Genomic DNA, 57671 nt, shown 5'->3' with positions numbered 1-57671 from the left:
GGTTCTTAAATCCCCAGGATTACATGCCAAAGCTCGAACCCATCCTGCGCGCAGCCGGCGGCCGGCCGCACTGGGGCAAGATGAACACGCTCGGCCGCGAAGACTTTGCTCAACTTTATGCAAGATTTAACGAGTTCTGCGAGTTGCGCGAAAAGATGGACCCACAGTGGCGGTTCGGCTCTCCGTACCTGCGGAAACTGTTCGGATAGGGGCGTCGTCAAGCATGGTGCAGGCATAATCCAGAATTCGAAAGTATCTCTGATCTTTGGTAGCGTTTGGGAGTCTTAACTCCATAACGCTATCGAAGAAGGTGTCTCAAACGTCTGCTAAATCCACCCCCCTCATCACTCCAACCTTCGTTTTCGCGTGGTTGGTGAACTTTGCACAATTTACGGTCTTCTACCTGCTTGTCACCATTATGGCGATGTACGCCATCGAGCAGTTCCAGGCGTCCGATACAGCGGGCGGATTTGCATCGAGCGCCTTTGTGGTGGGTGCGACAATCGCGCGACTTTTCTCCGGTTATATCGTCGATGCAATGGGGCGAAAGCGCACGCTCGTGGTCTCGCTCATTGCTGTGGCCATTGCAATGGCACTGTACTTCCCGGCACAATCGTTGCCGCTGCTCTTTGTGGTGCGAATCTTGCACGGTTTGGGCTACGCGATCGCCTCGACTGCAGTGATGGCCGTGGCGCAGTCTGTGATCCCTGATCACCGCCGTGCTGAGGGCACTGGTTACTTCGCGCTGGGAACCACGCTGGCGACGGCTTTCGGCCCCGCCGCAGGCTTGGCCATTGTGCATAATGCCGGCTACAACGCCGTCTTTGTTGTGGCGCTGACGCTGACCGTCGTTGCTTTGGCGCTGGGACTGGTGGTGAAGGCTCCGGCACAAGAGCAGCGCAGCGTGACCTTCTCCTTGGGCAACATCGTCCACCCAGCAGTGGCACCCTTCGGTGTCTTCATTCTGTTCGTGGGTGTTGCCTACACCGGAATCATCACTTTCTTGAACGGTTACTCTTCCGATGCGGGCCTCGAACAAGGCGCAAGCTACTTCTTCCTCGCCTATGCCGTGGTGAGCCTCATTCTGCGCTTTATTCTGGGTAAGTTGCAGGATCGCCGTGGCGATAACATCATTATCTACACGTCGCTGGTTTTCTTTATCGCGGGTCTTGCCGTGTTAGCTTCGGCCTCGTCCGACTGGCAGGTCATTCTGGCCGGTGCGCTCGTTGGCCTAGGCTATGGCTCTATTCTTCCGGCTGGCCAGGCAATTGCTGTGCGTTTAGTTCCGCTGCACGAGATGGGTGCCGGCATTTCCACCTTCTTCCTGCTCCTTGATATCGGAATCGGCTTCGGTCCAATCCTGCTGGGGCAAGTTATCTCCGCCACGGGATATACCACCATGTACTGGATTTTGGCGGCGCTCATGCTCGTGGCTTCGGTTGTGTACTTCTTTGTGCATGGCCGCAAGGACGTCGCGCGTGGTGACGTGCGGTACGAGTAAAAGCTTCCTTTTTAGAAGGGCGGTCGGCTGGAATGCCGGCCGCCCTGTGTGCGTTGTACCCCCGTGGTTGTAGATAGGTCCCGGTTATACGCCCTGTTCGACAAGAGTCAAACACACAGTCTAAAGATGGGCTTGACACCCCCGATCATCCTTCCGTATCAGCTTTGTTTGCGCAGGCCATAGACCTAAAGGTGGGCTTCCGGTAGAATCATAATTAGAACACTTCTTCTAATTGCTATTTTTCTCGGGGACGATCATGACCACCACACCACCGCCACCATCATCACCATCTCCGGCTGCCTTCTTTGCTACCACCAACCCCAATAATCCCCATGCTGTAGCCCGCAGCATTGCCCGGAAAGCAACCTATAGCGCTTGGGTAGCGGCAACACCTGATCTTGAAGCCGATATTGACACCACCGCACTATCCCTCGTTAACGCCTGGGCGTTAACTGAAGGCCACATCAAAGCAGGCCTGCGCGCCATCCACCGCCTGAATGAACTACCCGCCGTCAAATTCCTCCAAGATACCCACTGCCTGCTGGATATTGAATCTCTCATTGCTATTGACCAACCCATGGCCGCCCTCACAACCCACAACCCCGCCACACTCGCAGTAATCGATTGCCTTTTGGCAGAGTATTTCACCCCCACCACACCCAACCAGGTCTTTCCCACCCGTAGCCAAATCAGACGCAAAGTCCGCGACCTCTGTAAATCCCTCGATGACACTATTGCCTACCGAGACACCCGCCCCCACGACTCCTATACCTTCTCTAGCAACGGAACTAAAGCCTGGCTAGAACTCGGAGTTGATGAAGACACCGGCATCAAACTCGATGCGTTCATCCGCCAAACCGCTAACAGTCACGGCATCAGCATCACCGATGCAATCAAACAACTACTAAGCGGTGAAATCACCCCACCGGCAACCGTCATCCTGCACACCTACAAAGCCTGCGACGTCGACAACGCTCCGACCTACATCGAAGGCTTTGGCTGGCGGCTGGCAGATATGCCTTACGACCACCACCGCGACTTGACCACCCCCGTCAAAGAAACCGACGGCTACCGGCCAGGCACCATCATGCGTAAACACGTCGAAGGACGCGACGGCACCTGCCGCATGAGCGGATGTGATGAGCCGGCCTACTACACCCAACTCGACCACCGCCACAACTACGCCGACGGTGGGGCAACCCACCCAGACAACCTGGCCTGCCTATGCCAAAAACATCACAACCTCAAAACCGATGGCAGCGCCTACTACTTGCTCGACCCCGCCACCGGCGACATCATCTGGCTCTACGATAACGGCACCTGGGCCATAACAGAAGCCCAAGGCCCCCTCGCACCCCGCGAAAAACGCTGGGCACAAACCATCGGCCAACACATCACCACCACCCGCCAGCGCACCCGCGAACAAGCCCAACAACTCAAACAAGAACTCGATGACTATCACGCCGAACAACAAACCACAGCTCAAGCTGAAACAGAATCACACGCCAACACCACAGAAGATATTCCCTTCTAACCACACCCCCAACCACCAACCCCCGTCGACCCACACGACGAAACGTAAGAACCAGGACTCCGTCGTTTAAAACGACGAAGTAGAGGTAGCGACCACGGATTATGAAGGCATCGTCGTTTGAGACGACGGCGGTCAGGTACGTGGGGACTCGAGACAGAGAAGAGCCTCCCTAGTGGGAGCTGCAGGGGTAAGACTTCGGCGATGGCTCCTGGGCTGGGGAGGCTGGTTAGTGGAGGGGGAGGAAGCTAGGCAGAGATGCCTACATGCTTCTTTTCGTCATCGTTCATGATGTGGGTGACACCGTCCTCGGCGGCGTCCCAGACCTCCTGGTCTTGGATACCCGCGCGCTTCGCCACAATAGTGGCGCAGACGGACTGGCCGGTGACGTTGACCGCGGTGCGGCCCATGTCGATGATGGGCTCGATGGCTAGGAGGAGGCCTACGCCAGCGAGGGGCAGGCCCAGGGTGGACAGGGTCAGTGTCAGCATGACGGTAGCGCCCGTCGTGCCTGCTGTGGCTGCGGAGCCGATCACGGAAACGAAGATGATGAGCAGGTACTGGGTGAAGGATAGGTCAATGCCGTAGAACTGAGCGATGAAGATAGCGGCGATTGCGGGGTACACGGAAGCGCAGCCGTCCATCTTGGTGGTGGCGCCCAGCGGGATGGCAAAGGAAGAGTATTCGCGCGGAACACCCATGGCCTTTTCAGTGAATCGCTCGGTGACGGGCATCACGCCCATCGAGGAGCGGGTAACGAAGCCGAGAGAGAATACTGGCCATACGCGCTTGTAGAAGCCCATGACAGGAATGCGGTTGAATACGAGGGCGGCGGGGTAGACCACGAGGATAACGAGGGCGAGGCCAACGTACATGGCAAGGACGAACTTGCCCAGAGAGCTCATGGCATCCCAGCCGTAGGTGGCTACGGCCTTACCGATGAGGGCTGCGGTGCCGATGGGGGCGAGACGGATGATCCACCACAAGACAACCTGAATAACCTTCAAGAAGGATTCGGTAAAGCGCAGGAACGGATCGGCAGCCTTGCCAGCCTTGACCGCGGCGATGCCCAAGGCCAGGGAAATAACAAGCAGCTGAAGGGCGCCGAAGCTGAGGGAGACAGTGTCGTCGCTGAAGGAAGCATTGAGGCCAAAGAAATTTGAGGGGACGAGCTGCTGGAGGAAGGCGGTCCACGAACCGACGTGGGAGGGATCGGCGGCGGTGGAGGCGTCGACAGTCGTGCCGACTCCTGGCTTCATGACGAGTGCAACGAGGATGCCTGCGAGAACCGAGAAGAAAGCGGTGATGGCGAACCACACGAGAGTCGAAATCGCGAGAGAAGCAGCGTTTGCCACTTTGCGCAGGTTAGCCACCGAAGTGACGACCGCGGCAAAGATGAGCGGCGGCACCATAATCTTGAGTAGCTGAACGTAGGCGCCGCCGATGCCGGTGAGGGTATCGGCGAGCCACGTGGATTCCATGCCGGATGCAATGAATCCGAGGATGAGGCCAATGATGAGGCCGGCGATGACTTGGGCGCCAAAGCCGGTGGCCCATGAGGGCAGCGTGCGGGAGGAGGTGTCAGACACGAGTAATTCCTTCTAGACAGTGTTGTATAGAAAAAGACCAGCCAGTTCGCTAGGGGCGAACCGATCGGTTCACTAAAGACCACAACACAGTACGCTGCCTTTAAATTCCCGTGCAAGTTTAGGGAATGCGTTTCGTCCAATCGTCGGTGAGGAACTTGGTGTCGACGAGGTGGCGGGCGCGGCTAAGCGTGGCGTCGGAAAGCTCGGCCTCCACGGCCCCGTAGCGAGTAGCGAACTCACGCGCCATCGTGTCGATGATCTCCTCGCGGGGTACACCAGTCTGGCGGCGCAGCGGATCGACGCGCTTCTTCGCGCTGGCCAGACCCTTGGACGAGACCTTAACCTTGCCGATGCGCAGAACTTCCATCATCTTGTCGGCGTCGATGTCATAGCTCATTGTCGTGTGGTGCAAGACCGCGCCTTTACGGCGCTTCTGTGCAGCGCCGCCGATCTTGCCGCCGTCGGAAGTAATGTCATTAATAGGGACATACCAGGCGTTAACACCGAGTTTGCCCAGTGCTGCGAGAACCCACTGGTCGAGGTATTCGTAGCTGGCCTCATAGGAATAGCCGGCGACGAGGGACTCGGGGGCATAGAGGGAGTAGGTGACGCAGTTGCCGCCCTCCATGAACATGGCGCCGCCGCCCGAGATGCGGCGTACGGGAACGATGCCGTGCTTGTCGACGCCCTCCTGATCCAACTCATTGGCATAGGACTGGTAGGAGCCGAAGACCACGGCCTTGTCCTCCCACTCCCAGAAGCGCAGGGTGGGGCCGCGCTGTCCTTCCGCGACTTCGTTGAGGAGGACCTCGTCAAGTGCGACGTTGACCGGGGTGGGGAGGATACCTGGGCGCAGGATCTCCCAGCTGTGATCAGTGAAATCGGTGCCGTCGGACAGTGCGCGCTTGACCGTAACGGCGAGGTGATGGGTGTCGAAGCCATGGAGGGCGACGGGTTCTTCCTCCTCGATTCGGGCGAGCGCGGCATCGAGGCGGGACTGGATATCGGAGGTGCTGGTGGCCGTGGTGACGCCGGTCAAAGCAGGGCCGAGTGCGTCGTAGGCTTCCTCGGGCTCTAGGAAAAAATCACCGGAGATCTTGGCGGTGGTGATGGCGTTGTTGGCGTCCAGGGCGATGTCGACGACGAGAAGCTTGCCGCCCGGGACCTTGAGTTCGAAGTGTTTATGAGTACTCATGATGTTGAGGGTACCGATGGTGTGGCTTGGACATACTCTGTGCACTAGACCAATTCAGATTTGATCTGATGTGTGGGGGGTAGCGGGGCATGATTGGAATTTCCTGTGGAGGGTGTAGGGGTTTGCGTGGAAAGTGGCGCTGTGGGGTGATGTGGCGTGGTTGCCGGTGGGGGAAGGGTTTTCTCCTGTGATGACCTCTGTGCGACCTCGGTGAGGTCTAGTTGGAATCCGAGAGGTAAGAAACTGGCCAGTGTGGTGCAATGACAGCTCCGTTACCTAATCGTTATAGGCTGTGTGACCTGCGGCAAAGGCATCAAAAGTTGAAAAATGGGGTCACAGTGGTGGCGAGATGTTGATTTGTCCGTATCGTGGATGGCAGAGCAAACGAAATAGCAAATCGCGCTCTCCTGAACGTTGGATTCGGGGGTAGCGACTGAGTTTCACTGTTTGCCGCCGATAAATAGACCAATTATAGGAAGGTTCAGAGAAACAATGGGCAAGAACATCAAGGATCTTTTCGACGCAACCGCTTACGACAACGCTGGCGAGAAGCTCGGCTCTGTCAAGGAGGTCTTCGTTGATGAGCAGACCGGTCAGCCGACCTTCGTTGAGGTCAACCACGGCCTGTTCGGCATGAACTCCAGCCTGGTCCCGCTCCGCGGCCACGACTTCAATGGTGATGACCTCAAGCTGGCTTTCTCCAAGGATCGTATTGAGGGCGCCCCGGACTTCGACTCCGACAAGCCGCTGACCCCGGAGGCACAGTCTGACATCTTCAAGCACTACAACCTGGAGAACGCCCAGGACGTCACCACCTACCGTGACGAGCGCACTGACACCACCACCGGTGCTGGCGTTGCTGGCGCAGGTGCTGCAGGCGCTGGCGTTGCCGGTGCAGGCGCAGGCGCTCACGCAAACGATGAGACCGTGACCACCGAGCGCACCGAAACCACCGACCGTGCTGCTGCCACCGACACCGCCGCTGGTCACAACCTGACCGACAACGACAACGAGCTCATCCGTTCCGAGGAGCGTCTGGACGTCAACAAGGAGCGCGTTGCTACCGGCGAGGCACGTCTGCGCAAGTACGTCGTGACCGACACCGAGACCGTTGAGGTCCCGGTCGAGCGCGAAGAGGTTCGCGTCGAGCGCACCCCGATCTCCGAGGCAGACGCTGCCAACTTCAACGGCACCATCGGTGACAACGACACTGCAGAAGCTTCCGTCACCCTGCACGAGGAGCGCGTGAACGTTGACAAGAAGACCGTCCCGGTTGAGAAGGTCAACCTGTCCAAGGAGACCATCCAGGACACCGAGACCCACACCGAGGAGCTGCGCAAGGAGCAGATCGATACCGACGGTATCACTGAGACCCGCAAGTAATTCGGGCTAAACGCAAGGGCTTGGAGCTTTAAGGCTCCAAGCCCTTGATGCTGTTTTCTACCCCTTTTAGGCCCCTGTGCGGTCGGTCTAGAAAATATGAACTCCAGGCAGTAGATTTGAGGCATGTCTCGTTTTAGTCCGCTGAACTGGCCGGTCGTCCGCCAGATCCGCAACAAGGATGCCTTCGGCCGTGACCTGTCTACGCAGTCGGCCAAGAGCGAGGAGCTGCGCGGCCGCACCGTGGACGCGGACCGCGTGGTCCAATCCGTGTGTCCCTATTGCGCGGTGGGCTGCTCCCAACGCGTATACGTCAAGGATGACCGCGTCATCCAGATCGAAGGTGACCCGGATTCCCCGATTTCGCGCGGCCGCCTGTGCCCCAAGGGCTCGGCCTCTGAGCAACTCATTAACTCCTCGTCGCGCGTCACCACAATTAAGTACCGTGCACCTTATGCCACCGAGTGGCAGGACTTGGATGAAGAAACCGCGATGAACATGATCGCGGATCGCTTTGTGGAGTCGCGTAAGAAGCATTGGGAGGACGTCGATAAGCAGGGGCGTCCCCTCAACCGCACTATGGGCATCGCCGGACTGGGTGGTGCAACACTGGACAATGAGGAGAACTACCTCATTAAGAAGCTCTTTACGGCAACCGGTGCGATTCAGGTTGAGAACCAGGCGCGCATATGACACTCCGCCACTGTTCCTAGTCTAGGAACGTCGTTTGGCCGCGGCGGCGCAACCCAACCGCTGCAGGATATGGCGAATGCAGACTGCATCGTCATTGAGGGTTCCAACATGGCCGAGTGCCACCCAGTGGGATTCCAATGGGTAGTTGAGGCTAAGAAGCGTGGTGCACGCATCATCCACGTTGATCCGCGCTACACGCGCACGTCTGCGTTTGCGAACCGCCACATTGGCATTCGCGGTGGTACGGATGTGGTGCTGTTGGGCGCCATCATTAAGTACGTGCTGGACAATGACCTGTATTTCCACGATTACGTGGTGAATTACACGAACGCTGCGTCCATCATTTCGTCCGACTTCAAGGACACCGAGGACCTTGAAGGTTTGTTCTCCGGCTATGATGCGGAAACGGGCAAGTACGTCACGGATTCGTGGCAGTACGTGCGCAAGCCTGAGGGCTCGTCGTGGAACGTGGAGAAGGATCCGACCCTAGAGAACCCGAACACGGTGTTCCAGATTCTCAAGCGCCACTACTCGCGCTATACGCCTGAGATGGTGGAGGAGACCTGCGGTATTTCACAGGAGGACTTCTACTACCTGGCGGATTCCATCGCGGATAATTCCAAGCCGGACCGCACTACCTGCTTCGCCTACGCACTGGGCTTTACCCAGCACACTCTAGGAGCACAGTTCATCCGTACGGCGGCGATCTTGCAGCTGCTCATGGGCAATGTGGGCCGCCCTGGCTCCGGCATCATGGCCCTGCGCGGCCATGCCTCGATTCAGGGGTCGACGGATATCCCGACGCTGTTCAACTCCCTGCCGGGGTACCTGCCCATGCCGCACGTGGAGCAGGCGAACTGGAGTGACTATCTCGACTCCTTCCGCAAGGAAGACCAGAAGGGCTTCTGGCAGTTGGGTGAGAACTATGCGGTCTCACTGATGAAGTCTTACTGGGGTGACGCGGCCACCGAAGAGAATGAGTGGGGATTCAACCTCATGCCGCGCCTGTCCGGCGCGCATTCAACGTATGAAACCCTGTTGGCAATGCTCCGCCACGAGGTTGAAGGCTACTTCGTCTTTGGCCAGAACCCGGCAGTAGCGCAGTCCAACGGCGGCATGCAACGCCGTGGACTGGCGGCACTGAAGTGGCTGGTTGTGCGCGATTTCCAGGAGATTGAAACCGCCAGCTTCTGGAAGGACTCTCCGGAAATCAAGAACGGTGAGCTCAAGACCGAAGAGATTGGCACCGAAGTCTTCCTTATGCCGGCAGCTACCCACGTGGAGAAATCCGGCACGTTTACTCAGACTCAGCGCATGGTGCAGTGGCGCTTCCAGGCGGTTCCGCCGCCGGGCCAAGCCCGCAGTGAGGCGTGGTTCTTCTACCAGCTGGGAAAGAAGATCCGTGAGCGTCTTGCTGATTCAACTGACCCGCGTGACCTCCCCATCAAGTCCATAACATGGGATTACACCGAGGACGAGCACGGCGATCCGAGCTCGGATGAGATCTTGCGTGAAATCAACGGCTACTACCTTGATGGGCCCAAGAAGGGCCAGCTCTTGCCTAGCTTTGGTGAGATGCGTGCGGATGGCACAACGTCTGGCGGCTGCTGGATTTACACCGGTATCTACAAGGACGGCATCAACCATGCGGCAAAGAAGGTGCCGGATTCGGAACAGAACGAGGTTGCCTTGGACTGGGGCTGGGTATGGCCAGCTAACCGCCGCATTCTCTACAACCGAGCCTCGGCAAAGCCCGATGGAACTCCATGGTCGGAGCGCAAGAAGTACGTGTGGTGGGATGAATCCAAGGGCATGTGGGTTGGTGACGACGTGCCTGACTTCCCAGCAACGAAGCGTCCGGATTACGTGGCGCCCGTCGATGCCGTGGGACCAGACGCCCTCGATGGTGATGATCCCTTCATCATGCAGGCAGACGGCTTGGGCTGGCTATTTGCACCGCAGGGGTTGTCCGACGGGCCCCTGCCAACCCACTACGAGCCACAGGAGTCCCCGGTCACGAATGCGCTGTACAAGCAGCAGCAGTCGCCAACGCGCTTGACCATTAAGCGTGAGGACAACCTTTCCCGCCCCGAGCCAGGGGAGGTCGGCGCGGACGTTTTCCCGTTTGTCTTCTCCACCTATCGCCTGACGGAGATGTATACCTCAGGTGCTATGTCACGCCGCCTGCCGTTCCTGGCGGAGTTGCAGCCAGGCTTGTTCTGTGAGGTGGATAAGGACTTGGCGGAAAAGCGTGGACTCGTTAATGGCGAGTGGGCCACCATTGTCTCGCCGCGCGGCGTTATCGAGGCCCAGGTTTTGGTGACCGACCGCATGGAGATGCTCACCATCAACGGCGAGGAGTTCCACCAGATCGGTCTGCCGTATCACTACGGCGAGTCTGAAACCACCGATGTGGCCGGCGATGGAGCGAACGACCTGCTGGGTCTGACGCTGGAGCCGAACGTGTTCATCCAGAACTCTAAGGTGGGCGCGTGTGATATTCAGCCGGGACGCCGCCCACGCGGTGAGGCTCGACTGGATTTGCTGCGTGAATACCAGGAGCGCGCGAAGCTGACGGTGGAGTCAGGAAACCAAGTTCTTGATGTGAGCGACGCGTTCACCACGGAGGCACGGGCCACCGACGAGAACACTGGTAATGACTCCACAGCGGGCAACGTGGCTGATTATGAAAGCAAGGAGGGCTAATAACCGTGGCGAATGCATTGACGGAGAAAGCCGACAAGCACGGCTACGAGTCCTACCAGCGCATGGCGTTCTTCACCGATACCTCCATTTGTATCGGTTGTAAGGCCTGCGAGGTGGCGTGTAAGGAGTGGAACCGCAACCCGGTTGAAGGCTATGCGGTGACTGGAAACTCCTATGACAACACCGGCTCGCTTGGCGCCAACACGTGGCGCCATGTGGCCTTCATTGAACAAAACAACGAGCGCATTGAACGCGCTCGTGAAGAGGGGCGACAGCTCATTTCGCTGGGTATGCCTACTGTTCAGCCGTCCACGACGCCGCCCGACACCGATGACTTCCGCTGGCTCATTTCCTCCGATGTGTGCAAACACTGCACCAATGCCGGCTGCCTCGATGTGTGCCCGACGGGCGCGTTGTTCCGCTCGGAGTACGGCACCGTGGTGGTGCAAGACGATGTATGCAATGGCTGTGGTACCTGTGTGGCGGGCTGTCCCTTTGGCGTCATTGAGCGCCGCGACGATGGCGGTGTGACGCTCAAAGCCGATAAGACCGCGACCGTGGATTATGAAGTCCCAGACCACGCGGGCATCAACGTGCTTGCCAAGCTTAAGCAGCTCAAGCCGCAAGGCCAAGATCATGTGCCGGGACAGTCCATGCCCATCAAGAACTTGGGCGTGGCTCAGAAGTGCACCATGTGCTACGACCGCCTCAAGATTGGTGAGCAGCCGGCCTGTGCCAAGACCTGCCCCACGGACTCCATCCAGTTCGGCCCGTACGAAGAGATGCTGGCCGCAGCTCAGGAACGTGTACGTGTTTTGCACGAGCAGGGCCTGACTGAGGCTCGCCTGTATGGTGCGAACCGTGAGGATGGTGTGGGTGGCACTGGCTCCATCTTCTTGCTTCTGGACTCTCCTGAGGTCTACGGCTTGCCGCCGGATCCGCGCGTGCCCACGGCGGATTTGCCGCAGATGTACAAGACCGCGGCGAAGGCTATTGGAGGTATGGCGCTGGCGGTTGCCGGAGCATTCGTGATGGGAGGCCGCAAGTGAGCGAATTTGATGAGTACCGTCCACCGCAGGAGCCTAGGCGCTTCGGAGACAAGAACGGTGGCACTAAGGGCAGAAGGAAGCGCAAGCGTCTAGGCGCGGGTGCCCAAGACGGCTCCAAAGAGCAGCGCATGGCAGAGGACTTCGAGTTCTCCTCCTACTATGGCAAGCCCGTGGTCAAAGCCCCGCCGTGGGAGTGGCCCATTGGTGGTTACCTGTTCCTCGGTGGTCTGGCTGGTGGCTCGGCGCTGCTCGGCGCAGGTGCGCAGGCGACCGGCAACAGGGAGCTGAAGCGGTCGACGCGCTTGACCGCCTTCTCGGCGGCCTCGGTAGGATCAGTTTTTCTCGTGCTGGACTTGGGCCGCCCGGAACGCCTGCTCAACATGTTCCGAGTGTTCAAGGTGACCTCGCCGATGTCCGTTGGTTCGTGGATCTTGGGTAGCTTCGCTGGCGCAGCAGCTCTGCCAGCTCTTGTGGAAGCCGATGAGCTGGTTGGCGGGGTAGTGCCTGCGCCCGTTCGGGCTCTTCTTGACCAGGCCGCTGGCCCAGCGGGAGTTGTGGCCGGCGTGTTGGGCGGTCCGCTGGCCGGATACACAGCCGTCTTGCTGGCGAATACCTCGAACCCGACATGGAATGACGCAAAGAAGCACTTGCCGTATGTCTTCGTATCGTCGGCGTCGGCAGCCGCATCAGGTGCCGCGATGGTGTTCACTCCCGTGGAAAGCGCAGGTCCTGCACGCGCCTTGGGCATGGCGGCCGCAGCGAGCGACCTCGCCGCGACCCGCACCATGGAAGAAAACATGGAGCCGGAGCCCAAGCGCCCGCTGCATGAGGGCGTGCCCGGAAAGCTCATGAAGGCCTCCGAAGCACTTATCGCCACAGGTGGCGTGGGTACCGTCGTGGCAGCGCTGACGAAGTCACGGGCGGTGTCGGTGGTCTCGGGGCTAGCACTGATGGCGGGCTCAGCCTGCACACGTTTCGGAGTTCTCAACGCCGGGCGCGAGGCCGTCAAGGATCCCTCAACCACCATCGGACCGCAAAAGCGCCGCGCGGAGGCCCGCCGCCGTGCGGAAGGCCTCGGAACCTCGACGGTTACGAGCGGATAGTAATCCGCGCCTCACCTGGGACGGTTCGGCCAATGACCGGATAGCCGGGAACCTCACCGATGACGAGGAGGCCGCCGGAGGTCTGGGCATCAGCAAGGAAGACGAGGTCTTCTTCACTCAGGTCGGCGTTCAGGTGGGGGTGTACCCAGTCGAGGTTGCGGCGCGAGCCGCCCGGGATGAACCCTTCTGCCAGGGCTTCCTTCGCGCCCTCAATGGCAGGAACAGCGGAGAAGTCTAGCTCCGCACCGATTCCTGAGGCGCGGCACATCTTATAGAGGTGGCCCAACAGTCCGAAGCCGGTGACGTCGGTGGCGGCACGTACCCCGGCTGCTACCGCGGCAGCGGCCGCATCGCGGTTAAGCGTGGTCATAGAGTCCACCGCGGCCTGGGAGACCTCGCCGGTGGCCTTGTGTTTATTGTTGAGGATGCCCACGCCAATCGGCTTGGTCAGCGTGATGGGAAGCACGGCCTCGGCGGCGTCGTTGCGCAAGATTTTGTCCGGGTGGACGATGCCCGTGGCCGCCAAACCATAGGTGGGTTCCGGAGCAGTGATGGAGTGACCGCCAGTAATGGAAATGCCGGCCTCACTGGCGATATCCATGCCGCCGCGCAGAACCTCGCGCAAAATGTCGAGGCCAAGCACTTCGCGCGGCCAGCCCACGAGGTTGATGGCGGTGATGGGGGTGCCGCCCATGGCGTAGACGTCGGAAAGCGCATTGGCAGCGGCGACGCGGCCCCAGTCATACGGATCGTTGAGCATCGGCGTGAAGAAGTCCGCGGTAGAGATGACCGCGAGACCATCTGGGATGCGCACGGCGGAGGCATCGTCGCCGTCGTCAAGCCCCACGAGCACGTTGGGATCAGCGGTTCCCACGAGGCCTTCAACAGCGGACTCGAGTTCCCCCGGGGGAATCTTGCAGGCGCAGCCGCCACCGGCGGCATAGGACGTTAACTTGATGTCAGACATAGGTACTATTTTAGCCGCGTGTAAGGTGTGCAGGCGGAGGCGTACGTGTCCTGGTGGGCGCCCCGGTCTTCAAAACCGGTGAGGCCGAGTATCTCGGTCTGGCAGGTTCGATTCCTGTCCGTCTCCGCCATCCGTGCTGCTAGGAGGACCCATGACGACAGACCCCCGCCGCTTCATCCCCAAGATGGATGTGATCCTCCAGTATCCGGCGGTGCGCTATGCGCAGGAGCGCGTCGCACCCCATAAAGTGCGGGCGATCATCGACGCCGTGCTTGACGACGTCCGCTCCGGCACCCTCCCACCCTCCCTCATTGAAGAGAAGCTAGAAGAGCGTTTGAACAGCTCACAGCCGTATTCTTTGCGCCCGGTCATCAACGCCACCGGCGTTATCATTCACACGAACTTGGGCCGTGCACCGTTGCCGCCAGCGGCGGTGGACGCACTGGTAGCCGCGGCATCCTACACCGACGTGGAGATGGATCTGGAAAGCGGTCTGCGCTCACGCAATAGGGGGCGCGCGGCACGTGATGCCGTGCTGGCGGCTTGCCCCGGCGCGGAGGATGCGCTCGTGGTGAACAATGGTGCCTCCGCGCTGCTGCTAGCTACTGCGGCCCTAGCACCCGGCAAAGAGGTCATTATCTCCCGCGGGGAACTCATTGAAATTGGTGCGGGCTTCCGCCTGCCCGAACTTATTGAGTCCACAGCGACGCGTTTGCATGAAGTCGGCGCGACCAACCGCACGCATGTAGCGGACTATGAGCGTGCGCTGGGTGAGGGCACTGGAGCCATCCTTAAGGTGCACCCCTCTAACTTTCGCATTAGTGGTTTTACGTCGTCGGTATCGGTGGCACAGCTGCGTGCGCTCACAGACTTGCCGCTCATCGTGGACATCGGTTCAGGCTTACTCACACCGGATGCGGTGTTGCCGGAGGAACCGTCCGCCAGCGAAGCCTTGCGGGACGGCGCCGATATCGTGTTGTTCTCCGGGGACAAACTGCTGGGCGGACCCCAAGCGGGCGTGCTCGTGGGAACGAAGGACGCCATTGCTGCATGCACGAAGCACCCGCTGGCGCGGGCCGTGCGTATTGACAAGCTGCGGCTCAACGCGTTGGAGGCGGCGCTGTCAACGTCCGCACATGCGGTGCACGAGGCTCTGCACATCTCACCTGATCGCCACAGGGAGCGCACGGAAAAAATTGCTGCTGCGCTGGGTGCCGAGGTTGTGGACCATGATGGTCGCGTAGGTGGTGGCGGTGCTCCGGAGGTACCGTTGCCCGGCTGGGCAGTGGCGTTGCCGGAGGAGCTGGCGCGCCCGTTGCGCCTTGGGGCGACACCGGTCGTGACGCGCGTGAGCCACGGACGCTGCCTGGTCGATGTGCGCTGCGTGCCGGAGAGCCAGGACGCGGAACTTATTGCGGCACTACAGGCGGTGATGTAGATGTACGTCGTTGCCACCGCAGGCCACGTGGACCACGGCAAGTCCAGCTTGGTCAAGGCGCTCACCGGAATGGAGCCGGACCGCTGGGAGGAAGAACAGCGGCGTGGACTGACCATTGATTTGGGCTTCGTGTGGACAAAGCTGGACTCCGGCGCGGATGTGGCCTTTGTCGATGTACCGGGACATGAGAAATTCCTGGGCAACATGCTGGCCGGGGTGGGCCCCGCGCCGGTTGTGCTCTTTGTCGTGGCGGCCGATGAAGGCTGGCAGGCACAGTCCACAGACCACCGTGACGCGGTGCGTGCTCTGGGCGTGCAGCACGGCGTGGTGGCGCTCACGCGCGCAGATCGTGCAGATGATGCTCGCCGCGCAGAAGTCATCGCACAGGTCAGAGCGGAACTGGCGGGAACAGCGCTTGTCGACGCCCCCCTCGTCACCGTCTCCGCCACAACCGGGGAGGGCGTGGACACACTGCGCAGGGAGCTCGACGCCGTACTCGCTGAGATGCCCGCTCCCGATGCGACAGCACGTGTGCGGCTATGGGTTGACCGCGCCTTCAGCGTGAAAGGTGCTGGAACCGTCGTGACGGGAACGTTGGCGGCCGGAACCATTGCCGTGGGCGATGAACTCGTGCTGGGGGAGAAGAAGGTGACGGTCCGCGGACTGCAGAGTGAGAACGCCAGTGTGTCTTCGGTAGGGCCGGTCTCCCGCGTGGCGGTGAACCTGCGCGGAGTGGACGCGGATGAGGTACATCGGGGCGATGCGCTGCTGAGCCCTCAAGCGTGGCGCGTGCTCGACACCGTGGACGTGCGGCGCACCTTTGGCTCGGAATTATCTCAGCTCCCGCAGAACATCGTGGTGCACAGTGGTACCGCCGGTGTGGGCGCACGGCTGCGTCCCCTTGGAGGCGACTTTGCACGCTTGACCCTGGACCAGCCTCTGCCGCTCACGCTTCTCGATAGGTTCGTCGTGCGCAGCCCCGGCGGACGTCACGTTGTCGCGGGCGTCGAAGTCGTGGACGTGAACCCGGCGGAACTGAGTCGGCGCGGCGACGCGAAGAAGCGGGCGGTGCAGCTGGCACAGACGTCCCCGCGGGATCCCGCAGCGTGGCTGAAGCGCTGCGGCTATGAGCGCGTAGAGAACCTTGTGCGCGATGGCTTCGTTGTGGAGGGCAAACCAGCCGGGATCATCGAATTCCGTGAGTGGTGGATTGCCGCCAGCCAAGTGACCACCTGGAAGGAGGCGCTGCTGGGCGCGGTGAAGAACCACGCTGAATCCAATCCACTCGCGCCAGGCCTGCCGCACGCAGCAGCCATGGATGCGCTGGGCCTGAGCGAACCAGCATTACTGGGACTGGCAGTAGCCGCGGCCCACGTGGAATCGTCCGAGGGTGTCCTGCGCCTGCCTGGACAGACCGTGGACCTCGGCCCCGCCGAGAAAGGCGTGGCCGAGCTTGAACGGCGCCTCCGCGACGAACCATTCGCTGCCCCGGAAGCGGAGGACCTCACAAGACTAGGACTTGGCCCCAAAGAGCTTGCTGCAGCCGAGCGCGCCGGGCGCGTGCTCCGCCTGCAATCAGGTGTGGTGCTCTTGCCCACGGCACCGCGTCGGGCGCAGGACATCGTCGCAGGGCTGGAGCAGCCATTTACTCTCTCGGCCGCGCGCAAGGCCCTGGGCACGACCCGCCGAGTGGCCATTCCGTTGCTGGAGCACCTCGACTCGATCGGAGTGACTCGCCTAGTGGATGGGCAGCGAACGGTGCGCTAAGTCCTAGTGGGCGGCTGCCGAAATGAACGAGCGCGGTGCTAGGAGCAAAGGGACCAAAGTAAGGGAACCATCTGTGGGGCGGTGTCGGAGAAAGTCCAGGTCAGCGTATGAGGATAAGCGCATAAGGTACTAATTAAAAGGTGCCTTCTAGAATGTCATTGTCATGGGGGAATCAAGGCAGTCTTAAGCTCCGGAAAATTCTCCAGGATTCAGTGTCAGAAACTTAACGGAGATCGTTATTGACGGATTCCGTTATGGTTTGTAGATTGAGGTCATGATCCAGTCCTTTGCTAACCGAGACACCGAGCTTGTCTGGTTGCGCCGAGCGTCACCGCGGATCGATTCGAGAATCCACAAGACCGCAAATAGAAAACTTCATCAGCTTGATGCGGCGGTTTCCCTGCAATCGCTGCGAATACCGCCGGGCAACCGGTTGGAAGCTTTGAAAGGCGACCGACGGGGAACATACAGCATTCGTGTCAATCAGCAATGGAGGATTACTTTTCGCTGGACTGAAGCAGGTCCGGCGGACGTGGCGATAGAGGATTATCACTAAGGAGCGATATGAGTACCAAACTGTATCCGCCAATTCATCCCGGAGAAGTACTCAATGAGGATTTCATTAAGGCATTCGGGATCACACAACATAAGCTGGCCATGGCCATTGGGGTCCCGCCACGCAGGATTAATGAGATTGTCCACGGCAAGCGCGGAATCACCGCAGATACTGCGTTGAGGCTAGGAAAGTATTTCGGGATAGAACCGCAGTTCTGGCTGAACTTGCAAGGAAGATACGAACTCGAGGTAGCTGAGGATTCTATCGCCGAAGAAGTCAACAGTATTGAGCCGCTCGAAGTGGCCTGAGTGCAAGATTCAGTAACGCGAACGGTTCGACTGCACGCGGCCGCCGGAGTGTGAGTGAACGGAACGTCGGCCGCCGACATCGGGGTCGTCGCTTCCCCATGAATCTTCAGCCCATAGTGCAAAATCACGATCGGCGTATCGCTTCTGGCGAGTGGCTATATGTTTCATCCGACGATTGTATCGACGCTTTGAGGCTTCAATGCGCTCGGATTCGGTTTGTGTTGAAGACTGACTGTTACGGTTGTTGCGCTTTTTGCCGGACATTGTGTGATTCCTGAACGCTAGAGTGGCTGCATGTATGTGATGGGTAACTCTACATTAGCCAGCGAGATATTGCCTTGAACTCGAGAGGGACAGCAAAGGGACCAGAGTAGGGGAAGACGTGGCAGAAAAGTGCTGAGGCTACGAACTAGGGGAGGTGAAGGTACGTGAGCCGGTGGGCAGTGGGGAGGCAAGCGGAGCGGCCGGGGCGGTGACCTCCCAATCCGCCGTGAGGTCAAGCGCCGGCGGAATGGCGGGGTGCTCGGACGAGAGCGGAAGCGGCGGGATGGCTGGCGAAAAGAGAGCGTCGGCCGAGTCTGGGAGGTCCACGGCGAGACGGCCGGCAGCAGCATAGGCGCGGGCGGCGAGGGAAGCACCCGAGGGAGCAGCGGCCTCGACAGCAGCAGCGAGGACAGGGGAGTCGGCGAGGGAAGTGCAGGGCCCAAGGACGAGGTCGCCGTGGGTAGCGAGGACGGTGTCGTCGATAAGGGTTAGGGAAACAATGAGCTGTTGGGTGCCCATCCCGCGGAGTTGGTAGGTGGTGAGCTGGCCTGCGGAGACGTCGACAAGCGCGCCGTGTCCACCGGCCAGAAGGACAGAACCTACCGGCTGATTCGTGGTGGGAATCATCCACGGATCGAGGCCCAGGGCAACGGCAACGTCAACGTCACCTTCGACAATCTCGACCGTGGCGTGCGTCGAGGGGCTAAGACCCGCTGTGCGAAGGCGGGCGAGCGAGGGATACTCCGCGGACTCCTCCGCGTCGAGTGCGCCCAAGAAACCGAAGGGCGAGCGAATGCGCCAACCGCGGGTGGTGGGGTCGGGGATAAGGGAGACATCGACAAGCGCAGGCGCCGTGGCCAACCCGGGGAAGCTCAACGCAGTGCCGAGGTTGACGTGGTCGAGGACGGCCACGTGCTCAACCCCGAAGTAAGAGGGGGCCAGCGGGTAGAGCGCCATAGTTGTGTCAGTCACCTCATGCGTCTGGTGGGAGTAGATGGACTTCCTCCAATCCTACGCAGAGACGTCAACTGGGTTACGGTCGATTGAGGAACAAAAAGTTAAATATGGCGTGGAGATCGTGAGCGGCTGGTGCTGGTCATGCTCATTGTCTTCTTTATCACGACGGCTGATTCCGCTTCCGTGGTCAACTCCCAGCTCACGCAGCGCGGCAACCCGGCGGTGACTAATTTCTGGGTCATCTGCATGGCCGGTATCGCCCTGACCACGAAACCGGTGAGTACATCGACGATGACCCCACGGTGAAAGATGGCGAGTCACTGGTGATATCCACGGAGCAGGACCCTGACGCGCTATAGTTTCCCACTATGGATTTAGCCACCGTCGCGTTCGCATTCAGTCTCGTGCTCTTCTCCGGCTTATCGACGTCCATCGGAGGCGCCCTCGCCGTAAGCAAGAAAGAGCCGGGGCCGGGATTCATGGCCACCGCCTTGGGGCTTTCTGCGGGCGTGATGCTCTATGTCTCCTTCATGGAGATCCTTCCGGAGGGAATCAGCAAGCTAGGAGAAGCCTTCGGAACCGAAAAGTCCGCCACGTGGGCAGGCATTATCGCTTTCTTTGCGGGGATTGCCCTCATCGCCATTATTGACCGCGCCGTGCCGGCGGAGATTAACCCGCACGAGCCGGCAACCACGGAGGAGGAGGCGCGCCGCAAAAGGCTCATGAAGACCGGCGTATTTACCGCCTTCGCCCTGGCGCTCCACAACTTCCCGGAGGGTTTCGCCACGTTCTTGTCGGGGCTCGAAGCTCCAGAAATCGCCATTCCCATTGCAGTGGCGATTGCCATTCACAACATTCCGGAGGGCATCGCGGTGGCGGTGCCCTTACGGGCGGCGACAGGCTCCCGCACGAAAGCCTTCTGGTGGGCCACGGTGTCGGGCCTTGCGGAGCCGGTGGGCGCGCTCATCGGCTTTGCCATCCTTATGCCTTTTATTGGGCCGGTGACGATGGGCATTAGCTTCGCCGCCATTGCTGGCATTATGGTCTTCATCTCCCTCGATGAGCTTTTGCCCACCGCGGAGGAGACCGGAAAGCACCATTACGCTATCTACGGCCTCATCGCAGGTATGGCGATTATGGCGGTATCGTTGATGCTCTTTATGTAAGAGGATTTGTGTAAGAGGCTTACTTCACGCGCTCTGCGGTTGCCTTGACCGCCATGATGACGGTGGCCACGACGGTGCCCAGAATCAGGCCGAAGACCATGGAGATGCCGGTCTCTGCGAGCCACGAGAGCGCGCCGTTGTTGATGTTCTCGGTGACATCATGAATGAGGCCATGGGGCTGTTCTGCTCCGAACTCGTGGAGGCCATTAATCACGATGTGGCCGCCGACCCACAACATCGCTGCGGTACCGATGATGCCGATGATATCGAGAACCACGGGCATGCCCTTGACCAAGGCGGTGCCGAGGGCAGAGTCGCCATCATTGCGCTCGAGCAGCCCCATGCCGATGTCATCCATCTTCACCAGCACGGCAACCGCGCCGTAAACGCCGAGGGTGAGGATAATGCCAACGATGATGAGGCTGGCCAGGCGCATCCAGAAGGGTTGGTCGATGACCTCGTTGAGGGAGATGACCATGATTTCCGCGGACAAAATGAGGTCCGTGGTGATGGCGGAACGCACCAGCGAGTCCTCGGCATCCCCGCCCTTGTCGCGGACGGGCTTCTTTTCCTCTTCGCCGCGGTGGAAAAGGAAGTGGATAATTTTTTCCGCACCCTCGAAGCAGAGGTAGGTACCGCCGCACATGAGGATCGGGGTCAGCGCCCACGGTGCGATCCACGACAGGATAAGCGCGATGGGCAGAATGATGATGAGTTTGTTGATGAGCGAGCCCTTGGTGATGCGCCAGATCATGGGCAGCTCACGCTGTGGCTTCACGCCATCAACAAATTGTGGGGTGACGGCGGCGTCATCGACGACGACACCGACGGATTTCATAGAGGTCTTACCTGCTAATGCGGCCACGTCATCGACGCTGGAGGCGGCGGAGCGGGCGATGAGGGCTACGTCGTCAAGCAGGGCGAACAGGCCACCGGCCATGGCTCACATCCTTTAAGGTAGGGGAGAATTGCTCACCCAAGGTTACTCGGCTGGGACGAGTTCCACAGTGTCAGCCCACGTAAGTTCCATCCCAAGAGTGTGCAGCCAGGTCATTGCGTCATCGCCGTAGCGCGTGATGCCCTCGACGGCGGTGAGGGTGCGCTCCATAGCGCGCTCGGCTTCCTCGGCGCTGATGAGTCCGGTGGAGGTGGCGGCGGCGAGCTCATCAATGTCGAGCACGTCAACTGGCTCCCCTGAGGTAGAGACGAGATCGACATACAGGTCGCGGGTGGTCCACACGTCACCGTTAACGTCGATATCAGCGACATCGAAGTAGAAATCCTGCTCCACGTCCACGCCCTCGCGGAAGTGGAAGATGTTAGCGCGCAGGCCCAAGTCTGGGAGCAGCCACGACTCGAGGTAGCCAAAGCGTGGGTGGTTGGCACCGCGGGCCATGTAGAGACCAAAATCGGTGACGTGGTAGGTGTCTACCTCACGCAGGAAACCTTTGGGATCAACATTCGTGTTGTCCGCCGTATTAAAGGTCTCTTGTTTGACCGGGTGCAGTTCAGTACTCATTAGTTCACCTCGAGAAAGGCCGCGGTGGGTGGGAATGAACACGAGGACTCAGCAGTGTTGACCGCGCCAGACAGAACCGCCACGACCGTGCCCTTGCCGGTAGCGGCGCGGCCGGAGACCGTGGTGGGGCCATCGGAGTTGATGCCGTTGTTGAACAGCGGGGTGGTCCCAAACTGGAAGGTGTCCAGGTTGAACCATTGAACGCGCATGGCGCCTTGCTGCTCGGCGGCAGTTGGCGTGCCTAGGGCGGTGAAGAGGAAGACGGCTTCTCCTTCACCTGCGCCTGGGGCGGGGATTTCGGTGGGGCCGGGGACGGCGATGGCCGAACCGACCGAGTCGCCCTGACCGCCAATGCACTGTGCGGAGACCGTAGGCCAGTAAAACTGGCGGAAGGAAGGATTATGTCCCTCCGGCATGGCCACGCCGCCATCGCCGTCCTCACCGCTGGTGAAGTTGAGGGCAGTGAGGATAGCGTTTCGGGCTTCCTGCGGGATCCATGGCTGTGCCGCGAAAGCGCGAACGCGTTCCTGAGTCTCCGGGGTGGGACGGCCGAGGTTGTCGAGCGGGTTGCTGCTCTGTTGAGCAGTGACCAAAGAGGAGAGATCGGGGGCGTCGGCATGTGCGGGGGTGACGCTGAGCAGGCCCAGCATCACAGCAGCAGTGATACCGGCGAGGCCGCGGTGTGCGGCGCTGCCGGTGGAGTGCTGTTCATCGAGAGCCATGGACATCCTTGTGTGTAGGTCGGCGCGTGTACAACATTAGTCACACGCGCCACAACAGTATCTGCTGTCACAATATTCACTTTTTCGGCGTAGTCAACTCGAAACGAGTTCTACTGTGGGGTATGTCGGCGCTCGATACCATTTCGTTACACACGGGCGCGATGCTGCACGGATGTGGGGGAGCGAGTATATTTAAGGGCCGTTCACACCGCTAACGCATCATGCTTTAAGGAGCACCCCACACGTGAGTACTACTGAGTTCCGTAACGTAGCCATCGTCGCACACGTTGACCACGGTAAAACCACCCTCGTCAACGGCATGCTGGAGCAGTCCGGCGCTTTCGGCGACCATGGCGAACACTCGGACCGCGTCATGGACTCCAACGATCAGGAGCGTGAGCGCGGCATCACCATTCTGGCCAAGAACACCGCCATTCACCGCAAGGGTCTGGGCAAGGATGGCCAGGACCTCATCATCAACGTTATTGATACCCCGGGCCACGCCGACTTCGGTGGCGAGGTCGAGCGCGGTATCTCCATGGTGGATGGCGTCGTGCTGCTTGTCGACGCCTCCGAAGGCCCCCTCCCGCAGACCCGTTTCGTCCTCACCAAGGCTCTGGAAGCCAAGCTGCCGGTCATCATCTGTGTCAACAAGACCGACCGTCCGGATGCCCGCATCGACGAGGTTGTCACCGAGGCACAGGACCTGCTGCTGGAAATCGCGGCTGGCCTTGAGGATGAGGAGGCCGCCGCTGCCGCCGAAGAGCTGCTGGACCTGCCGGTTCTCTACGCTTCCGGCCGCGAGGGCAAGGCCTCCACCGAGAACCCGGGTGACGGTAACGTCCCCGAGGCTGCGGACCTGCAGGCGCTTTTCGACGTCATCTATGACGTCCTCCCCGAGCCTTCCGCTTCCGTCGACGGCCCGCTCCAGGCGCACGTCACCAACCTGGACTCCGATGACTTCCTGGGACGTATTGCCCTGCTGCGCATCTACTCCGGCACCATCAAGAAGGGCCAGCAGGTGGCCTGGATGCACTACGACGATGAAGGCGAGATGCACACCAAGACCGTCAAGGTGGCTGAGCTGCTGCGTACCGTCGGCTTCCAGCGTCAGCCGGATACCGAGGCTATCGCCGGTGACATCGTGGCCATCTCCGGTATCTCCGACATCATGATCGGTGACACCATCGCTGATGTTGAGGATCCGAAGCCGCTGCCGCGCATCAAGGTGGACGAGCCGGCTATTTCGATGACCATTGGCGTGAACACCTCGCCGATGGCAGGCCAGGGCGGCGGTGACAAGCTCACCGCACGTATGGTTAAGGCCCGTCTGGACCAAGAGCTCATCGGTAACGTGTCCATCAAGGTTCTGCCAACCGAGCGCCCGGATGCTTGGGAAGTTCAGGGCCGTGGCGAGATGGCGCTCTCCGTTCTCATTGAGAACATGCGCCGCGAGGGCTTCGAGCTGACCGTGGGTAAGCCACAGGTGGTGACCCAGGTCATCGACGGCAAGACTATGGAGCCCTACGAGATGCTCACCATCGATTCCCCGTCGGAGTACCAGGGCGCTATTACTCAGCTGCTGGCTAACCGTAAGGGCCAGATGCAGTCCATGGACGTCCGCGAGGGCGACTGGGTTCGCATGGTCTTCCGCATCCCGGCCCGCGGTCTTATCGGCTTCCGTACCCAGTTCCTGACGGAGACCCGCGGCTCCGGTATCGCGAACTCCATCTCTGACGGTCTGGACGTCTGGGCTGGTGAGATCAAGGCTCGCGCCACTGGTTCCCTGGTGGCTGACCGCTCCGGCCAGATCACGGCCTACGCCCTTATGCAGCTTGCTGACCGCGGCGACTTCTTCGTGGAGCCGGGCATGGAGGCCTACGAAGGCATGGTTGTGGGTGCCAACAACCGTGATGAGGATATGGACATCAACATCACGAAGGAAAAGAAGCTCACCAATATGCGCTCCGCCACCGCGGATGCCACCGTCACCTTGGCCAAGGCCAAGACTCTATCCCTCGATGAGGCACTGGAGTTCTGTGGCAACGACGAATGCGTTGAGGTGGGCCCCAAGGTGCTGCGCGTGCGCAAGGTGGAGCTGTCTGCCACCGACCGCAAGCGTGCGGCTGCCCGCGCTAAGCAGCTCAACAAGTAAGCAGCCCTTCCTGACGTAATCTTCAACGTTCCGCCCCAATCCTGCTGGAGGGGGCGGAACGTTTTCGTTATGTATGGGACAGGCGGTGCGGTTGGAAATGGGCACTGTCCGGTGCGGGTATTAAAATGAGGCCGACAAGTACCCCGAGCTCCAAAGGTGTGATGGCGTGGACCGTTTCTCCAAGCTGCTGGCAGCGCTCGCTGCAGTGAGTGCGTTGAGCGCCTGCCAGGCCAACCCCGGCCCGCCGCCAGTGGTCGAGGCTGAAGAGCAGAGCACGTCACCCACCAAGTCGACCACGGAAAGCCCCACCCCGGAGGTGGTTCCGGAAGAGGACCTGCTGCCGGAGCGCAGCACGGTGGCCATTGGCGTCGATCCGCTGCGGGGAGGCCTTAACCCACACTTAAGCGCTAACAACTCCGAGCTCGTTAGCCAGATTGCAGAGCTCGTCCTGCCCTCCGCGTTCCACGGTGAAGAGATGGATACGGATGTGCTCGAGTCGGCGGAGGAAATCGAGGCCCCCGGCAGCATTGCCATGCGCGTGCGCTACACCATTGCTAGTCCGGCCCAATGGTCTGATGGCACACCGATCAGCGGTTCGGACTTCAATTATCTCTGGTCACAGATCATCCGCACACCAGGGGCGAATGCGGCCTCGGGGTATCAAGCGATTTCGGCGGTGCGGACGTCGGGAAGCGGGCGCGTTGTCACGGTAGATTTTGAGCACCGCGTCGAGGACTGGCGCAAGCTCTTTGCCCACCTGCTGCCGTCGCACCTGCTCGTGGACCAGGATTTCTCATCCGCCCTTGCGGAGGGGATTCCGGCCTCGGCTGGACGCTACTTGGTGGCGGGTATGGACCGCAGCCGCGGCGTGATTACGCTCAACCGCAACGACCGCTTCTGGGGCGAGGACCCCGCGATGATTGATGTCATTCAGCTCCGCGCCCTCCGTGACACCACCCAGGCCGTCAACATGCTGCGCTCGCGACAGATCGGGTTTGCGGACTTTAGCCCGCAGCAGACCACCCTCGAGCGGCTGAGCCTACTCAGCGACGTCAACACCGGGGTAGTGAAACGCTCGCGCCAGCTGCGCCTAGAGATATCTACGCTGGAGGAGGCCCTTCCAGAAGAGCCGCAACGCCGCGCTTTGGCCTCTCTGTTGGATTCCGATCAGATTGCCCGTCTCGCCACCGGCAGGGCCTCCGAGCTGGACCCTGCCCACAATCCGTTCGGTGATCCTGTGGAACTGGCCCCGTTGCGCGAGCGTGCGGGGCATAAACCGCTGCGGATTGCAGTCGATCCACAAAGCCCCACGGCCCTTGCCGCCGCCCATACGATTGTTGATGTCCTGCAGTCCAAAGCTATCGACGCCACGGTGGTGACCGAGCGCCTGACCACCATCACCGCGGATCTACTGCCAGCGGGCAAGGTGGATGCCGTCGTGGCCTGGGATGACAATGGCATGGACTCACTGAGCATGGCCAATTACTTCACTTGTGCCACTCCCGGCAGCCCAGCCGCTAAGCTCAATGGTTTCTGCCCTGAGCATGCCGAGGAGACAGCAGCCGATATCCTCGATGGAACCTTGGATTCTGCGGCCGCTCGAGACAAGGTTCACCAGCTCAACTCCGAGCAAGTGCTGTTTGTGCCGCTGCTCAACGAGGTGCGCATCCATGCTTTAGGCAAGGGTATCGTGGGCCCCGGACAAAGTATTACGGACTGGGATTCGGGCCTGGTCAGTGCCCCACAGTGGAGGAAAGATGATGACTAAAGATCTCACCGGCTACCGCGTCGTGGCCGTGCATGCACACCCCGATGATGAGGTGCTCTTCACCGGCGGAACGCTCGCGGATGTGGCCGCCCGCGGCGCTGAGGTCACCGTGATCACCGCAACGCTGGGGGAGGAAGGCGAAGTCATCGGTTCGCCTTACCAAGGACTGGCGGAAAGTGACCGCCTTGGTGGCTTTCGTGCCTGGGAGCTGAAGCGTGCCCTCGACGCCCTGGGGGTCAGCGGCATTCAGCTGGGTGGTTTCGGACACTTCCGCGATTCCGGTATGGCCGGCTCGCCAGCGCACGACAACCCGAGTGCGCTGGTCAACCGAGTCGATGAAGCGGCATCCTTGCTCAAGGAGCATTTCGTAGCGCTTGAGCCCCATGCGGTGTTGACCTACGGCCCCGACGGCGGCTATGGCCACCCAGACCACATCGCTGTGCACCAGGCTGTTCATGCGGCTGCCGCTCCTGAGCAGCGCATTTGGTGGGCTGTCTTCGAGCGCGCCGCGCACTACCGCGCCCTGGAATCCGTGACCCCGCCGCAGGGCTGGAGACTGCCGGACAAGGACTACCTGGACAACTTCACCACTGAAGGCTACGACGTGGCCTATGCGCTTGGTGACGTCCCCCTCGCCGCCAAACGCGCCGCCATGCTCGCCCACGCCACCCAGATTTGGCTGGCCGATGGTTCCCTCACCACCGTTAACCCGCATGCTGCACAGGCAGGCCTGAGCAACCCCGCCGAGGTGCCCGCTGCCTATGCACTGTCCAATCTGCTCACCATGCCCCTGCTGCGCCACGAGTTTTATCAGCTCGGCAGGGGAGAGCCGAGCGAGACCCTGGTGGGGGAATAGTGAGCGAGCGAGTTATCCGCACCGACTTTTCCCGCGGCGAGCAAATTGGCGGTTTGGTCTGGTTAGCGCTGGGCGCCCTGTGTTCGTTGACTCTCGAGGTGGTCTACCTGACCGCGCGCCTGCCGTGGTTCGACGGGGCCAGCGTCTCTTTTCCCATCACCATTCTTATTGCCTTCTGGTTCAACGGGGTGCTCACTCGCACAGCGCGGTTGTGGAGTGAGAATCCCTACATCGCGGGCCTTCCCGGGCTGGCGTGGGTCACGGGATTTCTAGCGTTCATGCTGGGAGGCGCTATTGGTGATGGTTCACTGCTGGCCAATAATATTCTCAGCCTGCTCCTGTTCGTCGCGGGAATCGCAGGCAGCGTTTGGCCATTTTTCACGCAGGAGTAGCATACTGTTAGTCGTAGAAAACCCGTGATCAACAGGAGTTCGAACGCCTTATGACTTACACCATCGCGCAGCCTTGCGTCGACGTGATGGACCGTGGCTGCGTTGAAGAGTGCCCGGTCGACTGCATCTATGAGGGCAAGCGCATGCTTTACATCCACCCGGACGAGTGCGTGGACTGTGGCGCCTGCGAGCCTGCCTGCCCGGTTGAGGCCATCTTCTACGAGGATGACGTCCCGGATGAGTGGCTGGACTACAACGACGCCAACGCTGCGTTCTTCGATGACCTTGGCTCCCCGGGCGGCGCGGCTGCCCTCGGCCCGCAGGACTTCGATGTCCCGATGATCGCGGCCCTCCCGCCCCAGAACCAGGAGTAAAACATGAGCCGCACGCCGCTAGGAGATACGCTTCCGGATTTCCCGTGGAACTCCCTCGCTGGTGCTAAGAAGAAGGCCCAAGCTCACCCCGATGGGATTGTGGACCTTTCTGTGGGCAACCCGGTCGATCCGGTGGCCCCCGGCGTGCAGCTGGCGCTTTCGTCCGCCGCAGAAGCCCCGGGCTATCCGCAGACTCAGGGCACCCCGGAGTTGCGCGAGGCTATCGCGAAGGCCTTGGAGCGCCGCTACCACATGCAGGTGGATGCTGTCCTACCGGTGATCGGTACTAAGGAAGCTATCGCCTGGCTGCCCACCCTGCTGGGCATGCGTGGTGAAACAGTTGCCTTTCCTTCCGTCGCGTACCCGACCTACGAGGTTGGTGCCCTGCTGGCAGGCGCCAAGCCACTGCGCGCGGACGAGGACTTCGGGGATGCGTCCCTGGTGTTCATCAACTCGCCGTCGAATCCGACGGCCAAGGTGTTGGGCGTCGAGAAGCTGCGCGAGATCGTAGCCTGGGCCCGTGAGAAGGGCGCCATTGTGGCGTCCGACGAATGCTACATGAGTCTGGGGTGGGACGATAAGAACCCGCCGGTTTCCATCTTGGATCCGCGCGTCACCGACGGTGACAACACCGGACTCATCGCCATGCATTCGCTGTCCAAGACCGCGAACATGGCGTCCTACCGTGCGGGGTTCTTTGCCGGCGATAGCAAGCTCATCGCCGAACTACTGGAGCTGCGCAAACACGCCGGCCTCATCGTGCCGGGTCCGATTCAGGCAGCGATGGTCGCCGCGCTTGACGACGACCCCTCCGAAGCCCTCCAGCGCCAGCGCTACGCCACCCGCCGTGCAGAGCTCATGCGCGCATTGACGTCAGCTGGTTTCACGATCGAGCACTCGGAAGCCGGCATGTACCTGTGGGCCACGCGCGGCGAGAACTGTCGCGCGACCGTCGATTGGCTGGCCGAGCGCGGCATCCTCGTTGCCCCTGGGGACTTCTATGGTCCGGCCGGCGAGCAGTTCGTCCGCATCGGTCTCAACGGCACCGATGAGCGCATCGCGGCGGCGGTGTCGCGGTTGGTTGCCTAAGTGGCTTTCCGCCCACCGGCGCGGGAGGGGATTAGCCCGCGCAAGGTGATGCTCACCGGCATCGTGCCCGCTTCTCCTGCCTATTGGGCAGGTCAGGCGGGCGATTCCGCGTTTTCACCCGGTGCTCGCTTGGAGCCTGGCACCCGGCTGCCTGGTCCGACGTTGGCGTGGTATCACCCCTCGGTACCTCATGAAGAGCCGATTCCGTTTGATTATCGGGTGGTATATGAGGACGGAGATCTCATAGTCGCCGACAAGCCGCATTTCTTGCCCACGACGTCGAATGGGCGCATCGTGCGCGAAACCCTGCAGACTCGTCTGCGCGTGGACTTTGGTGAGGAGGACATCGTTCCTTTGCACCGCCTCGACCGACTCACGTCTGGTCTGGTGTTATGCTCGCGCAATCCGCGCACACGTCCTGCCTACCAGCGGTTTTTCCAAGACCATGCGGTGAGCAAGCACTATCGCGCAACGGTGAACACGCCCTTAACGTTTGAAGACACGCTGCGGCTGGGGATGCGCCGCGTGCGCGGCCGGCGTCAGGTGATTGTTGACCCCGCCGGGACACCCACGATCACTCGCCTGAGCGCGCACGGCTCCATTGTTAATGTGTGGCCACTGACCGGCCATACTCACCAAATTCGCGTCGCCCTCAACTACCTCGGCCATCCGATTGTGGGCGATGACACGTATCCCGTGGACCGCGGTCTAGACCTCTACGATTTCTCTGCTCCGCTGCAGCTCGCGCACGTAGCGATGCAGTTTGACGACCCCCTCACCGGCCACGAACGTGTGTTCACTCTGTGAATTTGCGTGCTTCTGCGGCGCGCGTTTTTAGTTCGTGCTTGGCCAAGGACTAAACTCGTACCAAGTTTTATTCATTAATCTTGAGAATTTTGTACGAGGGGCGTGTTCATGGCGGATCTGAGCGTTGCTCGCTTTGCCTCGAATCTAGGCCAGTTCATTAAGTTTGGCCTGGTCGGCGGCTCGGGCGCGGTGGTCAACATCCTAGTCTCCATCGTGGCAGCAAAGTGTGGCCTCGCGTGGTTCGGGGCTACTCCGCATGACGCAATGTTTAACCTCTTTGGCACCCAGTTCCATGTCCGCTGGTTCATGCTCTTTTCCACGATCGCGTTTCTCGTGGCAAACACATGGAACTACCAGCTCAACCGCATGTGGACGTTCAAGTCCGTCAACAAGGTGTCCTGGTTGCGAGGCTTCTTCCCGTTCCTCATCACCGGTATCGGCGCCTACCTGGTCACACTTGCGGTCCAGTACTTGCTGATGAATCCGACGTCGCCGCTGCAGCTGCCACCGCACATCTTTGACGACACCACTGGTTTCCGCACGATGTATTACTGGGCTAACGCCATTTCCATCGTTGTGGCCATGCCCATCAATTTCGTGTTCAACAAATTGTGGACCTTCCGCTCGACGCCAAAGAAGCCGGTCGTGGTCCATCATTCCGAGCCAGCTTAATTGCGGCCCTTCCCGCCGACCCTTCGCGCTCACCGGCGTCGGCCGTCGGGGTCTTTTCGATGCTGCGGTGAGCGGGAAGGGGGCATCGGCAAGCAATGTTCCCTTCGCGCTCACCGAGAACCTAGCGTGGAAGCGCTCCATCGTGCCGGTGAGCGCTTAGGGATGGAAACCGGAAACCCGCCCTTCGCGCTCACCGGCATCGAAAAGAATCGCTAGTTCCCGCACACGGTGAGCGTAAAGGGCAGTACCGGCGGAACCGGTGCCAGCGGTGCAGTAGGTCTAGTGGCTCGGTAGATGAGGGGGCATGGCTGGGGGGTTAGCGCGGTAGGCGCCTTATTCTCCCTTCGCGCTCACCGGCGCCTGTAAGAAGCCGAACCCGCCATCCGCGGTGAGCGCGAAGGGCGGGATGGATGGGGATAGGCCGGGTAGTGTGGTCTAGTCGTCGAGTTCGGCGTCGAGGCGGGCCTGGTCGCGTTGGTGCTGGCGGCGTCGGAGAAACGGTGTGAAGATGATGGCGGCGGTCACGCCGGCCCCAGCGCCAACCAAGTAAGAGGTGGAGTCCGATGCGTAAGCGTTATGGGCAATTCCGGCGAACATCACAATGAGCGGGATGAGGTAGACGGTCATTGCAGGCCAAATACGGCCAACAGGTGGGGTGGCGACTCGCTTGCGCAGCCACGCCGTGCCGAAGAGATTGCCGATCATAGGCGGCGCAATGGCGAGAAAGCACAGCATGCTCATATTCCCAGGTAGAACCCAAGCGAGGATGGCTGCGGCGACGATCTCGAGGAATCGGGTCGGGGTAGCGCTGATGGCATACGCTTTGTAAAAAGTCTCACGTTCGAATTCATCCTGCGATGCGCGCTCGATTTCATTGAGGGCGTAGTTAGCAATGGCGTTAATCATGTTGTTCATCTCCAAATACTTCTTCGACGGTTTTTCCGAGTTCGCGGCATATGTCTAGTGCGAGGTGTACGGACGGGGAGTAATTGCCGCGTTCGATATTGGCGATTGTCTGACGGGAGACGCCTGCGCGTTCAGCGAGCTCAGTTTGGGATAGCTCAAGCCAGCGGCGCCATTTGCGGACCATGTTGGGTTGCTCAGGCATTCATACTCCTTTACGGTCTGTCGTCCTTACATGTCTAAGTGTAAAGAATAATTGTCAAAACAGCAAGTTCTGCAGGCATAAGTGCCACGTCCAATACGGCTGCGTCACACACGCTGGCAGCGTAGGCTCCCGCCCCTTAATCAGATCAAGCGTCGCCTTAATAAGGCGGAGGGCATCGTCGAGGTGGTAGTGGATATCGTCAGCAGTAAAGCGCAAAACTGTGTAACCGTGAGCGACAGCCGCATTCTGTTTCGATCTATCCGCCTGAAATATTTCGCTGCGTTTGTGGTACTCCCAGCCGTCGACTTCGATAATCAGCTTGCCTATCAAAAAGTCGAACCGATACCCAGCGATGAGCACGTTGTGATCCGGGAATATGCCCTGCGATCGCAAACTCCTGCTGAGCTTCCTTTCGGACTGGCTATCCGTACCGATGGGGGTGTTCCGAATCGCCTCTTTCAGCTTTCGCGGCACGCGCCCCATCCTCTGGCGGTCCTTCTCCAGGCGACTAGGCCCTTCTTTACCGCGATAATGATGCTCCAACAAGTCACCGCAGGCACTAGCTATCCGCCGAGCCGACCACAAGGCCTGCACCACGGGCAGGCCGTTCACCTTGGTCGTCGCTGAAAGTCGTGAATGCGTGACACGAAACTTTTTCCCCCTAAGCGTTCGCGGCCCCTCCGCTTCCAATGGGAACGTCAATGCGCGCCCGAGGTGAATCTCCCGTGCAGTCTTTCCTGTGAAATGAATGCGGCTGAGCCCATGCGCCAGGGCCCGCGCTACAGCGAGAGGTGTCCATTCATCGGTATAAATTCCCCGATGCACGCGGAAGAGACGACGCTCGCGAAGCTTGCGTCTTATAGCTTCCTTGCTCATCCCTTGTTCCCGGAGTTCAGCGGTCGTCCATGCCCTCATAACGCCGAAAATAAGCACTGCGTGACGACGCCGCCGCAACCATCATCTCAGCCTGTGGATAACTTCCCATCGTGACCGGCCCCCAGGGCTCCGAATCAGTGTCTTCTGTGGATAACCACCTTTAGCGCTCACTGCGGAAGGGCCGTTGTGGTAGTGAAGATTGCGGGTGAGCGCGTAGGGAGGAGGGGCGCAGGGCCATGCAGGATTTCAGCACCGCGCCCCTCGCGCTCACGGGCAGCTGCTTGACGACGCTCCGCCCTCCGCCAGTGAGCGCGAAGGGCAGGAGACAGCTGCAACGCAGCCTTCTAGCCTCTTGCGCTCACGCGGGAGAGCCAGACCGGAAGCTGTGGTTACCGAGCATGAGCTCTAGCCTCTCGCGCTCACTGGGGAAAGGCTTCAGTGGCGTGAGCTGTCCACGGTGAGCGCGAAGGAAGGAGGTGGCGCGAAGAGCAGGAAGAGATGCGAAGGAAGGAGGTGGCGCGAAGGAAATAAGAGGGGTGTAGGGCAGGAGGAGGGGCGCGGGGCCAAAAGGACTGAAGCACCGCGCCCGTCGCGCTCACGGGCAGCTGCTTGACGACGCTCCGCCCTCCGCCAGTGAGCGCGAAGGGCAGGAGACAGCTGCCACGCTTACCGCCTAGCCTTTTGCGCTCACGGGAGAGCGGTTTCAGTGGCGTGAGCTGTTCACGGTGAGCGCGAAGGGCAGGGCGTGAGGAGGGGCGGGGTGAGAAGAGGGGCGGCGCGTGAGGAGGGGCGGGGCGTGCGAGCGGGAGCGGGAAGCTAGCGGGCTTCCAGCTCTTCGGCGGTGGGCAGCGGTAGGCGAGCCGTGGGGGCGATGCCGCGTGCCTTGGCGTTGATGACGCCGGCGATGGCGAGCACGGCGAACATGGCGGCGGCGGAGAAGAGTTGGATGCGGGCGGAGGCGTCGCTAAGCATGAGCACCGCAATGGCTGCAAACAGGGCCAAGGCGAACCACGTGAGGTAGGGGTAGGCCCACATGCGCACTGGCAGGGGGTGGATGGCCTCGAGGTGCGGGCGCAGGCGCAGCTGGCTCACGGCGATGAAGACCCACACGATGAGCAGCGACGCGCCGGCAGCGTTGAGCATGAAGGACAAAAGCCAGCCGGTATCGGCGTAGTTGAGGATAACCATGACCACGGACAGCACCACGGAGAGTGCGATGGCGGCCGTGGGGACGCCACGGCGGTCAGTGGACGCGAAGATCTTCGGGGCCTCACCGCGGGAAGCCAGCGAGTGCATCATGCGGGAGGAGGCGTAAATCTGCGCATTGAAGGCAGACAACAGCGCCAGGACGATGACGACCTCCATGATGACGGCGGCGCCAGGGATGCCGGCGCGGTCGAGCACCATGGTGAACGGCGACTCGGCAGCAGATTGCGCGGAGCCGAGGGAGGAGTATGGCAGGAGGAAGGTAATGACGAGGACGGAGCCCAAGTAGAACACGGAGATACGCGTGATGGTAGTGCGCACGGCGTTGACGAGGGACTTCTCCGGGTCCTCGGATTCGGCGGCGGCGATGGCGACAACCTCGATGCCGCCGAAGGCGAAAGCCACGGCCAGCAGGCCGGCCGCGACGCCGCCGAGACCGTTCGGCATGAAGCCGTCCTCGAGGAAGACCGAGGTGCCGATGAAGGAGTGGCCGGGCAAGAGGCCGAAGATCAGCAGGGCACCGATGATGAGGAAGAGGACGATGACGGCGACCTTGATGAAGGCGAACCAGTACTCGAACTCGCCAAACATGCGCACGCGCAGCAGGTTGATGACGCCGAAGAGCGCAACACAGATGGCGGCGGGGATCCACGGCGGGCAGTCGAACCACGCGCCGATGAATCCGGCCGCGCCGGTGATTTCGGCGCCGAGGACAGCCACGGTGGCCAGCCAATAAATCCAGCCCTGGGTAAAACCCGCCCAGCGGCCGATGCCGTGTTCGGCGTACTCGGAGAAAGAGCCGGAGGCGGGGATGACGGTGCCCATTTCACCCAGCATCTGCATGACGAGGATGGCGAGGAAACCGGCAATGAGATAAGCCAAAAGAACAGCCGGGCCGGCGGCGGAGATGCCCACACCGGTGCCTAAGAAGAGACCCGCGCCAATGGTGGAGCCGAGCCCCATCATGGTGAGGTGGCGGACTTTGAGGCCGCTGCCGAGCGAGCGAGGAGAGGAATCGTTTTGAGCAGTCACCTTTAGCATTCTAGGCAGCCGAGCGTGAAGGCTCATAAAAAGACTCCCGCGGGGAAGAAAACCCCGGGAAGTTCTTGAGTGAAGAGAGCTTAGTTGTTGTGCAGGTCCTCGTTGAGGGCCACAGCATCGGACTTCCAGTCCACGGCTTCAACGGCACCAGTAGTGGAGTTGCGGCGTAGCAGCACGCCGGAGACACCGGAGAGCTCGGAGCCCTTGACGGTGTCGCCCTCGGAAAGCTCGAGGGCCTGCGCAATCTTGCCAAAGACTGCGATCTTGGTCCCTGCGGTGACGTAGAGGCCGGCTTCGACGACGGCGTCGTCTCCAAGCGAAATGCCCACGCCGGAGTTTGCGCCGAGCAGGCAACGCTCACCGATGGAAATGACCTCCTTGCCGCCACCGGAGAGGGTGCCCATGATGGATGCGCCGCCGCCGATATCGGAGCCATCGCCCACGACGACGCCCGCGGAAATGCGGCCTTCCACCATGGAGGCGCCCAAGGTGCCGGCGTTGAAGTTGACGAAGCCCTCGTGCATGACGGTGGTGCCCTCAGCCAGGTGGGCGCCGAGGCGGACACGGTCGGCATCACCGATGCGCACGCCGGACGGGACAACGTAGTCCACCATGCGCGGGAACTTGTCCACGGAGTAGACCACGACCGGGCCGCGGGAGGCGAGACGGCCACGAACCATCTGGAAGTCAGCAACAGCGCAGGGGCCGTAGTTGGTCCACACGACGTTGGCCAGCTTGCCAAAGATGCCCTCGACGTTCAGGCCGTGAGGCTTGACCGCGCGGTGGGAGAGCAAGTGGAGGCGAAGGTAGGCATCGTAGGTATCGGCCGGTGCCTCATCCAGATCCTTGATGGAGGTCTCCACGGCGATGCGGGCTACGCCGCGCTCCTCGTCAGGGCCGACAAGGGCAGCGAATTGCTGCGGAGCCTCCTCCAAGCGTTGGGTGCCGCTGGCGTCTACAGGGGTATCGATGTGGACTGCGGGGAACCAGACATCCAGGACGGTGCCGTCGTGGGTAATGGTTGCCAGGCCGCGTGCGGAAGCAGTAGTCATAGCGTCACACCCTAGCAGCTACTCAACGACGTGTCGCTTTTTCCTACCGGGCAGTAGGTGGAAGATCACAATCAGCCCAGCCGTCATGATGAGGACGGCGGAGACTTGCTGGCGGGCGGAGGCGTCGAAAAGCATCAGCACCGTCAGCCCCACCAAGGCCAGCACGGTTAGCCACGGCAACCAAGGATAACCGGGCACGCGCAGAGTGGTGAGCTCACCATTGGCTTTCAGTTCGGGGTGCAACTTGATGAAGGAGGCCACGATGAAAGACCAAATGACGAGGAGGCAACCGCCCACGGCGTTGAAAAGAAAAGCCAGCAGCCCCGGCGGGTTCCAGTACTGGAGGATGACTGACGTAAAGGCGCACATGATGGACAGGAGCACAGCAAAGATGGGGGCGCCTGACGTGTTGAGCTTGAGGAAGACATGGTGGGCGCTGTGGTCCTTGGCCATGTCATAAACCAGGCGGGAGGTGGCGTACATCTGCGCATTAAATGCTGAGAGCAGCGCTAGCGCAATGATGGTTTCCATGAAGCCCGCCGCGAAAGGAATCTGCGCGGCTTTGAGTACCAAGGTAAATGGAGAATCGGCCGCTACATCGGCGTCCTGGATGGCGCTGAAAGGCAGCGCCATGGTGATGACGATGATGGAGCCGATGTAGAAAATCATGATGCGCACGATGATGGCGCGCACTGCGGTGGCCACGTTGCGGGCGGGATTCTCGGATTCGGCTGCGGCGATCGTCACCATCTCGATGCCGCCGAAGGCAAAGGCCACCGCCAACAGGCCAGCGGCAAAACCTGGCCCGCCGTGCGGCAGGAAGTTATCGGTGAAGTTCGTGCCCGCCTGTTCCAGGGACATGCCGGGCAAGACGCCGACAGCCATGAGCACACCGACGCCTAGGAAGGCGAAGATGGTGCCCACCTTGATGATGGCGAACCAGAATTCGAACTCGCCGAAACCACCCACGGCGGCAAGGTTGACCACCGCGAATAACACCACGGCCACGAACGCGGGAATCCACGGTTCCACGCCCCACCAGCTGGAAACAATGGCCGCGGCGCCGGTAATCTCCGCGCCCATCACCATAACCAGCATGAACCAGTACAGCCAGCCCAGCGTAAATCGGGCCCAGGGGCCGAAGGCCTGGCCGGCGTACGTGGAGAAAGCACCCAGGGAAGGCCGGGCGGAAGCCATCTCTCCCAGCATCCACATCACCAGTGCGATAAGGAGGCCGGCTACCGCGTAGGACACGAGAACGGACGTGCCGGACATTTGGATTCCTAGGCCAACCCCCAGAAAGAGCCCCGCACCGACTGCGGAGCCGAGCCCCATCATGGTGAGGTGTCGGGTTTTGAGTTGTGTGGCCGCAGCCATGGGACATCACCTTCAGCAACGTTGATTGTTTGCAATGGGATGTACTTTACGCAATGCACTAACTGGCGGGGGACGCTAGCATGGCGGGTTGTGACTTTAAATCTTTTCGCCGACCCCATCGATCTCACCAAGGCGCTGGTGGACATCCCCAGCCCCTCCCATCATGAGGAGGAGATCGCCACTGCCGTTGAGGACGCGCTGCGCAGCCTTGACCCGAACGTGGTGGAGGTTCAGCGCTACGGCAACACCGTGTGTGCCCGCACCAACCGTGGCTTTGACACCCGAGTGGTGCTGGCGGGCCATATCGATACGGTGCCGCTGGCGGATAATGTGCCCCACACGATGTCGGAGGACGGGCGCACCATGTATGGCTGCGGCACCGTGGACATGAAATCCGGGATGGCCATTTATCTCACTGCCTTCGCGCAGCTTTATGACTCGGACGAGTTGAAACACGATTTGACGGTCATCGCCTATGAGGGGGAGGAGGTCGCCACCGAATTTAACGGCCTGGGCCACCTGCAGAATGACCATCCGGAATGGCTGGAGGGAGACCTTGCGCTCCTTGGTGAACCTTCTGGCGCGATGATTGAGGCTGGCTGCCAGGGCACGATCCGCCTGCGCGTCACGGCACACGGCACCCGCGCGCATTCTGCCCGCGCCTGGCTCGGCTCCAACGCCGCCCACACCTTGGCCCCAGTCATGCTCAACGTGGCGAACTACCAGCCGCGCGATGTGGAGATTGATGGCTGCACGTACAAGGAGGGCCTTAACATCGTCCACCTTGAATCGGGGGTGGCCACTAATACCATTCCGGATGAGGCGTGGATGTTCGTCAACTTCCGCTTTGCTCCTGACCGCACCTCTGAGGAGGCCCTGGCGCATATGAAGGAAGTCATTGGTGAGCATGACAACGTCAGCATCGAGGTCGATGACATCGCCAGTGCCGCCATGCCGGGGCTGGGGCAGGCGGCGGCGCGTGCGCTTGTCGACGCCGTCGGGGGCAACGTTCGCGCCAAATACGGATGGACCGACGTCGCCCGCTTCTCCGAGCTGGGGACCCCGGCCGTCAACTTTGGCTCCGGCGATCCGGGCTTTGCTCACAAGAAAGATGAACAAGTCCCCGTCGAGCAGATTAGCGCCGTGTCTCATGCACTCTTGAACTACCTGAAGGGATAACACACCATGACTCCTGAGCAACTGCGTACCCTGCGCGGACCTCTTCTCGTGCGGACTGCCGGTGAGCAGTCCTCCACCTTCGACCAGCGCCTGCTTGAATCCGGCGCGGACCACGAGTGGCAGCATGCAGATCCATGGCGTGTCCTGCGCATCCAGGGCGAATTTGTCGACGGTTTCGACGCCCTGGCCAAGCTGCCCAAGGCCGTCACCGTCTTTGGCTCGGCACGCACGAAGGAGGATGACCCGAATTACGAACTCGGTGTCACAGTGGGCAAGCGCCTTGCGGAGGCAAAGTATGCCGTTATTACCGGCGGTGGCCCCGGCATCATGGAAGCAGCCAACCGTGGCGCTCACGAGGCCGGCGGGCTCTCGGTAGGCCTGGGCATCGAACTGCCTCACGAGCAGGGCCTCAACCCGTACGTGGATCTGGGCCTCAACTTCCGCTACTTCTTCGCGCGCAAGACCATGTTCCTCAAGTACTCCCAGGCCTTTATCTGCCTGCCGGGCGGCATGGGCACCATGGATGAATTCTTTGAGGTCATGTGCATGGTCCAGACCGGCAAGGTGACCAACTATCCCATCGTGCTCATGGGTACGGAATACTGGTCTGGTCTCGTGGAATGGATGAAGAACACCCTGTCGGAGGGCGGCTTCATCAGCCCCGAGGACTTGGATCTGTTCCTTGTGACCGATGATCCGGATGAGGCCCTAGCCCACATCGTGGCGGCGCACAAGGTGATGTCGGACAAGCGCGTGCGGGAGCAGGAGGGCAAGTGAGCCCAAACCGTGGTCTTGCCCAGGTTATGGCGATTGTGAATCGCACGCCAGATTCCTTCTATGACCAGGGCGCTACCTTTCAGCTTGATCCGGCAGTGGAGCGAGGGGAGCAAGCGCTTGCCGACGGCGCCTCCATCATCGACATCGGCGGCGTCAAGGCCGGCCCGGGCCAGCACGTCGACGCTGCCGAAGAAATAGAGCGTGTGGTGCCGACCATCGCCCAGCTACACCACCGCCACCCGGAAGCGCTGATCTCTGTGGACACGTGGCGTGCCGAGGTTGCCGAGGCCGCGATTGACGCCGGTGCTCGCCTAGTTAACGACACGTGGGCGGGCTGGGACCCGGAGCTCATCGAAGTCGCGGGGCAGAAGAAGGTGGGCTATGTGTGCTCGCACACCGGCGGGGTGGTTCCGCGTACCCGCCCGCACCGCGTGCACTTTGATGACGTGGTGGCGGACGTTATCTCCGAAACGACACGGCTGGCGGAGAAAGCCGCGGACCTCGGATGCCCGGAGGAGTTGACCTTCATCGATCCCACGCACGACTTTGGCAAGAACACCTTTCATGGCTTGGAGCTGTTGCGCCGCATCGACGAGGTGGTGGCTACGGGGTGGCCGGTGCTCATGGCTTTGTCGAATAAAGACTTTGTGGGTGAGACACTCGACCGTGCGGTGGATGAGCGCGTAGCGGGCACCTTGGCGGCTACGGCGTGGTCGGCTGCGCGCGGTGTGGCGGCCTTCCGTGTGCACGAGGTTGGGCCCACCCTGGATGTCATCCGCATGACCGCTGCGATCCGCGGGGAGATGCAGCCTCTGGCCACAACGCGTGGGTTGGCATGAGAGTCTCCGTCGTCATTCCGGCGCTCAATGAAGAGCGCACCGTGGCGCATGTGGTGCGCTCCTGTCTGGCTGATGTGCCGCACGAGGTCCTCGTCATCGACGCCGATTCCAGTGATGAAACCGCAGCGGAAGCTGCGGCGGCTGGGGCGACAGTCTTGAACTGGCGGGAAATCCTGGAGGAGGCGCCGCGGCCCGGCAAGGGTGAATCTCTCTGGCGCGGCGTGGCTGCGGCAGAGGGTGACATCGTCGTGTTTATCGACGCCGACCTCGAATCCGCCGCCCCCGGCATGGTGAACGCCCTGACCGAGCCCTTCGTTGATCCCCACATCCAGATGGTGAAAGCACGCTATCGGCGCAGCTACAAGGGCACACCCACTGGTGGTGGCCGCGTGACGGAACTGACCGCTAAGCCCCTGCTGCGCGAGTTTTTCCCGGAGCTTGCGCACATTGACCAGCCCTTGGGCGGCGAATATGCGCTCCGCCGCGCGGCCGCGCTGGAACTGCCATTCGTGGACGGTTATGGGGTGGAAGCGGGGCTGCTGGTGGACGTCGCTAAGCGCTATGGCCCCCACGCCCTCTCGGAGGTGGACCTGGGCACCCGTGCGCATCGCAACCGCCCACTTGTCGAACTGGCACCCATGGCGGACGTGGTGACACAGACCATCCTCGCGCGTGCCGGTGTTCGTGGCCCGGTGCCACAGCGCCCGCCACTCGTGGGTAGGATTTAGCGCATGATGTCCTGGATTCTTCTCATCGTCGTGCTTATCGCTCTCGTCATTATCGGTACGTGGGCATGGGGCAGCATCGTCGGCCGTGGCACCGTCATGGATACTCCTGACGAGCCCGTTGACGTTGACTTAGAGAACCTTCGCGCCCTTGACGATGGGCGCTTCGACGACCTGCGCTTCGATGTCGTCCCGCGCGGCTACCGCCAGGACCAGGTGGACGCGCTTATTGCCGCCGTGGAACGTCGCATGAGCGCCCCGGAGGGCGGCGCCGCGGTCCCGGTTGGTGATAGCGCGCCGGCTGAAGGCGAAAAAGGGCTAGACTAGAAGGAAGTTAAAAGATAGTCGAAGGAGACTCACTATGGCAGCGATGAAGCCCCGCACTACGGGTGGAGAAATGGAAGCAGTAGAGGAGTCCCGCAAGATCGTGATGCGCATTCCTTCTGACGGGGGTGGCCGTATCGTCATCGAGCTCAGTAAAGAGGAAGCAGCCCAGCTCGGTTCACTCCTTGTTGAGGTTTCTAGCTAGTCTAGGAGCATGCTTTCACATATCGTCGATATTCTGGCCGATCCTGCCGATGGCAGCGCCCTGCAGGGCGCGGATGACTTTGCTCGCCTCGTGTCGGAGACCGGCCATTCCTATGATGTGGCCAAGCAGGGCTATGTCACGCTGGCAGCCGGCGCAGGCCTGAAGCATCAGGGCGATGACGCCTCCATGGTCACTGCGCGCGAGACCTACCTGGCTATGGGCCACTTCGCGCCCTTCGTGGAGGCGGTGACTGGCGCGGTGCAGGACGCCCTTGAAACGCAGGATGCAGCTGAGCATGCTGCGGGCTTGGATGAGCACACTGCTCCGGCACTCCTCGAGGTTGGCGCTGGTACCGGCTATTATCTAGCCCACACGCTTGATTCCATCGAGGGGGCGCGTGGCGTGGGCCTCGATATCTCTACGCACGCAGCCAAGCATCTGGCTAAGTCCCATGAGCGCGTCGGCGCCGTGGTAGCGGACGTGTGGGAGCGCCTGCCTATTCGTGATAACTCTATTCACGCTATTTCCGTGGTCTTTGCACCACGTAACCCGGCGGAGTTCCAGCGCGTGTTGGCGCCCGGCGGCGAGGTCATCGTTTTGACCCCGCAGGCAGGCCATCTGGATGAGTTGCGCGAGCCGCTCGGCATCCTCGGAGTGGAAGAGGGCAAGGTAGAACGCCTCTACGCCCAGGCCGAGGGGTTCCTGGAGCAGGCCGCAGAGCCGGTCGATATCTCTTTCCCCATCACACTGGATAAGGCCTCCATTGCCGCCCAGGTGGGGATGAGCCCGTCGGCACGTCACATCAGCGCCGAGGAGCTCGCCGAGCGCATGGCCTCCCTTCCGCAGGCGCTCACCGTGACGGCGCACGCGCGCCTCGACCGTCTGCGTTCGGCGTCCTAAACACCGCTCAGCGTCCGAACCCTGAACCGTCCGAACGCTGAGCCGTGCGGTCGTCCTTGAACGTTAGGAGCGCTTGGAGCCTGTGCGGCTCCAGCACTGTTCGATGACAGCCTCGCCCTCGGTGGAGACCTCAATGGCGGAACAACCGCCCTCGAAGTACACGCGGGAGCTCATGGCGACCAAGCCACCGTCGACGAATACCTCCACGCTGGCGCCATCCTGAATGATGGTGAGCGTGTCTGAGTCGCCTTCTGCCAGCGGGGCAACGGCAGGCGCAGAGTCCTTGAAGTGGTGATCGAAGGCCTTGGACATGGAGCGGTCTAGGCTGATCTCCTCACCGGTGTGGCGGATGACCGCTGCGGGATCACCGGAACCATCGAGCAGCCTCACCGAGACGCTGGAGCCCTCCGGAACCTCGAGTACACCGGTCCACGACTGCGCATAATCCGACAGCTTGACCGCATCCGGCAACCCCTGCGCCGGGGTCTGGTACAGCACCCCGCCCTGCAGCGTGACGGCACGTGGCAGCGACAGGCTGTTGGCCCATCCTTCGGCCTCCCACGTGGGGTGCTTTGTGGCGTCATCGCCGCGGCCATTGCCGTTGAGCAGGCCCAGGATGACGGCGCGGTCATAGCGGTGTTCCTGAGGAATGGTTCCCGTGGTGGTGTTGGTATTGCGCGGGCGGGAGAAATCATGGCCAAAGTCCACGAGCTGGAAACCCTTGGACACGGTGAACTTCGTGCCGTCGAGGCGGCCCACAATGTAGCCGGAGACATCGCGCCCGGCTCGCTCCAAGGTGACGAAGAGGACATCGTAGATCTCCTCATCCACCTCATCGCGCAGGCGTACGAGGCGCGGTGAGACAACTGGTGGGATCGGGGAGGTTGCGGGCACCTCATCCTCGTTGAAGCCGGGATCGCCGTTGAAGCTCAGCTTGCCCAGGACGGACCACGTCTCACCATCCGGGCTATCCAAGATGACGGGCACAGGGGCATCGGAGTGCCCGGTGAGCGCGAGCATGAGCCAGCCGTCGTGGCCCTCATCACGGTCTTCCTTAGCCCAGTCGGGGACCACCGACGGGGAGCGGAAACGGTCAAAGTCGGTATGGGCACTCACGGCCTCGCCAAAGCGGACCACGTCAGGATCGAGTGCGTTCGGGTCATCCGACACAACGCATTCGTCGGCGAAGTCGGTGTAGCGCGCCAAGCGGACGTTGGTGCCGACCGACGTCACTGAGGTGAAGTACAGGTTGAGAGCGTCCCTGCCCTCGGCCACGGAGCCAGCGCGCAGCGAAAGTTCGCCTCCCACGGGCGCGAGGACGTCATCGCAGTCGAGCCAAGCGAACGGCGTTTCCGCGGAGTAGCTGTGTCCCCAGCGGGCCGGCTGGTCAGGCTCTGGGCGGTACTGATGGAACAGGTGCCACGTATCGCCGTCACGGACGATGCCCGCTGGGGCGTCGAGGACACCCGTTTCGGGGACGAAGTGGAGTTCTGGTCGGTGTTGCTGTTGGGATTGCGTCACGGCAGTCCTTCCTACATCAACGAGCGGTAAATGTCCACGGTCTGTTGCGCAATGGTGGCCCAGGAGAACTCACTAATGGCGCGTTCGCGTCCGGCGGTGCCGAAGCGTTGTGCCAGTTCAGAGTCCGCAGCCACGCGGTTGACCGCAGCGGCAAGGTCAGCCTCAAACGTGGCCTCATCGTCCTCGTCATAATGCACGAGGACGCCGGTTTCACCATCCATGACAACCTCCGGAATGCCACCGACATCGGAGGCCACCACCGCGGTACTGCAGGCCATGGCTTCTAGGTTGACGATTCCCAGCGGCTCATAAATGGACGGGCACACAAACACATCGGCGCCGGAATAGACCTGCTTAATCTCCTCGCGGGAGAGCATTTCCTTAACCCAGAACACGCCATCGCGCTGGGCGCGCAGCTCCTCCACGAGCGCCTCGGTTTCCGCGGCTATCTCCGGGGTGTCTGGTGCGCCGGCACACAGCACAAGTTGAATGTCCTCATCAAAGCTCTGTGCGGCCTTGAGTAGGTGCTTTACACCTTTCTGGCGGGTGATGCGGCCGACGAAAGCGGCGATGGGGCGCTGCTTGTCGACGCCCAGCTTGTCCAGCACCGGCGCCTCTCCCGGTTGCCAGACCTCGGTGTCAATACCGTTGAGGACCACGTGGACCTTGTCGGCGTCAACGCGCGGGTACGCATCCAAGATGGAGTCCTTCATACCGGCAGATACGGCAATGACGGCATCGGCGTATTCCATGGCGTTTTTCTCTGACCACGAGGAAATGTCATAGCCGCCGCCCAGCTGCTCACGCTTCCATGGGCGGTGCGGCTCCAGCGAGTGGGCAGTCACGACATGGGGGATGCCGTAGAGGCGGCCAGCCAGGTGGCCGCCGAGGCCGGTGTACCACGTGTGGGAGTGGGCCACGTCGATATCAGAGGCCGCGTTGGCCATGCGCAGGCCAGTGGACAGCGTCTGCAGTGCAGCGTTGGCCTCGGTCTCCTTCAGCTGTGGATCCACACCATGAACGAAAACATCCTTTTCATCGCGTGGGGACCCCGTGCAGTGAACGGACACATCAATGATCTCGCGCATGAAGCGGGTCAGCTCCGCAACGTGGACGCCCGCTCCGCCGTAAATCTCCGGCGGGTACTCCTTAGAAAAAATTCCGGCTCTCATACTCGCCCAGAATACGTATCTTCCATCGCACGCGCAGAAGGTTGAGCACGGCGGCGGTGGTGCGGGCGTGACGGGGGTGAAAGCGTGCAAGTTTTCCCTGCGGAATGACGAGAAAGAAGTTAAATTAGGTGTCGTGAGAAGCCTACCTAATGTCCTTGCCATTGTCCTCGCCGGCGGCGAGGGTAAGCGCCTTTTTCCACTGACGGAGGATCGCGCTAAGCCCGCCGTTCCATTTGGTGGTTCCTACCGCCTCATCGACTTCGTGTTGTCCAACCTCGTTAATGCCGGTTTCCTCAAGATTGCTGTCCTGACGCAGTACAAGTCCCACTCCCTGGACCGTCACATTTCTCAGGCGTGGAACCTGTCGGGCCCGACTCCGCAGTTCATCGCCTCGGTCCCAGCCCAGCAACGCCGTGGTAAGCGCTGGTACAACGGCTCGGCCGATGCCATCGTGCAGTCCCTCAACCTCATTTATGACGAGAAGCCGGATTACGTCATCGTCTTCGGCGCCGACCACGTATACCGCATGGACCCGGCCCAGATGGTGGAGGAGCACATCGCCACCGGCCTCGACTGCTCGGTCGCTGGCATTCGCGTTCCCCGCTCGGAAGCCTCCGCTTTTGGCTGCATCCAGGCTGATGGCATGGGAACGATCACCGAGTTCGTGGAGAAGCCAGCTGACCCGCCAGCAACCCCGGATGACCCGAATATGACCTATGCGTCGATGGGTAACTACGTCTTCACCACCGAGGCGCTTATTGAGGCCCTCCTGCAGGATGAGAAGAACGAGGACTCGGATCATGACATGGGCGGTGACATCATCCCGTACTTCGTCAAACGCCAGCAAGCACACGTCTATGACTTCATGGCAAATGAGGTCCCTGGCGCCACGGAGCGTGACCGCGGATACTGGCGTGACGTCGGTACCATCGACTCCTTCTATGAAGCACACATGGACATGATTTCGGTGCACCCGATTTTCAATCTCTACAACCGTGCGTGGCCAATTCACTCCACCGATGATTCCAACTTCCCGCCGGCGAAGTTTGTGCAGAACGGCATTGCCCAGTCCTCGATGGTGGCCCCAGGCTGCATCGTTTCGGGCGGCACGGTCCGCAATTCCGTGTTGGCCTCGGATGTTCACGTGGCCGATGGTGCGACGGTGGAAGGCTCCGTCATTCTGCCTGGCGTTCGTATCGGACGCGGTGCCGTGGTGCGCCGCGCGATCTTGGACAAGAACGTCGTCGTGAGCGACGGCGCCATTATCGGTGTGGACCGTGAGCGCGATGAACAGCGCTTTAAGGTCTCCGATGGCGGCGTCGTGGTCGTGGGCAAGAATCAGACGGTCTAAAACGCCCCCGGTTTTCTCTCACGAGTGAACTCCAAGGACAGGAAATCCCGGCTCCTTCATCCCACCGGGGGTGAGGAAGCCGGGATTTTTATTTGTGGTGCCCGGCTTTTCTACAGCGTTGCTTCTACAGCTTGGTAATGAGCGTGAGGCCCGCGCCATAGGGCAGGCGAGTGACGGCTGCGCCCTCCAGCGAACGAGCAAGCTCGTCGGTCTCGCGCGCAGCGGCGGTGTCACGGTCGGTACGGGAGGCATCAGCCACCGTGCCGTCCAGCAAAGAATTGGCCAGCACCAGCGTGCCGTGCTGATGCAGCAACGGCCACGCGGCCTTCACCAGCGCCGGCATGTCGAGGGCCGGAACCTCGGCATAGATTACCTGGTAGGTGTCATTGGCTAGGCGGCCCATAATGTCAAGCGGACGGGAGGGCAAGAAGCGGCCGCGGCTGGGGGAGTAGCCGGCCTCACGGAAGGTATTCTTCGCGCTTGCTTGGTGCTCGGCCTCCGGATCGATGCAGGTGAGGATGCCGTTCTCGGGCATGCCTGCGAGCAAGTACAGGCCCACCACGGAGGCTGCCGGGGTAATCGCCACCGCCTGTGGGCGCGAGGAGGTTCCGGAGGAGATCGCCGCCAGAGTGCTCAGAAGCTGGCCGGTGGATTCATCCGGGACCGGTAGTCCGTACTCCTCAGCGTGGGCACGGGCACTGGTCAGAGCCTCGGAAGCCTCGCTGGTGGATTCGATGAAGGATCGCATTGCGTCATAAGCCGTAGTAGTCACAGAGAAAACCATAGTGAAATCACCGCCGCCGTGGGTTAAGAATCGCGAGGGAAGCCCACGGGTGCCGTGCCCTGTGTGGCGTGAGTAGCGCATGAAAGCGGTGGGATGGATTCACAGGCTGCTCACAGTGCTGTGGCTGGAGATCTGTTGCCGTCTATAGAATGATGTGTTTCATGACGAAAAAGCAGCGCGAGAACACTACCCCGCTCAGCTCCGAGGATCAGATTAGTGCCGTGGAAGAACACGGCGTTGAGGCTGAAGAGCTGACCGGTACCGCTGCCTTCGATGCCGGTGAAGCGGACATGCCTTCATGGGGCGAGCTCGTGGCTGAGCACGCCGATGGCGTGTACCGCTTGGCCTACCGCCTTTCTGGTAACCAGCACGATGCCGAAGATCTGACGCAGGAAACCTTTATGCGCGTCTTCCGTTCCTTGGACAAGTACCAGGCCGGTACTTTCCAGGGCTGGCTGCACCGCATCACCACTAACCTCTTCTTGGACATGGTGCGCCACCGCTCGAAGATTCGTATGGAAGCTCTGCCCGAGGACTATGAGCGGGTGCCCGGTACGGACATGACCCCAGAGCAGGCCTACTCCGTGGCCAACCTGGATCCGGCGTTGCAGTCCGCGCTGGACAATCTGGCACCGGATTTCCGTGTCGCGGTTGTTCTGTGTGATGTCGTGGGCATGACCTATGACGAGATTGCGGAGACCCTCGGTGTGAAGATGGGCACTGTTCGCTCCCGCATTCACCGCGGCCGCTCCCAGCTGCGCGCCGCGCTGGAAAAGGAAGCGCAGACCAACGCGGACGCTCGCAGCCTCCTCCGCACGCGCTAGACTGGCCGGAAGAGTGTGAGCCTGAATTGCGGTGTGCACGCTGAACTGAGGTGAGAGGAGCATGTGCTGTGAGATCTTTAGATGATAAGAATCACGAGCGTCCTCTCACTTTGACCAGCATCTTTACTGAAGCTCAAGCAAAAGTCCGTGACAAGGCCAAAGCACGCGCGCAGCGCGCGGACACCATTGGACATTTGGGCCCTGAGGCCGTTGTAGCCTTTGTTGATGGCGAGATGCCCGCAAAGTATGCGCACCGTGTTCGTATTCATCTTGTGCACTGCGCCGAGTGCCGCGCGGAGATTCAGCATCAACGCAATGCCGCCGAGTGGGTTCGCGAATGCAGTGTGGAATCTCATGTGAAGGCCCCTGATTCCCTCATGGCCAAGTTGGCGGGAATCGCTCACGACGGTGCTGGGCCGGGGGCGGACGCGGAAGAGCCTGCGCATCAGCCACGCCAGGATTTCTTGGACAAGGTGGAGATGGTGGTGCGCGCTATCAAGCACAACCAGCGCTCCTAGGTTGGGGCACGCTCGTCCCCCGAGTGAGACCACGACGTGGTTAAGATAGTTTCGTGTTTTCCTCAATTGGTTGGCTGGAGATCCTCGTCATTGTTCTCCTCGGCCTCGTCATCATCGGCCCAGAGCGCCTTCCCGGCGTTATTATGGACGTTCGCGCAGCGGTCTATGCCGCGCGCAAGGCTATTAATAACGCAAAGGCTGAGCTCAGCGGTGAGATGACCGGGTTGGGTGCGGAGTTCGATGACCTCCGCGTTCCGCTGAGCCAGGCAGCACAGTGGTCGCGCTTAGGACCGCGCGGGGTGATTACAAAGGCGCTTTTCGACGGCGACGACTCAGCCTGGGATGACTTCAACCCCAAGAAGATGGCGGAGGACATCAAACACAGCACTGATCCCTCAGTGCAGGATACGGCCACCCCGGCGGTACAGCCGGGGCAGCGCCCACACCAGACCGGTGCGCCCGCGGCACCAGCAACACCGCAGGAGCAGCAGCCGGGGCGACCGACCTTCGATTATTCGAAGATCTACGCTGACCCCAACGCTGGCACCGTCGGGGCAGCGCACCACACACAACCGGCACCTGGACAACCGGCAACAGGGCAGACACCGGGGCACGCCACGGCAGAGTCGGCTGGCCAAACCACAGAAAACACGCAACCCCCACACGGCGGGAATTCATCCAGCGGCGGGGGCAGCGTGTCGTGGGAGGATGTGACCTAGTTAGCCCTTGCGGGTCACGCCGAGGCCAAGCTTCTTGCCCACAAGGGAATCGGAGCGCACGGCGATTGACTCTGCCACGGAGTTGATAGCCTTCGTCGCAGGGGATTCGGGAGCCTTGATGACGATCGGGGTTCCTTCGTCGCCAGCCGCGCGCAGGGCCGGATCGAGGGGGATAGTTGCCATGAGGGGCACGTCGTGGCCGAGAAGAACTCTGAGGCGTTCAGCGACAACTTTTCCGCCGCCCTCACCGAAGATGTCCATGGTGGAGCCATCCGGCATGACCATGGCACCCATGTTCTCGATGACGCCGGCGACACGCTGGCGGGTTTGCTGGGAGATGGAACCGGCGCGCTCGGCTACCTCGGCGGCAGCAGCTTGCGGGGTGGTGACGATGAGTAGCTCGGCGTTGGGGATGAGCTGGGCTACAGACAGTGCCACGTCACCGGTGCCGGGCGGGAGGTCAAGGAGGAGGACATCGAGGTCGCCCCAAAAGACGTCCGCGAGGAATTGCTGGAGTGCGCGGTGCAGCATGGGGCCGCGCCAGACGACGGGTGCATTGCCCTCGACGAACTGGGCAATGGAAATGTGCTTGATGCCATGTGAAATGGGCGGGAGCAGCATTTCATCATCCAGCACAGTCGGGCCATCGGTGGAGCCCAACAGGCTGGGAACGGAGTGGCCGTAGATATCGGCGTCAACAATGCCAACCTTGAGGCCCTTCTCCACGAGGGCTGCTGCCAAGTTCACCGTGACGGAGGACTTGCCCACGCCGCCCTTACCAGAAGCCACGGCGAAGACGCGTGTGGTGGACTCCGGCTTGGCGAAGGGAATCTCCGGTTCGGCCTGGCCACCGCGTAGCTTCTGCTTGAGCTCCTGGCGCTGCTGATCACTCATGGGCGTCATAGAGATGGCAATATCACCGACGCCATCGAGCTCCGCTACCGCCGCGCGAGTATTGGACTCAATAGTGCTCTTCATAGGGCAACCCGCGATGGTGAGATACAGCTCGATGTCGACGTCCGCACCATTGATGGTGACGTCCTTGACCATGCCGAGCTCAGTGATGGGGCGGCCGATTTCGGGGTCGTCGACGCGCGCGAGCGCGTCGCGAACTGCTGATTCAGTAATTGCGCTAGTCATAACCCGTCCCAGTCTAATCAACTGCTGTATCGGTGAGCTACACCGCTACAGCTGACCGAGTGTGTAAGATTCAGCACGACGCCTCGTCATGCTTAAACAGTGTTGAATAGAAAGAACGCCCTCGATTTGATGCCTCGTCTTATGCCCTCTGCCCGCACCGCCACGCGTTTCGGTGGGGTTATGGCGACGGTGGTCATGGGGGCGTCGATAAGCGCCTGCTCTGGGTTCGAGCCAACTCCGGACCCGAAACCAGTAGCCTCAGCCCCTATCACCATCAGGATTGATCCGACCTCGCACGAACAGCGTGTGTTGGCGGAAATCTACCGGCAGACGCTCCGTGACGAAGGCCGCGCCGCTACTGTTTCCCAAGAACCAATGCTTGTTCAGCATGGGGATCATGACGATGGCATGAGTCGGAGCGGAAACTTCTTTGTTGGCTGCACCGGAGTTTTTCTCGACGCGTTTGATCCCGTGGCTGCCCGCGCGGTGTCCAAGGACTATGTCACAGACCAGGAAGGTGACCCTTCCGGTGAGGATTTTCTGGAGCGTTCTCACATCGCTCTGATGGCCTCACTTCCGCCGGAGCTCTCTGTGGTGGAGCCCGCCGGTGCTCAGGGGTGCCCTAACGCGCGGCCAGAGCTGCCGCAAAATTACGTTGTGGTGTACCAAGATGGACTCTTCAACCGCGACGAAAAGCTGGAAATCGCTTCTTTCACTAAATTCCTGACGGAGCAGGACCTTGATGAAGTGGTCGAAGAAGTCAAGGCCTCCGATGATTTCGAAGGTGCCGTTCGTGCCTGGATGGAAGCCAACCTTATGCAAAACCTCAATGAATCGGGCGATTCCGACTCGTCTGGTGGTTCAGACTTGGTGAACGACAAATAGCACAATTATCCGTTTATGCATTAGGTATAATTCCAGCGTGTGGGGGGGATGGGGATTTCCCGCGAACTGACTGCAACCTTGGGGGATCTTCACTAGACTGTCGGTGTGAATTAAGTGCTGTCTGTGTCCCGACTACGTGGCATTGCTTGTATGCATGTTTGGTTAAGTGGATCTTAGCGGCTAAAATAGCTTATGACCTCTACTTTTGCCAGATATTTCAGTAGGGATCACGGCACAGTGCACCCATATTCCATTTAGGAAGGACTCTCTCACATGGCATCAAGCCAAAAGAAAGCTGCGGCACACCGCCGCTCCACCACTGGTATCGCCACTGTCTCTGCGATCGCCGTTGCACTAGGTACCGCCGCTGTAATTCCCGGCGTGTACAGCCAAGGAAACAAAGCCGAGGTTGCAGACATCCAGCAGGTTGCGGACACGCAGTTCACCGGCGGTATCCGAGGAACCGATGGCAGCGGGGCCATCGAGCGTGCGGAGCAGTTGGCCTCCGATATCGGTTCCGGCAGCTGTACGGTCGGTTTCAGAGGCCAGCAGGGCAGCAAGGGTGGCTTTAGTTTCTCCGTTCAGGAACCGTCGAAGCAAGCCGGCTCTGACAAGCGAAAATTCGGCGTAAACGTCAAAATGGATGGTTCTAAAGATAGAACTTGGACCGATTTTGTAGTTACGGGCTCAAATAATAATGCTCCGGTGACTCTTCATGACGTTGCTGCGATGGCGCCGGGCGATGTACTTGCTGGTGAGAGTATCACCGATTCGAGCTCGTCTGTGATGTCTATTAACAAACCAGGGCGACAACCTAAAACTGCAACTATTGCAGCAGATTTAAACGATGATGACATCGCCGCAGCTGCTTCTGAGCGTGGTGTGTCCTACGGTTGGAAGGATTACTATACGGAGGACAATGTTCAAAAAGACAAGCAAATTTTCAATGTGACTGATGCTTCAGTCTCGTTCAACCCGTGGCCGAGCGAGAACGACGAATGTAGCCCCATCACGGTGTCGTGGGAGTCTTTCGAGAAGCATGTGATCGTGCCTGGAGAGGAGACGAAGGTCGGCACCGTCAACGTCCCCAAGCTGTCTAAGAGCAACCACGAGGACTCGTTGCCCACGGACGACTCGTTGTCCCGCATGGTCGTGGAAGCTTACGACGGCAACGGTAAGTTCATCGGCACCACTGATCCAGAAGCCTCCGGCGGTGAGCAGCTCCTGCGCGTCGACCAAACGACCGGCGACATCTACTTCACCTGGCCTGAGTACCGCGGTACCGACCTGGCGACCGACAAGAACGTGAATTTCTCCGTTCTGGCAAAGCCACGTACCGTGGACCAGCTCCAGACAGCCGCTACGCACAACAGCGAATTTGGTCGCGCATTCGACAGCTCCAACTCGCTGGATCGCTACAGCAAGGCGAACGTGATCGACTCGAAGGCGTTCTCCCTGGACGATACCGAGTACCACGATCCGAAGTACGACAAGACAGACGCTTCGATCATCTCGGGCGTCGATAGTGCTACCGGCCCGCTGGCTACCGAGCCACAGAAGGTCACCTTCACCCAGGTACCAGACCTGATCGAGGAACTGGAGAAGAAGAAGAGCGAGGGCGGCTTTGAAGCTGAGGTGACCCTCGACGAGAAGTACGTTTACGAGGGCTGGTCCGTGGAGATGGACGAGGACTACAACGTCACCGTCACCGCTCCGGATACTCCGCGCCCAGGCACCTTCGCCCGCCCTGTCGTAACAGTGGAGTACTCCAACGGCTCCACAGACAAGCTCGAACTGCTCGTCGTTGTCGACCCGAACAACACCCAGGTCACCGACCTGGTGCGCCCGGATCTGACGAAGGGCAAGATTGGCGATGACCTGACCGCGCAGGTGGGCACGAAGCCCATCATGAAGGGGCACTCGCCGGTCCACCCAGCAAAGTTCGAGATCGACGAGTCCACTGTGCCCGAAGGCTGGACCGTCACCGTCGATGAGACCGGCAAGGTCACCGCGAAGGCTGATGACACCGTTCCACCGGGCACCATTATCACCCCGAAGGTGAAGGCGACCTACCCGGACAAGACCACGGACGAGATCGAGACCCAGTTCCAGGCGATCGTCGACATTAAGATCCCTGACTACGACACCGTCACCAATAAGCCGACCGCCAAGGTCACTCTCAAGCCCGCGATTCCCGAGCGTGGCCTGAGCGGCAACACGGCCGATGAAGCTCCGAAGCGTTACACCTTCCCGGAAGGCAAGACGGAGTACACCCACACGGATGACAGCGGCACGTGGACCGTCAAGATCAACGAGAACACTGGTGAAATCTCCACGACCATTCCGAAGACCGCACCCGAGGGCTACATCCTGGACGTCCCAGTCCTCGCGTACTACGACAACGTTGACAAGCCGCAGCAGGTGAAGGGCACCGTCGTTGTTCTGAAGAGCGACATCTCTCCGACGTACTCCGTTGAGTCCACCGGCCCGAATCAGGCTGTGAACCACAACGTCCAGGACGCCCCTAAGGGTTCGAAGTTCTCCTTCGGCAATGATGAGAACGGCGCACCGATCACCGAACAGGAAGTCGACGGCTGGAAGTACACGGTCGACCCGAACACGGGTGTCGTTTCTTCCACCCCGCCAGCAGATGCCAAGCCGGGTGACAAGAAGACCATCAACGTTACTGTGACGACGCCGGACGGCTCCACCCCGCTGGCGCCTGTCACCACCGTGGTGAACCTGACCAACAATTGGGAAGCCGATCCGACCTATCCTAAGGAAACGGTTTACCCGGGTGGAACCGCGAAGTTGCCGGTGACTCTCGAAAAGCCGGAGAACGTCCACGTCGCAAAGGATAGCCCCTACAAGTTGGGCACCATTCCCGATGGCTGGACCGTGACCATCGACGACAATGGCCAGATCACCGCAACCGCACCAGCCGATGCTGAGCCAGGCACGCAGATCGAGATTCCCGTCACCGTCACCTACGAGGACGGTTCCACGGACACCGCCAAGGCGGTAGTGAACGTTGTCGACGTGCCGACGCGTGAGGTGCCGTTCGACGTCGAGTACAAGTACGATCCCACCATTCCTGCTGGCGAGTACAAGGTTGAAACCAAGGGCGAGCCGGGCTCGGAGAAGATGAACGAGGATGGCACTTGGAAACAGACCAAGGCACCGATTAACGAGGTCGTCCTCGTCGGCACGAAGCCCGCTGAGGCCGCCGAGGATGTCACTTGGAAGGTCCCGATCCCGTACCCGACCGAGGTTCGCGAGAACCCGGACCTGGCACCTGGCGAGACCCGGGTTGTTCAGGAAGGCGAGAACGGCGAGAAGACCTACACCGCCAAGTTCACCGCCACGGGCTCCGAGGCACAGGTCGCTAAGGAAGAGACCACCAAGGATCCTGTCAAGAGGATCGTAGAGTACGGCCCGGGCCTTGCTCCGAGCGAGCTGGTGACCAAGACTGAGAAGCCAATTCCGTTCGAGACCAAGGTTGTCTTCGACGACACTCTCAAGGCAGGCGAGCAGGTTGTTGACCAGAAGGGTGAAGTTGGTACTGAGGTTGAAACCTCGACTCAGAAGATCGTGGACGGGAAACCTTCTGGTGACCCGACGGTGACGACTGAGCGCACCAAGGAGCCGACCAAGCAGATCATTCGTGTGGGCACCAAGACCACCGGTACTACCACCGAGACAGTTACGTCTGAGGTTCCGTTCGGTGTGAAGGTCGAGTTCGATCCGAACTTGCCGGCCGGTACGTCTGAGGTTGTGACCGAGGGCAAGCCAGGTAAGAAGACCACCACGGTGACCCAGAAGGTCACCAACTCCCAGCCGGATGGCGAGGCCACCGTGGAGGAGAAGATCACCGAGCAGCCTGTCGATCAGGTCATCAAGGTCGGCACCAAGCCGTCCGAGGCCTCCGAGAAGGTCACCTGGACTGCCCAGGTTCCGTTCGAGGTTATTACCCGACCGAACCCGGAACTGAAGCCGGGAGAGATCAAGGTCGTCCAGAAGGGCGTGCCCGGTGAGAAGACCTACAGTGCTGACTTCTCTGCCAAGGGTGACCAGGCAACTGTGACCCCTGAAGAGAAGCAGACCAAGGATCCGGTCGACGAGATCATCGAGTACGGCCCAGCCGCTGAGGACACCTCCGTGGTGACCAAGGTTGAGAAACCTGTTCCGTTCGAAACTGAGATCGTCTTCGACAACACCCTCAAGGAGGGCGAGCAGAAGCTTGATCAGCAGGGTGAGACTGGTACCGAGGTTGTCACTTCGACTCAGAAGATCAAGGACGGCAAACCGGACGGCGATCCGACCGTCACCACTGAGCGCACCAAGGAGCCGGTCAAGCAGATCATCCGCGTTGGTACCAAGACGGAGGGGGAGACTTCCAACTCCGTAGAAACCGAGGTTCCGTTCGGCGTGAAGATTGAGTACGACCCGACGATTCCTGCAGGCGAGTCCAAAGTCGTTACCGAGGGCAAGCCGGGTAAGAAGACCATCACCGTGACCCAGAAGGTCAGCAACTCCCACCCGGATGGCGAGCCCACTGTGGAGGAGAAGGTTACCGAGCAGCCGGTGGACCAGGTCATCAAGGTCGGCACCAAGCAGTCTACTGCCACCGATACGGTGGAGTGGACTGAGCCGATTCCGTATGGAACGACCGTGCGCCCGAATCCGGATCTTGCTCCTGGTGAGACCAAGGTGGTCCAGGAAGGCAAGAATGGTGAGGCTTCGTACACCGCTACCTTCACGGGAACCAATGGCAAGGCAGAAGTGACCGAAGCCAAGGAACGCACGGAACCCGTTGAGCGCATCGTCGAGTACGGTCCGCAGGCCGAGGATACGTCGGTAGTGACGAAGACCGAGAAGCCGGTGCCGTTCGAGACCGAGATCATCTTTGATGACACGTTGAAGGCGGGCGAGCAGGTCGTCGATAAGCAAGGCGAACTCGGTGCCGAGGTTGAGACCTCCACTCAGAAGATTGTGAACGGCAAGCCTTCCGGCGAGCCGACTGTGACCACTGAGCGCACCAAGGAGCCGACCAACGCGGTCATCCGCGTGGGAACTAAGACCGAGGGCACGAACACCACCGAGTCCGAGGTTGAAGTTCCGTTCGAGACCGAGATTATCTTTGATGACACGTTGAAGGCGGGCGAGCAGGAGACCGTCCAGGAGGGCAAGCCGGGCAAGGATAAGGTCACCACGACCCAGACCATCGAGAACTCGAAGGTTACGGGAACAAAGACCACGACTGAACGCGTTGAGGAACCGGTCAAGAAGATCATCAAGGTCGGCACTAAGGGTGACACCACCTCCAAGACCGTTGAGTGGACTGAGAGCACCCCGTTTGAGGTAGAGGTTCGCGAGAATCCTGAGCTCAAGGCCGGTGAGACCAAGGTTGTTCAGGAGGGCAAGCCGGGCGAGGTCAAGCACACCGTCACGGTGACTTCTGATAACGGTGACATCACCACGGACGACTCGACTGAGACCATCAGCGAGCCGACCAAGCAGATCATCGAGGTTGGTACCGCACCTTCCCAGACTGAGCTGAGCGATAAGCACACTGAGCAGCTGCCGTTCGAGACGATCATTGAGGTTGATCCGAACCTCGAGGCTGGCAAGGTCATTGAGGACCAGGCAGGTTCCTTCGGTGAGAAGGAAGTAACCAAGGTTTGGAAGCTTGAAAATGGTGTAGCCGTAGGCGACCCGGAGACGACTGAGAACGTCACCAAGGAGCCGACTCCGCGCAAGCTGCGTGTCGGTGGCAAGGTTGTGACGGTGACCGAAACTGAGACCGAGACCGAGAAGGAACCGGCACCAGTGCCGGCTCCGGAACTCGACCGTGGTTTCTACGGTGTTGAGCTGACCGAACCTGGTGTTCCTGCTTCGCAGGACATCAAGGACGGTACTGAGGGCAACACCTATGAGATCGGCGAACTCCCTGCTGGTTGGACGGCCAACGTGGACGAAAACGGCACGGTAACCGCCACCCCGCCTGCTGACGCCAAGTCCGGTGACTACGCCGAGATTCCAGTGACGGTGACGCCGAAGGACGGCAAGCCCTACACGGCGAACGCGGTGTTCATCGTCAAGGAAGACCAGCCGGTTGACCCGACCGAGCCGACCGATCCGACTGACCCTGAGGTCATCACCGCACCGACTTATAACCCAGCGGTTATTGAGGCGGGCGATACCCAGACTGTCGAGATCAACTACGGCCACACCGATGGCAATACTTACGAGCTGGGCAGCGTCCCTGCCGGCTGGGTTGTTGACATCGACCCGACCACCGGTGAGCTGACGGTTACCCCGCCTGCTGATACCCCGAGCGGTACCATCCAGGAAATTCCGGTAACTGTGACCACCGAAGATGGCGAGACCTTCAACGTCAAGACCGTCATTGGTGTCACCAGCGATAACTGCGGTTGCGAGCCGGTTGAACCGAACGAACCGACCGACAAGCCGAGCGACCCGACCGACAAGCCGAACGAGCCGACCGACAAGCCGAACGAGCCGACCGACAAGCCGAACGAGCCGACCGACAAGCCGAACGAGCCGACCGACAAGCCGAACGAGCCGACCGACAAGCCGAACGAGCCGACCGACAAGCCGAAC

51 protein-coding genes and 1 tRNA gene (1 of these 52 running past the window's edge) are annotated in these 57671 nt (G+C 60.7%); 35 read left to right on the top strand and 17 right to left on the bottom strand.

Features of this window, described 5'->3' with window-relative positions; genetic code table 11:
- The 3 genes from M5J09_RS01375 to M5J09_RS01365 all read left to right on the top strand — a co-directional run.
- Positions 1 to 209 carry the final stretch of a D-arabinono-1,4-lactone oxidase gene (locus M5J09_RS01375; protein ID WP_257156729.1) on the top strand. The gene continues 1072 nt to the left of window position 1, outside the view, so 209 of the gene's 1281 nt are visible here — the last part of the coding sequence; the start codon falls outside the window, past its left edge; its stop codon occupies positions 207 to 209.
- A gap of 101 nt (positions 210 to 310) precedes the next feature.
- A complete protein-coding gene (locus M5J09_RS01370) occupies positions 311 to 1501 on the top strand; it encodes an MFS transporter (RefSeq protein ID WP_257156728.1) in 1191 nt (396 codons plus the stop codon).
- Between the two features lie 256 nt (positions 1502 to 1757).
- Complete coding sequence (locus tag M5J09_RS01365; protein WP_257156727.1) at positions 1758 to 3035, top strand: HNH endonuclease signature motif containing protein; 1278 nt, start codon at positions 1758 to 1760, stop codon at positions 3033 to 3035.
- Positions 3036 to 3280: 245 nt separating this feature from the next.
- Here the strand turns inward: M5J09_RS01365 and M5J09_RS01360 are convergent, their stop codons facing one another.
- Together M5J09_RS01360 and M5J09_RS01355 are read right to left on the bottom strand one after the other, a co-directional pair.
- The gene (locus M5J09_RS01360; protein ID WP_042530285.1) at positions 3281 to 4621 is read right to left on the bottom strand and encodes a dicarboxylate/amino acid:cation symporter; all 1341 of its coding nucleotides are present in this window, start codon (positions 4619 to 4621) and stop codon (positions 3281 to 3283) included.
- A 118-nt stretch (positions 4622 to 4739) separates the two neighbouring features.
- Positions 4740 to 5816 carry a biotin/lipoate A/B protein ligase family protein gene (locus tag M5J09_RS01355; protein ID WP_257156726.1) on the bottom strand — a complete coding sequence of 359 codons (1077 nt, stop codon included), beginning with the start codon at positions 5814 to 5816 and terminating at the stop codon, positions 4740 to 4742.
- A gap of 492 nt (positions 5817 to 6308) precedes the next feature.
- Here M5J09_RS01355 and M5J09_RS01350 point away from each other — a divergent pair, with 492 nt between their 5' ends.
- From M5J09_RS01350 to nrfD, 4 genes are all read left to right on the top strand, one after another.
- Positions 6309 to 7199 carry a PRC and DUF2382 domain-containing protein gene (locus M5J09_RS01350; protein WP_257156725.1) on the top strand — a complete coding sequence of 297 codons (891 nt, stop codon included), beginning with the start codon at positions 6309 to 6311 and terminating at the stop codon, positions 7197 to 7199.
- Between the two features lie 123 nt (positions 7200 to 7322).
- Positions 7323 to 10595: a formate dehydrogenase-N subunit alpha gene (gene fdnG / locus M5J09_RS01345; protein ID WP_257156724.1), complete on the top strand. Its 3273-nt coding sequence runs from the start codon at positions 7323 to 7325 to the stop codon at positions 10593 to 10595.
- 5 nt (positions 10596 to 10600) lie between these two features.
- Positions 10601 to 11644, top strand: a complete 1044-nt coding sequence (locus M5J09_RS01340; protein WP_257156723.1) for a 4Fe-4S dicluster domain-containing protein — start codon at positions 10601 to 10603, stop codon at positions 11642 to 11644.
- Positions 11641 to 12747 (top strand): NrfD/PsrC family molybdoenzyme membrane anchor subunit, encoded by a 1107-nt coding sequence (gene nrfD / locus M5J09_RS01335; RefSeq protein ID WP_257156722.1) that lies wholly within the window; start codon positions 11641 to 11643, stop codon positions 12745 to 12747. The genes M5J09_RS01340 and nrfD overlap by 4 nt, the downstream gene beginning before the upstream one ends.
- On the opposite strand, the gene selD is transcribed toward nrfD, so the two are convergent.
- Positions 12734 to 13714 carry a selenide, water dikinase SelD gene (gene selD, locus M5J09_RS01330; RefSeq protein ID WP_257156721.1) on the bottom strand — a complete coding sequence of 327 codons (981 nt, stop codon included), beginning with the start codon at positions 13712 to 13714 and terminating at the stop codon, positions 12734 to 12736. The two genes, nrfD and selD, sit on opposite strands and share 14 nt — an antisense overlap.
- Positions 13715 to 13749: 35 nt before the next feature.
- On the opposite strand from selD, the gene M5J09_RS01325 reads away from it, so the two are divergent.
- From M5J09_RS01325 to M5J09_RS01305, 5 genes are all read left to right on the top strand, one after another.
- A tRNA-Sec gene (locus M5J09_RS01325) sits at positions 13750 to 13844 on the top strand.
- A gap of 21 nt (positions 13845 to 13865) precedes the next feature.
- Entirely contained in the window at positions 13866 to 15152 is a 1287-nt protein-coding gene (selA, locus tag M5J09_RS01320; RefSeq protein WP_257156720.1) for an L-seryl-tRNA(Sec) selenium transferase, read from the top strand.
- On the top strand, positions 15153 to 16919 hold the full coding sequence (selB, locus tag M5J09_RS01315) for a selenocysteine-specific translation elongation factor (protein WP_257156719.1): 1767 nt from the start codon (positions 15153 to 15155) through the stop codon (positions 16917 to 16919).
- Between the two features lie 274 nt (positions 16920 to 17193).
- Positions 17194 to 17475: a type II toxin-antitoxin system RelE/ParE family toxin gene (locus M5J09_RS01310; protein WP_144791952.1), complete on the top strand. Its 282-nt coding sequence runs from the start codon at positions 17194 to 17196 to the stop codon at positions 17473 to 17475.
- An 8-nt stretch (positions 17476 to 17483) separates the two neighbouring features.
- On the top strand, positions 17484 to 17783 hold the full coding sequence (locus M5J09_RS01305) for a HigA family addiction module antitoxin (protein WP_257156718.1): 300 nt from the start codon (positions 17484 to 17486) through the stop codon (positions 17781 to 17783).
- A gap of 402 nt (positions 17784 to 18185) precedes the next feature.
- Here the strand turns inward: M5J09_RS01305 and M5J09_RS01300 are convergent, their stop codons facing one another.
- Positions 18186 to 19019, bottom strand: coding sequence for a hypothetical protein (locus M5J09_RS01300; protein WP_257156717.1), 834 nt, complete (start codon positions 19017 to 19019; stop codon positions 18186 to 18188).
- A 126-nt stretch (positions 19020 to 19145) separates the two neighbouring features.
- Here M5J09_RS01300 and M5J09_RS01295 point away from each other — a divergent pair, with 126 nt between their 5' ends.
- Together M5J09_RS01295 and zupT are read left to right on the top strand one after the other, a co-directional pair.
- Positions 19146 to 19310: a hypothetical protein gene (locus tag M5J09_RS01295; RefSeq protein ID WP_306557956.1), complete on the top strand. Its 165-nt coding sequence runs from the start codon at positions 19146 to 19148 to the stop codon at positions 19308 to 19310.
- A 62-nt stretch (positions 19311 to 19372) separates the two neighbouring features.
- Positions 19373 to 20170, top strand: coding sequence for a zinc transporter ZupT (gene zupT / locus M5J09_RS01290; RefSeq protein ID WP_257156716.1), 798 nt, complete (start codon positions 19373 to 19375; stop codon positions 20168 to 20170).
- 19 nt (positions 20171 to 20189) lie between these two features.
- Here the strand turns inward: zupT and M5J09_RS01285 are convergent, their stop codons facing one another.
- Genes M5J09_RS01285 through M5J09_RS01275 form a run of 3 tightly spaced genes read right to left on the bottom strand, consistent with a single transcriptional unit; the run spans position 20190 to position 22411 of the window.
- Positions 20190 to 21110, bottom strand: a complete 921-nt coding sequence (locus tag M5J09_RS01285; RefSeq protein ID WP_257156715.1) for a DUF808 domain-containing protein — start codon at positions 21108 to 21110, stop codon at positions 20190 to 20192.
- Positions 21111 to 21152: 42 nt separating this feature from the next.
- A complete protein-coding gene (locus M5J09_RS01280) occupies positions 21153 to 21689 on the bottom strand; it encodes a DUF402 domain-containing protein (protein WP_257156714.1) in 537 nt (178 codons plus the stop codon).
- On the bottom strand, positions 21689 to 22411 hold the full coding sequence (locus M5J09_RS01275; protein WP_144791961.1) for a hypothetical protein: 723 nt from the start codon (positions 22409 to 22411) through the stop codon (positions 21689 to 21691). Before M5J09_RS01275 ends, M5J09_RS01280 begins: the two co-directional genes overlap by 1 nt.
- 244 nt (positions 22412 to 22655) lie before the next feature.
- Between M5J09_RS01275 and typA the strand changes: the two genes are divergently transcribed.
- From typA to M5J09_RS01235, 8 genes are all read left to right on the top strand, one after another.
- Complete coding sequence (typA, locus tag M5J09_RS01270; protein ID WP_257156713.1) at positions 22656 to 24566, top strand: translational GTPase TypA; 1911 nt, start codon at positions 22656 to 22658, stop codon at positions 24564 to 24566.
- 166 nt (positions 24567 to 24732) lie between these two features.
- On the top strand, positions 24733 to 26334 hold the full coding sequence (locus M5J09_RS01265; RefSeq protein WP_257156712.1) for an ABC transporter family substrate-binding protein: 1602 nt from the start codon (positions 24733 to 24735) through the stop codon (positions 26332 to 26334).
- Positions 26324 to 27190, top strand: coding sequence for a PIG-L family deacetylase (locus M5J09_RS01260; RefSeq protein ID WP_257156711.1), 867 nt, complete (start codon positions 26324 to 26326; stop codon positions 27188 to 27190). Before M5J09_RS01265 ends, M5J09_RS01260 begins: the two co-directional genes overlap by 11 nt.
- Positions 27190 to 27582, top strand: a complete 393-nt coding sequence (locus M5J09_RS01255) for a hypothetical protein (protein ID WP_042530323.1) — start codon at positions 27190 to 27192, stop codon at positions 27580 to 27582. The genes M5J09_RS01260 and M5J09_RS01255 overlap by 1 nt, the downstream gene beginning before the upstream one ends.
- A gap of 50 nt (positions 27583 to 27632) precedes the next feature.
- On the top strand, positions 27633 to 27956 hold the full coding sequence (fdxA, locus tag M5J09_RS01250; protein ID WP_005327491.1) for a ferredoxin: 324 nt from the start codon (positions 27633 to 27635) through the stop codon (positions 27954 to 27956).
- A gap of 3 nt (positions 27957 to 27959) precedes the next feature.
- Complete coding sequence (gene dapC, locus M5J09_RS01245) at positions 27960 to 29045, top strand: succinyldiaminopimelate transaminase (RefSeq protein ID WP_257156710.1); 1086 nt, start codon at positions 27960 to 27962, stop codon at positions 29043 to 29045.
- Complete coding sequence (locus tag M5J09_RS01240; protein WP_257156709.1) at positions 29046 to 29852, top strand: pseudouridine synthase; 807 nt, start codon at positions 29046 to 29048, stop codon at positions 29850 to 29852.
- Positions 29853 to 29960: 108 nt separating this feature from the next.
- Positions 29961 to 30524 carry a GtrA family protein gene (locus tag M5J09_RS01235; protein WP_042530329.1) on the top strand — a complete coding sequence of 188 codons (564 nt, stop codon included), beginning with the start codon at positions 29961 to 29963 and terminating at the stop codon, positions 30522 to 30524.
- A 435-nt stretch (positions 30525 to 30959) separates the two neighbouring features.
- Here the strand turns inward: M5J09_RS01235 and M5J09_RS01230 are convergent, their stop codons facing one another.
- From M5J09_RS01230 to M5J09_RS01205, 6 genes are all read right to left on the bottom strand, one after another.
- Positions 30960 to 31439, bottom strand: a complete 480-nt coding sequence (locus M5J09_RS01230) for a transcriptional regulator (protein WP_236684043.1) — start codon at positions 31437 to 31439, stop codon at positions 30960 to 30962.
- Complete coding sequence (locus M5J09_RS01225; RefSeq protein ID WP_042530334.1) at positions 31423 to 31632, bottom strand: helix-turn-helix transcriptional regulator; 210 nt, start codon at positions 31630 to 31632, stop codon at positions 31423 to 31425. The genes M5J09_RS01230 and M5J09_RS01225 overlap by 17 nt, the downstream gene beginning before the upstream one ends.
- A 54-nt stretch (positions 31633 to 31686) precedes the next feature.
- Complete coding sequence (locus M5J09_RS01220; RefSeq protein WP_236684044.1) at positions 31687 to 32508, bottom strand: endonuclease domain-containing protein; 822 nt, start codon at positions 32506 to 32508, stop codon at positions 31687 to 31689.
- 816 nt (positions 32509 to 33324) lie between these two features.
- The gene (locus M5J09_RS01215) at positions 33325 to 34755 is read right to left on the bottom strand and encodes an amino acid permease (protein WP_257156708.1); all 1431 of its coding nucleotides are present in this window, start codon (positions 34753 to 34755) and stop codon (positions 33325 to 33327) included.
- 80 nt (positions 34756 to 34835) lie between these two features.
- Positions 34836 to 35807, bottom strand: coding sequence for a 2,3,4,5-tetrahydropyridine-2,6-dicarboxylate N-succinyltransferase (dapD, locus tag M5J09_RS01210; protein WP_042530338.1), 972 nt, complete (start codon positions 35805 to 35807; stop codon positions 34836 to 34838).
- A gap of 18 nt (positions 35808 to 35825) precedes the next feature.
- The gene (locus tag M5J09_RS01205) at positions 35826 to 37184 is read right to left on the bottom strand and encodes an amino acid permease (protein WP_257156707.1); all 1359 of its coding nucleotides are present in this window, start codon (positions 37182 to 37184) and stop codon (positions 35826 to 35828) included.
- A 39-nt stretch (positions 37185 to 37223) separates the two neighbouring features.
- Here M5J09_RS01205 and dapE point away from each other — a divergent pair, with 39 nt between their 5' ends.
- From dapE to M5J09_RS01170, 7 genes are read left to right on the top strand one after another with little or no spacing between them, the layout of a single operon-like run.
- Positions 37224 to 38363, top strand: coding sequence for a succinyl-diaminopimelate desuccinylase (gene dapE, locus M5J09_RS01200; RefSeq protein WP_257156706.1), 1140 nt, complete (start codon positions 37224 to 37226; stop codon positions 38361 to 38363).
- Positions 38364 to 38369: 6 nt separating this feature from the next.
- Positions 38370 to 39140: a TIGR00730 family Rossman fold protein gene (locus M5J09_RS01195; RefSeq protein ID WP_042530344.1), complete on the top strand. Its 771-nt coding sequence runs from the start codon at positions 38370 to 38372 to the stop codon at positions 39138 to 39140.
- Positions 39141 to 39166: 26 nt separating this feature from the next.
- Entirely contained in the window at positions 39167 to 39979 is an 813-nt protein-coding gene (folP, locus tag M5J09_RS01190) for a dihydropteroate synthase (RefSeq protein WP_257156810.1), read from the top strand.
- A complete protein-coding gene (locus M5J09_RS01185) occupies positions 39976 to 40707 on the top strand; it encodes a glucosyl-3-phosphoglycerate synthase (RefSeq protein ID WP_257156705.1) in 732 nt (243 codons plus the stop codon). Before folP ends, M5J09_RS01185 begins: the two co-directional genes overlap by 4 nt.
- A 3-nt stretch (positions 40708 to 40710) precedes the next feature.
- On the top strand, positions 40711 to 41031 hold the full coding sequence (locus tag M5J09_RS01180) for a DivIVA domain-containing protein (protein WP_141741457.1): 321 nt from the start codon (positions 40711 to 40713) through the stop codon (positions 41029 to 41031).
- 34 nt (positions 41032 to 41065) lie between these two features.
- Positions 41066 to 41233 carry a DUF3117 domain-containing protein gene (locus M5J09_RS01175; protein ID WP_070537056.1) on the top strand — a complete coding sequence of 56 codons (168 nt, stop codon included), beginning with the start codon at positions 41066 to 41068 and terminating at the stop codon, positions 41231 to 41233.
- 9 nt (positions 41234 to 41242) lie between these two features.
- Complete coding sequence (locus tag M5J09_RS01170) at positions 41243 to 42133, top strand: methyltransferase domain-containing protein (protein WP_042530350.1); 891 nt, start codon at positions 41243 to 41245, stop codon at positions 42131 to 42133.
- A gap of 63 nt (positions 42134 to 42196) precedes the next feature.
- Here M5J09_RS01170 and M5J09_RS01165 read toward each other — a convergent pair whose 3' ends face one another.
- Positions 42197 to 43654 carry a GH32 C-terminal domain-containing protein gene (locus tag M5J09_RS01165; RefSeq protein WP_257156704.1) on the bottom strand — a complete coding sequence of 486 codons (1458 nt, stop codon included), beginning with the start codon at positions 43652 to 43654 and terminating at the stop codon, positions 42197 to 42199.
- 11 nt (positions 43655 to 43665) lie between these two features.
- A complete protein-coding gene (gene glgA / locus M5J09_RS01160; RefSeq protein WP_257156703.1) occupies positions 43666 to 44826 on the bottom strand; it encodes a glycogen synthase in 1161 nt (386 codons plus the stop codon).
- Between the two features lie 133 nt (positions 44827 to 44959).
- Here glgA and glgC point away from each other — a divergent pair, with 133 nt between their 5' ends.
- Entirely contained in the window at positions 44960 to 46177 is a 1218-nt protein-coding gene (gene glgC, locus M5J09_RS01155; protein ID WP_042533190.1) for a glucose-1-phosphate adenylyltransferase, read from the top strand.
- A gap of 124 nt (positions 46178 to 46301) precedes the next feature.
- Here the strand turns inward: glgC and M5J09_RS01150 are convergent, their stop codons facing one another.
- Positions 46302 to 46949 carry an O-methyltransferase gene (locus tag M5J09_RS01150; RefSeq protein ID WP_042530356.1) on the bottom strand — a complete coding sequence of 216 codons (648 nt, stop codon included), beginning with the start codon at positions 46947 to 46949 and terminating at the stop codon, positions 46302 to 46304.
- Positions 46950 to 47122: 173 nt separating this feature from the next.
- Between M5J09_RS01150 and sigE the strand changes: the two genes are divergently transcribed.
- From sigE to M5J09_RS01135, 3 genes are all read left to right on the top strand, one after another.
- The gene (gene sigE, locus M5J09_RS01145) at positions 47123 to 47785 is read left to right on the top strand and encodes an RNA polymerase sigma factor SigE (RefSeq protein WP_257156702.1); all 663 of its coding nucleotides are present in this window, start codon (positions 47123 to 47125) and stop codon (positions 47783 to 47785) included.
- 68 nt (positions 47786 to 47853) lie between these two features.
- Complete coding sequence (locus M5J09_RS01140) at positions 47854 to 48303, top strand: anti-sigma factor (RefSeq protein ID WP_257156701.1); 450 nt, start codon at positions 47854 to 47856, stop codon at positions 48301 to 48303.
- A gap of 53 nt (positions 48304 to 48356) precedes the next feature.
- Positions 48357 to 49022, top strand: coding sequence for a Sec-independent protein translocase TatB (locus tag M5J09_RS01135; RefSeq protein ID WP_257156700.1), 666 nt, complete (start codon positions 48357 to 48359; stop codon positions 49020 to 49022).
- Here M5J09_RS01135 and M5J09_RS01130 read toward each other — a convergent pair whose 3' ends face one another.
- A complete protein-coding gene (locus M5J09_RS01130; protein WP_257156699.1) occupies positions 49023 to 50162 on the bottom strand; it encodes an Mrp/NBP35 family ATP-binding protein in 1140 nt (379 codons plus the stop codon).
- A gap of 99 nt (positions 50163 to 50261) precedes the next feature.
- Between M5J09_RS01130 and M5J09_RS01125 the strand changes: the two genes are divergently transcribed.
- Together M5J09_RS01125 and M5J09_RS01120 are read left to right on the top strand one after the other, a co-directional pair.
- Positions 50262 to 51047 carry a hypothetical protein gene (locus M5J09_RS01125; protein WP_236684045.1) on the top strand — a complete coding sequence of 262 codons (786 nt, stop codon included), beginning with the start codon at positions 50262 to 50264 and terminating at the stop codon, positions 51045 to 51047.
- Between the two features lie 273 nt (positions 51048 to 51320).
- Positions 51321 to 57671, top strand: a 6351-nt coding sequence (locus M5J09_RS01120; protein WP_257156698.1) for a G5 domain-containing protein, incomplete at its 3' end; no start/stop codon positions are given.

This window comes from Corynebacterium sp. BF-R-2, from assembly GCF_024586525.1.
Lineage (GTDB): Bacteria > Actinomycetota > Actinomycetes > Mycobacteriales > Mycobacteriaceae > Corynebacterium > Corynebacterium singulare.
This window is presented reverse-complemented; position numbering and strand designations above follow the sequence as displayed.

Excerpts from the sequence above, each read along its gene's own strand:
- dapE (WP_257156706.1), top strand. The coding sequence starts at position 37,224 with ATGTACTTTACGCAATGCACTAACTGGCGGGGGACGCTAGCATGGCGG.
- selB (WP_257156719.1), top strand. The coding sequence starts at position 15,153 with ATGTACGTCGTTGCCACCGCAGGCCACGTGGACCACGGCAAGTCCAGC.
- M5J09_RS01180 (WP_141741457.1), top strand. The coding sequence starts at position 40,711 with ATGATGTCCTGGATTCTTCTCATCGTCGTGCTTATCGCTCTCGTCATT.
- M5J09_RS01195 (WP_042530344.1), top strand. The coding sequence starts at position 38,370 with ATGACTCCTGAGCAACTGCGTACCCTGCGCGGACCTCTTCTCGTGCGG.
- selA (WP_257156720.1), top strand. The coding sequence starts at position 13,866 with ATGACGACAGACCCCCGCCGCTTCATCCCCAAGATGGATGTGATCCTC.
- M5J09_RS01130 (WP_257156699.1), bottom strand. The coding sequence starts at position 50,162 with ATGACTAGCGCAATTACTGAATCAGCAGTTCGCGACGCGCTCGCGCGC.
- M5J09_RS01235 (WP_042530329.1), top strand. The coding sequence starts at position 29,961 with ATGGCGGATCTGAGCGTTGCTCGCTTTGCCTCGAATCTAGGCCAGTTC.
- M5J09_RS01285 (WP_257156715.1), bottom strand. The coding sequence starts at position 21,110 with ATGGCCGGTGGCCTGTTCGCCCTGCTTGACGACGTAGCCCTCATCGCC.
- M5J09_RS01185 (WP_257156705.1), top strand. The coding sequence starts at position 39,976 with ATGAGAGTCTCCGTCGTCATTCCGGCGCTCAATGAAGAGCGCACCGTG.
- M5J09_RS01170 (WP_042530350.1), top strand. The coding sequence starts at position 41,243 with ATGCTTTCACATATCGTCGATATTCTGGCCGATCCTGCCGATGGCAGC.
- dapD (WP_042530338.1), bottom strand. The coding sequence starts at position 35,807 with ATGACTACTGCTTCCGCACGCGGCCTGGCAACCATTACCCACGACGGC.
- M5J09_RS01275 (WP_144791961.1), bottom strand. The coding sequence starts at position 22,411 with ATGGCTCTCGATGAACAGCACTCCACCGGCAGCGCCGCACACCGCGGC.
- fdxA (WP_005327491.1), top strand. The coding sequence starts at position 27,633 with ATGACTTACACCATCGCGCAGCCTTGCGTCGACGTGATGGACCGTGGC.
- sigE (WP_257156702.1), top strand. The coding sequence starts at position 47,123 with ATGACGAAAAAGCAGCGCGAGAACACTACCCCGCTCAGCTCCGAGGAT.
- M5J09_RS01355 (WP_257156726.1), bottom strand. The coding sequence starts at position 5,816 with ATGAGTACTCATAAACACTTCGAACTCAAGGTCCCGGGCGGCAAGCTT.
- M5J09_RS01175 (WP_070537056.1), top strand. The coding sequence starts at position 41,066 with ATGGCAGCGATGAAGCCCCGCACTACGGGTGGAGAAATGGAAGCAGTA.
- M5J09_RS01205 (WP_257156707.1), bottom strand. The coding sequence starts at position 37,184 with ATGGCTGCGGCCACACAACTCAAAACCCGACACCTCACCATGATGGGG.
- M5J09_RS01215 (WP_257156708.1), bottom strand. The coding sequence starts at position 34,755 with ATGCTAAAGGTGACTGCTCAAAACGATTCCTCTCCTCGCTCGCTCGGC.
- M5J09_RS01305 (WP_257156718.1), top strand. The coding sequence starts at position 17,484 with ATGAGTACCAAACTGTATCCGCCAATTCATCCCGGAGAAGTACTCAAT.
- M5J09_RS01350 (WP_257156725.1), top strand. The coding sequence starts at position 6,309 with ATGGGCAAGAACATCAAGGATCTTTTCGACGCAACCGCTTACGACAAC.
- M5J09_RS01220 (WP_236684044.1), bottom strand. The coding sequence starts at position 32,508 with ATGAGCAAGGAAGCTATAAGACGCAAGCTTCGCGAGCGTCGTCTCTTC.
- zupT (WP_257156716.1), top strand. The coding sequence starts at position 19,373 with ATGGATTTAGCCACCGTCGCGTTCGCATTCAGTCTCGTGCTCTTCTCC.
- M5J09_RS01225 (WP_042530334.1), bottom strand. The coding sequence starts at position 31,632 with ATGCCTGAGCAACCCAACATGGTCCGCAAATGGCGCCGCTGGCTTGAG.
- M5J09_RS01365 (WP_257156727.1), top strand. The coding sequence starts at position 1,758 with ATGACCACCACACCACCGCCACCATCATCACCATCTCCGGCTGCCTTC.
- folP (WP_257156810.1), top strand. The coding sequence starts at position 39,167 with ATGGCGATTGTGAATCGCACGCCAGATTCCTTCTATGACCAGGGCGCT.
- M5J09_RS01260 (WP_257156711.1), top strand. The coding sequence starts at position 26,324 with ATGATGACTAAAGATCTCACCGGCTACCGCGTCGTGGCCGTGCATGCA.
- selD (WP_257156721.1), bottom strand. The coding sequence starts at position 13,714 with ATGTCTGACATCAAGTTAACGTCCTATGCCGCCGGTGGCGGCTGCGCC.
- M5J09_RS01280 (WP_257156714.1), bottom strand. The coding sequence starts at position 21,689 with ATGAGTACTGAACTGCACCCGGTCAAACAAGAGACCTTTAATACGGCG.
- M5J09_RS01295 (WP_306557956.1), top strand. The coding sequence starts at position 19,146 with ATGCTCATTGTCTTCTTTATCACGACGGCTGATTCCGCTTCCGTGGTC.
- dapC (WP_257156710.1), top strand. The coding sequence starts at position 27,960 with ATGAGCCGCACGCCGCTAGGAGATACGCTTCCGGATTTCCCGTGGAAC.
- M5J09_RS01310 (WP_144791952.1), top strand. The coding sequence starts at position 17,194 with ATGATCCAGTCCTTTGCTAACCGAGACACCGAGCTTGTCTGGTTGCGC.
- M5J09_RS01230 (WP_236684043.1), bottom strand. The coding sequence starts at position 31,439 with ATGAACAACATGATTAACGCCATTGCTAACTACGCCCTCAATGAAATC.
- glgA (WP_257156703.1), bottom strand. The coding sequence starts at position 44,826 with ATGAGAGCCGGAATTTTTTCTAAGGAGTACCCGCCGGAGATTTACGGC.